The 57,671-nt window shown below is 50.6% G+C and carries 48 protein-coding genes and 1 riboswitch (1 of these 49 running past the window's edge); of the genes, 17 read left to right on the forward strand and 31 right to left on the reverse strand.

The genetic code is table 11. The annotated features are described in order from the left end of the window. The first annotated feature begins 345 nt into the window (after positions 1-345). Both FAY32_RS06120 and FAY32_RS06125 read left to right on the forward strand, forming a co-directional pair. On the forward strand, positions 346-1,173 hold the full coding sequence (locus tag FAY32_RS06120; RefSeq protein WP_143462580.1) for a site-specific integrase: 828 nt from the start codon (positions 346-348) through the stop codon (positions 1,171-1,173). A 53-nt stretch (positions 1,174-1,226) separates the two neighbouring features. After that, the gene (locus FAY32_RS06125) at positions 1,227-2,081 is read left to right on the forward strand and encodes a polysaccharide deacetylase family protein (protein WP_143462581.1); all 855 of its coding nucleotides are present in this window, start codon (positions 1,227-1,229) and stop codon (positions 2,079-2,081) included. A 104-nt stretch (positions 2,082-2,185) separates the two neighbouring features. Here the strand turns inward: FAY32_RS06125 and FAY32_RS06130 are convergent, their stop codons facing one another. Then, positions 2,186-3,094 carry a 3-hydroxyacyl-CoA dehydrogenase gene (locus FAY32_RS06130; RefSeq protein WP_143462582.1) on the reverse strand — a complete coding sequence of 303 codons (909 nt, stop codon included), beginning with the start codon at positions 3,092-3,094 and terminating at the stop codon, positions 2,186-2,188. A 687-nt stretch (positions 3,095-3,781) separates the two neighbouring features. Between FAY32_RS06130 and FAY32_RS06135 the strand changes: the two genes are divergently transcribed. Then, positions 3,782-5,512, forward strand: coding sequence for a hypothetical protein (locus FAY32_RS06135; RefSeq protein ID WP_143462583.1), 1,731 nt, complete (start codon positions 3,782-3,784; stop codon positions 5,510-5,512). Between the two features lie 124 nt (positions 5,513-5,636). On the opposite strand, the gene FAY32_RS06140 is transcribed toward FAY32_RS06135, so the two are convergent. The 3 genes from FAY32_RS06140 to FAY32_RS06150 all read right to left on the reverse strand — a co-directional run bounded on the left by FAY32_RS06140 (position 5,637) and on the right by FAY32_RS06150 (position 7,124). Then, positions 5,637-6,278, reverse strand: a complete 642-nt coding sequence (locus tag FAY32_RS06140; RefSeq protein ID WP_143462584.1) for an NAD(P)H-binding protein — start codon at positions 6,276-6,278, stop codon at positions 5,637-5,639. 92 nt (positions 6,279-6,370) lie between these two features. Then, entirely contained in the window at positions 6,371-6,727 is a 357-nt protein-coding gene (locus tag FAY32_RS06145; RefSeq protein WP_143462585.1) for a MerR family transcriptional regulator, read from the reverse strand. A 19-nt stretch (positions 6,728-6,746) separates the two neighbouring features. Continuing rightward, positions 6,747-7,124 carry a DUF2255 family protein gene (locus FAY32_RS06150; RefSeq protein WP_143462586.1) on the reverse strand — a complete coding sequence of 126 codons (378 nt, stop codon included), beginning with the start codon at positions 7,122-7,124 and terminating at the stop codon, positions 6,747-6,749. A 117-nt stretch (positions 7,125-7,241) separates the two neighbouring features. Between FAY32_RS06150 and FAY32_RS06155 the strand changes: the two genes are divergently transcribed. Next, complete coding sequence (locus tag FAY32_RS06155; protein WP_143462587.1) at positions 7,242-8,123, forward strand: LysR family transcriptional regulator; 882 nt, start codon at positions 7,242-7,244, stop codon at positions 8,121-8,123. A gap of 145 nt (positions 8,124-8,268) precedes the next feature. On the opposite strand, the gene FAY32_RS06160 is transcribed toward FAY32_RS06155, so the two are convergent. From FAY32_RS06160 to FAY32_RS06175, 4 genes are all read right to left on the reverse strand, one after another. Then, entirely contained in the window at positions 8,269-8,856 is a 588-nt protein-coding gene (locus FAY32_RS06160) for a sugar O-acetyltransferase (protein ID WP_143462588.1), read from the reverse strand. 229 nt (positions 8,857-9,085) lie between these two features. Beyond that, positions 9,086-10,093 (reverse strand): aldo/keto reductase, encoded by a 1,008-nt coding sequence (locus FAY32_RS06165; RefSeq protein WP_143462589.1) that lies wholly within the window; start codon positions 10,091-10,093, stop codon positions 9,086-9,088. Between the two features lie 19 nt (positions 10,094-10,112). Beyond that, a complete protein-coding gene (locus FAY32_RS06170) occupies positions 10,113-10,958 on the reverse strand; it encodes an aldo/keto reductase (protein ID WP_143462590.1) in 846 nt (281 codons plus the stop codon). 262 nt (positions 10,959-11,220) lie between these two features. Further along, the gene (locus FAY32_RS06175; protein ID WP_143462591.1) at positions 11,221-12,876 is read right to left on the reverse strand and encodes an FAD-dependent oxidoreductase; all 1,656 of its coding nucleotides are present in this window, start codon (positions 12,874-12,876) and stop codon (positions 11,221-11,223) included. A gap of 888 nt (positions 12,877-13,764) precedes the next feature. On the opposite strand from FAY32_RS06175, the gene FAY32_RS06180 reads away from it, so the two are divergent. From FAY32_RS06180 to FAY32_RS06190, 3 genes are all read left to right on the forward strand, one after another. Continuing rightward, positions 13,765-14,466, forward strand: coding sequence for an ABC transporter ATP-binding protein (locus FAY32_RS06180; protein WP_143462592.1), 702 nt, complete (start codon positions 13,765-13,767; stop codon positions 14,464-14,466). 9 nt (positions 14,467-14,475) lie between these two features. After that, complete coding sequence (locus FAY32_RS06185) at positions 14,476-17,052, forward strand: FtsX-like permease family protein (RefSeq protein ID WP_143462593.1); 2,577 nt, start codon at positions 14,476-14,478, stop codon at positions 17,050-17,052. 274 nt (positions 17,053-17,326) lie between these two features. Next, positions 17,327-18,433: a hypothetical protein gene (locus FAY32_RS06190; protein WP_143462594.1), complete on the forward strand. Its 1,107-nt coding sequence runs from the start codon at positions 17,327-17,329 to the stop codon at positions 18,431-18,433. Between the two features lie 206 nt (positions 18,434-18,639). Here FAY32_RS06190 and FAY32_RS06195 read toward each other — a convergent pair whose 3' ends face one another. From FAY32_RS06195 to FAY32_RS06250, 12 genes are all read right to left on the reverse strand, one after another. Continuing rightward, complete coding sequence (locus FAY32_RS06195; protein ID WP_143462595.1) at positions 18,640-19,035, reverse strand: hypothetical protein; 396 nt, start codon at positions 19,033-19,035, stop codon at positions 18,640-18,642. A 14-nt stretch (positions 19,036-19,049) separates the two neighbouring features. Further along, positions 19,050-19,358 (reverse strand): hypothetical protein, encoded by a 309-nt coding sequence (locus FAY32_RS06200; protein ID WP_143462596.1) that lies wholly within the window; start codon positions 19,356-19,358, stop codon positions 19,050-19,052. Further along, positions 19,351-20,649: a Y-family DNA polymerase gene (locus FAY32_RS06205; protein ID WP_143462597.1), complete on the reverse strand. Its 1,299-nt coding sequence runs from the start codon at positions 20,647-20,649 to the stop codon at positions 19,351-19,353. Before FAY32_RS06205 ends, FAY32_RS06200 begins: the two co-directional genes overlap by 8 nt. Positions 20,650-21,253: 604 nt before the next feature. Then, positions 21,254-23,080: a bifunctional metallophosphatase/5'-nucleotidase gene (locus FAY32_RS06210; protein WP_191988152.1), complete on the reverse strand. Its 1,827-nt coding sequence runs from the start codon at positions 23,078-23,080 to the stop codon at positions 21,254-21,256. A 301-nt stretch (positions 23,081-23,381) separates the two neighbouring features. Continuing rightward, positions 23,382-24,992, reverse strand: a complete 1,611-nt coding sequence (locus tag FAY32_RS06215; protein WP_143462599.1) for a putative polysaccharide biosynthesis protein — start codon at positions 24,990-24,992, stop codon at positions 23,382-23,384. A gap of 357 nt (positions 24,993-25,349) precedes the next feature. Beyond that, entirely contained in the window at positions 25,350-27,275 is a 1,926-nt protein-coding gene (locus tag FAY32_RS06220) for an ABC transporter ATP-binding protein/permease (protein WP_143462600.1), read from the reverse strand. Positions 27,276-27,642: 367 nt separating this feature from the next. Beyond that, the gene (gene thiE, locus FAY32_RS06225; RefSeq protein ID WP_143462601.1) at positions 27,643-28,296 is read right to left on the reverse strand and encodes a thiamine phosphate synthase; all 654 of its coding nucleotides are present in this window, start codon (positions 28,294-28,296) and stop codon (positions 27,643-27,645) included. Further along, positions 28,296-29,111: a bifunctional hydroxymethylpyrimidine kinase/phosphomethylpyrimidine kinase gene (gene thiD / locus FAY32_RS06230; protein WP_143462602.1), complete on the reverse strand. Its 816-nt coding sequence runs from the start codon at positions 29,109-29,111 to the stop codon at positions 28,296-28,298. The genes thiE and thiD overlap by 1 nt, the downstream gene beginning before the upstream one ends. A 19-nt stretch (positions 29,112-29,130) precedes the next feature. Beyond that, positions 29,131-29,919, reverse strand: a complete 789-nt coding sequence (gene thiM, locus FAY32_RS06235) for a hydroxyethylthiazole kinase (RefSeq protein ID WP_143462603.1) — start codon at positions 29,917-29,919, stop codon at positions 29,131-29,133. A gap of 90 nt (positions 29,920-30,009) precedes the next feature. Beyond that, positions 30,010-30,114: riboswitch (TPP riboswitch) on the reverse strand. 33 nt (positions 30,115-30,147) lie between these two features. After that, positions 30,148-30,999, reverse strand: coding sequence for an oxidoreductase (locus FAY32_RS06240; RefSeq protein WP_143462604.1), 852 nt, complete (start codon positions 30,997-30,999; stop codon positions 30,148-30,150). Positions 31,000-31,115: 116 nt separating this feature from the next. Further along, on the reverse strand, positions 31,116-31,874 hold the full coding sequence (locus tag FAY32_RS06245) for an ABC transporter permease (protein WP_143462605.1): 759 nt from the start codon (positions 31,872-31,874) through the stop codon (positions 31,116-31,118). Continuing rightward, positions 31,871-32,524 carry an ABC transporter ATP-binding protein gene (locus FAY32_RS06250; protein ID WP_191988157.1) on the reverse strand — a complete coding sequence of 218 codons (654 nt, stop codon included), beginning with the start codon at positions 32,522-32,524 and terminating at the stop codon, positions 31,871-31,873. Before FAY32_RS06250 ends, FAY32_RS06245 begins: the two co-directional genes overlap by 4 nt. Before the next feature lie 219 nt (positions 32,525-32,743). Between FAY32_RS06250 and rlmD the strand changes: the two genes are divergently transcribed. The 3 genes from rlmD to FAY32_RS06265 all read left to right on the forward strand — a co-directional run bounded on the left by rlmD (position 32,744) and on the right by FAY32_RS06265 (position 36,039). Further along, a complete protein-coding gene (gene rlmD / locus FAY32_RS06255; RefSeq protein WP_225428299.1) occupies positions 32,744-34,414 on the forward strand; it encodes a 23S rRNA (uracil(1939)-C(5))-methyltransferase RlmD in 1,671 nt (556 codons plus the stop codon). Between the two features lie 81 nt (positions 34,415-34,495). Then, positions 34,496-34,939, forward strand: coding sequence for a hypothetical protein (locus tag FAY32_RS06260; RefSeq protein ID WP_143462607.1), 444 nt, complete (start codon positions 34,496-34,498; stop codon positions 34,937-34,939). Positions 34,940-35,181: 242 nt separating this feature from the next. After that, positions 35,182-36,039: a DUF368 domain-containing protein gene (locus FAY32_RS06265; protein WP_143462608.1), complete on the forward strand. Its 858-nt coding sequence runs from the start codon at positions 35,182-35,184 to the stop codon at positions 36,037-36,039. Positions 36,040-36,221: 182 nt separating this feature from the next. Here FAY32_RS06265 and FAY32_RS06270 read toward each other — a convergent pair whose 3' ends face one another. Both FAY32_RS06270 and glpK read right to left on the reverse strand, forming a co-directional pair. Continuing rightward, positions 36,222-36,824 (reverse strand): hypothetical protein, encoded by a 603-nt coding sequence (locus tag FAY32_RS06270; protein ID WP_143462609.1) that lies wholly within the window; start codon positions 36,822-36,824, stop codon positions 36,222-36,224. A gap of 240 nt (positions 36,825-37,064) precedes the next feature. After that, entirely contained in the window at positions 37,065-38,582 is a 1,518-nt protein-coding gene (gene glpK / locus FAY32_RS06275) for a glycerol kinase GlpK (RefSeq protein WP_143462610.1), read from the reverse strand. 269 nt (positions 38,583-38,851) lie between these two features. Between glpK and FAY32_RS06280 the strand changes: the two genes are divergently transcribed. Beyond that, positions 38,852-40,072, forward strand: coding sequence for an RNA-guided endonuclease TnpB family protein (locus FAY32_RS06280; protein WP_143462773.1), 1,221 nt, complete (start codon positions 38,852-38,854; stop codon positions 40,070-40,072). Positions 40,073-40,191: 119 nt separating this feature from the next. Here FAY32_RS06280 and FAY32_RS06285 read toward each other — a convergent pair whose 3' ends face one another. Together FAY32_RS06285 and FAY32_RS06290 are read right to left on the reverse strand one after the other, a co-directional pair. Further along, positions 40,192-40,854 (reverse strand): endonuclease III domain-containing protein, encoded by a 663-nt coding sequence (locus tag FAY32_RS06285; RefSeq protein ID WP_225428300.1) that lies wholly within the window; start codon positions 40,852-40,854, stop codon positions 40,192-40,194. Between the two features lie 90 nt (positions 40,855-40,944). Then, complete coding sequence (locus tag FAY32_RS06290; protein WP_125685146.1) at positions 40,945-41,205, reverse strand: hypothetical protein; 261 nt, start codon at positions 41,203-41,205, stop codon at positions 40,945-40,947. A 187-nt stretch (positions 41,206-41,392) separates the two neighbouring features. On the opposite strand from FAY32_RS06290, the gene FAY32_RS06295 reads away from it, so the two are divergent. Together FAY32_RS06295 and FAY32_RS06300 are read left to right on the forward strand one after the other, a co-directional pair. Continuing rightward, positions 41,393-42,127, forward strand: a complete 735-nt coding sequence (locus FAY32_RS06295) for a gamma-glutamyl-gamma-aminobutyrate hydrolase family protein (protein WP_143462611.1) — start codon at positions 41,393-41,395, stop codon at positions 42,125-42,127. 283 nt (positions 42,128-42,410) lie between these two features. Next, positions 42,411-43,067 carry a hypothetical protein gene (locus tag FAY32_RS06300; protein WP_143462612.1) on the forward strand — a complete coding sequence of 219 codons (657 nt, stop codon included), beginning with the start codon at positions 42,411-42,413 and terminating at the stop codon, positions 43,065-43,067. Between the two features lie 73 nt (positions 43,068-43,140). Here the strand turns inward: FAY32_RS06300 and FAY32_RS06305 are convergent, their stop codons facing one another. The 3 genes from FAY32_RS06305 to FAY32_RS06315 all read right to left on the reverse strand — a co-directional run bounded on the left by FAY32_RS06305 (position 43,141) and on the right by FAY32_RS06315 (position 48,065). Next, complete coding sequence (locus FAY32_RS06305) at positions 43,141-44,979, reverse strand: S53 family peptidase (RefSeq protein WP_143462613.1); 1,839 nt, start codon at positions 44,977-44,979, stop codon at positions 43,141-43,143. 276 nt (positions 44,980-45,255) lie between these two features. Next, a complete protein-coding gene (locus FAY32_RS06310; RefSeq protein ID WP_143462614.1) occupies positions 45,256-46,932 on the reverse strand; it encodes an alpha-glucosidase in 1,677 nt (558 codons plus the stop codon). 245 nt (positions 46,933-47,177) lie between these two features. Beyond that, positions 47,178-48,065: an alpha/beta hydrolase gene (locus tag FAY32_RS06315; RefSeq protein WP_143462615.1), complete on the reverse strand. Its 888-nt coding sequence runs from the start codon at positions 48,063-48,065 to the stop codon at positions 47,178-47,180. A gap of 196 nt (positions 48,066-48,261) precedes the next feature. On the opposite strand from FAY32_RS06315, the gene FAY32_RS06320 reads away from it, so the two are divergent. Together FAY32_RS06320 and FAY32_RS06325 are read left to right on the forward strand one after the other, a co-directional pair. Beyond that, a complete protein-coding gene (locus tag FAY32_RS06320) occupies positions 48,262-49,056 on the forward strand; it encodes a tyrosine-protein phosphatase (protein ID WP_143462616.1) in 795 nt (264 codons plus the stop codon). 69 nt (positions 49,057-49,125) lie between these two features. Next, positions 49,126-50,058, forward strand: coding sequence for an alpha/beta hydrolase (locus tag FAY32_RS06325; RefSeq protein ID WP_143462617.1), 933 nt, complete (start codon positions 49,126-49,128; stop codon positions 50,056-50,058). A 670-nt stretch (positions 50,059-50,728) separates the two neighbouring features. Here the strand turns inward: FAY32_RS06325 and purB are convergent. Further along, on the reverse strand, positions 50,729-52,024 hold the full coding sequence (gene purB, locus FAY32_RS06330) for an adenylosuccinate lyase (RefSeq protein ID WP_143462618.1): 1,296 nt from the start codon (positions 52,022-52,024) through the stop codon (positions 50,729-50,731). Between the two features lie 273 nt (positions 52,025-52,297). Here purB and FAY32_RS06335 point away from each other — a divergent pair, with 273 nt between their 5' ends. Together FAY32_RS06335 and FAY32_RS06340 are read left to right on the forward strand one after the other, a co-directional pair. Further along, the gene (locus FAY32_RS06335) at positions 52,298-53,584 is read left to right on the forward strand and encodes an adenylosuccinate synthase (RefSeq protein WP_143462619.1); all 1,287 of its coding nucleotides are present in this window, start codon (positions 52,298-52,300) and stop codon (positions 53,582-53,584) included. 22 nt (positions 53,585-53,606) lie between these two features. Next, positions 53,607-54,593, forward strand: a complete 987-nt coding sequence (locus tag FAY32_RS06340) for a GMP reductase (protein WP_143462620.1) — start codon at positions 53,607-53,609, stop codon at positions 54,591-54,593. A 141-nt stretch (positions 54,594-54,734) separates the two neighbouring features. Here the strand turns inward: FAY32_RS06340 and FAY32_RS06345 are convergent, their stop codons facing one another. The 3 genes from FAY32_RS06345 to FAY32_RS06355 all read right to left on the reverse strand — a co-directional run. Then, positions 54,735-55,499, reverse strand: coding sequence for a CPBP family intramembrane glutamic endopeptidase (locus tag FAY32_RS06345; protein ID WP_143462621.1), 765 nt, complete (start codon positions 55,497-55,499; stop codon positions 54,735-54,737). Positions 55,500-56,128: 629 nt separating this feature from the next. Then, a complete protein-coding gene (locus FAY32_RS06350; protein WP_143462622.1) occupies positions 56,129-56,563 on the reverse strand; it encodes a universal stress protein in 435 nt (144 codons plus the stop codon). A 1-nt stretch (position 56,564) separates the two neighbouring features. Continuing rightward, positions 56,565-57,671: the 3' portion of an Nramp family divalent metal transporter gene (locus FAY32_RS06355; protein WP_143462623.1), read on the reverse strand. 477 nt of this gene lie beyond the right edge of the window; the window shows 1,107 of its 1,584 coding nt (coding positions 478-1,584); the start codon falls outside the window, past its right edge — the gene reads right to left on this strand; it ends in the stop codon at positions 56,565-56,567.

Here is a 57,671-nt window from a genome sequence, read left to right on the forward strand (position 1 = left end):
GAAGCGGCTTTACCGCGGTAGAATACCGTGGCAAAGCCGCTTAGACAGGACTCGAAAAATTATATTATTTTACCTGTCAACTTGACAGGGACTAGTACATTCTCTTCTGAAACAGCTGATTTCATTTTTTACCATTATCATGTCGAAACGTGCACCACCAGGCAGTTTGTTGCGCTTAACCCGAGAACAGAAATTATGCCAAGAACAGGCATAACCCCTGTTCTCACGTTAATGCTCGCAAACTAACCGCCTTATGGCCCACTCTCATTTGTAGTCACCTTATTTGGTATAATAAAGGTACTTATACGCAATCTTCATGCTTGCACCGGAAAGGAGGCCCCCCACATGGCCCAACTTGAGTACCCCTATCAAGATGCTTTCAACCGCCAGTTAGCTGACCGTAGTATGGCCGCGGCCACCCGTGATGAATACACGGCCACCCTCAAAGATTTCTTCAAATACCTAGAAAACTTTAATCCAACCTATCAGCGGGACCACCGTGTGAATCAACTGCAAACAGCTGACGTGCAACAGTATCTAGCCATGTTGGTCGACTCACGGCAAATTCAAAATCAAACTTACAATAAAATCTTGTCACACTTGAACGTCTACTTTAAGTTTCTGTTTTCGCACAACTGGACGCCCTATTTGCCCACCTTGGACCTGAAAAGTAAGCCCAAGCAGGCGGCCCAACCCCTTAACTATCGCTGGGTCGACCACCTGGATGACCTGCTGGCAGATCCACGGCTCCATTACTACACCCGCTTGACCCTCCTGCTCATTTCGCAGGGCTACCCCGTGCAGGTCTTCCTCCAACCCGATTTCACGGTCAAGCTCACCACCACGGAATGGCCCCCGACCGCTCAGAAATTTCTGACTGATTTTCGCCAATTCATCACACCACTTCAAGATCGTTTTCAATGTGGAGACTGGTTCTTGAAACAGCGCGCGGCGGCCGACCCCCACTTAACGTTACCTGGCCTTCACAAGTACCTCAAGCCGGATGAAGCCATCGTCGAGTTTTCGCTCAGTCCAACCGTTTTATACCAAGGTTATTTAGTTAACTATCTGCGACGTCACCCGCAAAAGACCGACAAAGAGGTCATTGCTAACCTACATTTAGAACCAGATTCCATCGATTATTATCGCCGATTAGCACAACGTGCAGACTAAATTCATTTAATCCCCTATACTATACTTAAAACGATCTCATTGGGGGAATTTTTATGTTTAAGAAATGGCGGCTCTGGGGGAGCTGTCTGTTGTTGATTGCACTGATTGCGGGCGCGGTGGCCTGGACGCAAAGTCGACCAAGTCACGTTCAGACGGCTCCCGCCACAACTAATCACGTTGCTCAGAGTAGTCGACATACCGACGCCACGACCACGCTCGCTGAAAAGCCGTGGACTAAGTTGAAACAGCCTTTGAAACTACCGATTCTGATGTACCACAGCATCTCAACGGGCAATCAGCTCCGCGTGCCCTTGCAACAATTTGACCAAGAAATGACCTACCTGAAACGCCATCACTATCGCACACTGACAACAGCCGAGGCGATTCGGGCTTTGACGACGAACACCGTGCCCCAAAAGAAGGTTGTCTGGGTCACGTTAGACGATGCGTACCGGGACAATCTTAAGATTTTACCCGTTCTCCGCAAAAATCGCCAACACGTCACCATTAACGCCATCACGGGATTTACCACTAAAAGTAATCACCTGTCGCTGGCTGCTATGCGGCGCATGCGTGACACTGGCCGCGTGGACTTTGCCAGCCACACGGTACGCCACCTCGACCTGACGACCCTTTCTGCGAAGCAACAACGTGCGGAACTCGACGATTCCAAGACCTGGCTGGATACCACGTTCGATCAAGACACGCGGTTACTGTGCTACCCGGCCGGTCGAAATAACGAGACCACGCGTCGATTGGCGAAGCAGACGGGCTACACGCTGGCGCTGACCACCCAAGAGGGCGTGGCCGAACTGAGTCAGGGACGCTATAGTTTGAAACGGCTACGGATCGCGCCTAAGATGAGTCTGGCCGCCTTTGCGAGTGTGGTAAACGTTAAAAATCGCTAATCATTAAAACTAACCAACGTGTCGCTTGTGAAACAATCCAATTAAAAACAGCGTCAGAATCGGTCGAGATTTGACCCCATTCTGACGCTGTTTTGTTATCGCCCTTATTTAGCCTGTCCCAAGATAAATCCTGGTCGCTGAAAGGCCGGATCTGGGTAATCGTAAAACCCGTGGCCCGTTTCCACGCCCACCTTGCCTTGATCAAGCAGTGCCGTCTTCATCTTTTCTGCCGCTGCGGCCAAGTCAGCATGGCCGGGTGTCGCGCCCACGTCCTTAAAGATATTGTACGCAGTGCGCAGACCAACGACATCGAGCATGCCAAACGGTCCAATGGGAGCCTTGGTCGACAACATCCACGTTCGGTCGATGGTGGCAACGTCAGCAACGTCCTTTGTCCACAAGACCAGTGCCGCACCCACAAATGGAATCAGCAACGTGTTCAACACATAAGCCGGTTGTTCCTTCTTCAGTTCGACCGTAATCATCCCGATACGTTTCGCAAAATCCACGATGGTTGCATAAACTTCTGGATCGGTCCCAGCGTGCCCCATGATTTCTGCCATATTATTTTTCCACACGTGATTGACGAAGTGCAGGGCTAAGAATTTTTGTGGTCGCCCCGTCACTTCTGCGAATTGACTAGGGAGAAACGACGATGTGTTCGTGGTAAAGATCGTCTTGCTGGGCGCCACCTGTGCAAGTTGTTCGTACAAACTACGCTTGATGGCCACCACTTCCGGCACTGCTTCAATCACCAAGTCGGCATCGGCCACCGCGGCAGCCAAGTCGGTGCTGTAGCTCAGTCGTTCGTGGGTCGCATCAATGGCGGCCGGTGTTGCCTGCAGGTCCCGCACGTATGCCTGATCCCAGGTGGTCACCCGTTCCCGAGCTGCCGCAATCGCTGTTGCATTGATATCATAGATGGTAACGGTAAACCCCTTAAACGCCGTTTGATAAGCAATTTGACTACCCAACGTGCCACCGCCAGCAACCACAACCCGCTTAATTCTCATCTGAAACACTCCTCTCTAAACTCTGAGCATCACGTTTATTACGCCATGAGTTTAGCGAAAAACGTTTGACAAGTGAACGAATTCAACCGAATAGGTTAATTGAATGCGCAAAAAGATAAGTCAGGTCGTTATTTACTTGACTTATCTTTTTAATGGCGCAATCGGCGTTTATTTGTAAGCGGTTCCTATTGCTTCATATCAACCTTCGCCGTACAATGAAGTTAGTTAAACTGGTCACAAGGAGGTCTTTCAAATGGGGAGCGTTGCCACGTTAGCCACCTGGTCGTTCATGTTGATCTTGATTGGTGCGGAAATTGTGCGGGGAATCTTTATGTTTAAAGGTTAAACCTAAATGGGTGTCTCCTGAAAGGCAGTTACTGACGTTCGCCGAAAGTAACTGTCTATTTTGATGCCATGGATTGGCACTGCCGGATATGCCGTTGTCATACGAAAGCCCATGATGACGGGTAGCGACCTTCGTTTTAACCAACCGACTTTTTACTTATCGTCACCATCACGTTTTTTCAATTCGCGTGTTCCCCTATCCCCCCACGTCTAACTAGGGTAAACTGGGGAAAGGAACCTTTTCTAATCAGCTACTGACTAGTTGAAATGTGGCTGAAAACCAGTTGATTAGTCCCACACATAGTCGTCACTGTTTTTTACATAAAAGGAGTTTAATAATCTATGCTTTTAGTCGCACTATTTGGCACCCTCACAGCGCTGGGCATGACCATTTTGGCCAGTATCCAACGGCCCGATTGCTGGCAACTGCTGGTTGGGACCTACGTGATCTTTTACTTGATCGCGCTGGTCATCGACTTCGTTAGCCTCCCCAGCAAGGCCCTCTACAGTTTAATCACCATGAACCTGATCTATGGGGTCTGCTACCTCCCCTTGCTGGTCATTAGTAACCCGCAAGCCAAGGTCGAGGGCAAACGCAACGCGAACTCACCGTTCAACCTTCGGCTACCACGCTTAAACTTTGGTACTAAAATTGCCGACTGGGTGTTGGCTATTTTAGTCGTGCTCGGTCTATTTGGCTCGCTGCAAACTCGCTTCGGCGTCAAAGCTGTCTACAACTCCTTAAAGGTCAAGACGGTCAAGACTGCTCCGCTGCTAGATAAGTCTGCGACCCCCATCGCGATTGCCCCCGAGACCGTACGGAACAAGATGAACAAGGCCATGAGTACCGTGCCGAACACGTCTTACTACAAATTAGGCGCGCTTCAAACACAGGTCGTCAAGGGGAAGACCGTCTACATTGCCCCCGTCGAATTCGATGGTTTTTGGCGTTGGCAACGGGCTCGGAATACCCCTGGCTACTTCATCATTGACGCCACAAACGTCAACGCCGAACCACATTTCGTGAAGCAATCAATGAAATACACGCCCAGCGCCTACCTGTTCGACGACGCCCAGCGGGTCATTTACAACCGGTTCCCCAGCTGGGTCCAGGAAGGGCAGCCACAGTTGGAAGTCAACGATCAAGGCGAACCCTACTTCATTCAGACCGTCTATAAGGCTCGCGGCATCTCCAAACGAATCAATTACCGTAGCCTCCATGTCGTCGTTTTAAACGCCAAGACGGGGGCCACGAAACTCTACACGGCTGCTGGTGCACCCGCATTTATTAACGAATCGATTGCCTCATCGACCGCTGCAGAAATGAATGAGATCTTCGGTCGCTATGGGAATGGTTTCTTCAATGCCTACTTCAATAAGACCGGCGTTAAGTTGCCTAATAGTAACGGGACTGAGGATGGCGTTACCCCCGTCGCCGATAAACACGGTAATATTTCCTACTTCAATGACTTTACGTCGCCCAAGACCAGTGCCGACTCGACGATGGGCTACTCCATGATCAATGCGCGGACTGGCACCCTGACCTACTACACTGGTAAGAACATCGGGGTCATGGACAGTGACGGGGCCAAGAAGATTGCCGAGAAGGAGTACGTCGCCCAGAAATGGTCCGCAACGATGCCAATCATGTACAACATTGATGGTACGCCGACCTGGGTCGTTTCCCTCCTCGACTCCACGGGTGCCTTCCGGAGCTACGCCTACATCAAGGCGGCCGACCAAAGTGTTAAGGCCTATGCCACGACAGCGGCGCAAGCTCTCGACCAATACCGGGTTCAGCTGGCAGCAGCCGGCTCCACCGCGAGTTCAACGGCAACCAAATTGACCAAGGTCAGTGGGACCGTCTCACGGGTCGCCATCGTTCCCAACGGCAGCACCCAAAGCGTCCTCTTTGCCTTGAAGAACAACGACGTCCTCTGGTCAGTCGGCACCGGCGACTACCCGAAGGCGGCGCTCCTAGAGTCTGGCGATAAAGTTAAAATGACCGCTAATGTGAATAAACAGGCCAAGACTGGAACCGTTCAGTCATTTACGAACGAGTCGTTCAAATAAGTCGAATCAGATTCGATCAACGTTGGCTGCTAGCTTTCAACAAAAATGACACTCTCCTTTAATTGGAAAGTGCCTTTTTTTGACCCGAAAAAAAGACATCAATGACCGTCATCATGATGCCCCCTTACATCCAGCTAGGTTGGTCGCCGGCAGTGCCCGCCTTGTCTAAGCCAACGCTAGCATTTTGAAATGTGTCCGGCGCCTGGATCACGTTAAAGGCAAAGTCGGCGACACTTTGACGAGACACCTCGGTCCCCTTGAAGCCCTCAGCCACCGTCAACGTTTCGTAATCGACTTCATCGTTATTCGTCAACCAAGCTGGCCGAATTTCGGTAAAGGTCACGCCGGATTTAGCAACCAAGTCAGCCGTTTTCCGGAAGGCTGGCAGATAGGCGCCAATCATGCGCTCGTTCCATTCGCCAAACTTACCGCGAACTTCATTCTGAGCCCCCAGTGAACTGATATAGATCAACCGTTGCTTATTCGTCTGGTGCATGGCATCGATCACGCTCTGGATCTGAACGTCGAGGTCCTGACCACCCAAGTTAGAGTAAATGATGTCAGCATCAGCCATCGCCCCAGCAACTGTTGCTGTGTCGTTCACATCCCCCTCGACCAACGTGACCCGGTCGTTGTTCGCGTATTGATTCAACCGCGCAGTATCCCGTAGAAATAGGGTCAACGTCACATCCGTTTCGTTCAATAACCGGTCCGTCAAGATACGGGCCATGGCACCATGAGCACCGAGAATCATAATTTTAGTCATTTTGTAAACTTCCTCCAGTTCATTTTGTCTAACAACCGATTCAAGTATCAACCATCACTGTCATCTAGGAGCTAACACCTATTTTTGTACGTTCAACCTTTCGTTAAGTATACTTCGCTGTTGACCGTTGGCAAACAGGCGATCTTGGTTTCCAAACGCGCTAGCGACTCCTGAAGATGATCAATTTGGCCACGTAGCTCGCCAGCCTGGGCCGTCAAGATTTGTCGTTGCCCCGCAGCCGACTTTTCCGTCTGGAGTTGCTTGATTTCTTCAATCGTCACGCCACACGCACGCAGGTCTAAAATCGCCTTGATCTGCACAATATCCGCACTCGTGTAATCACGCATGCCGCTGAGTCGCGCGACCGGGGCCATAATGCCGACCTGCTCATAATAACGCAACGTCCACGCGCTGGTTTGTAGCCGCTTGGCGGCCTCATTGATCTTCATTTGGCTTCCTCCCTACCTTCTAAAATGGCAAAATTTCGACGGTCGCCGACTGTGGCCCTGCTTGTAACATGGGCTGAACGTAGGCACTATGCCCATATTTTTGGCGATAACCAGCGTCGATCTTCGCCGTCAATGCTGGGTCACCCGTGACCGAGCGAAAACGGACCTTAAAATTACAACCGTCCAAGTGCACCCGCCCGGCACGTTGTCTGACCGCCGATTGATACCACGACGACCGTTGACCGTTCCAGGCGCGGACGTAGAGATGTTCATCGACGACCACGGACCAGATCCAAGTTGGCGTACCGTAAGTCTTGCCATCACTGTAAAATGGTGAGATGCGTAGGTCATCGGCTGTGGCGAAGGTTCGTAGTCGTTGCGCTGTCCATTTTTCCATGTGGCCCCTTCCTTTCTGCTGTTATCTACAGGTTCCATCTTATGGCTTGACTTTTAATATGTCGAATGCTTAGATTAAATCAAATGGTATACAAATTAGCTATAGGAGATGCTGACGATGGAATTACGGGTCTTACGTTACTTTTTGATGGTCGTTCAGGAGAAGAATATTAGTAAGGCCGCAGACCGGCTTCACGTCTCGCAACCCACCGTTTCCCGGCAGCTGAAGGAGCTGGAAACTGAGTTGGGAACCGTTCTCTTTGCGCGCGGCAACCGGACCATTCAGCTCACACCAGATGGCGACTATTTCGCCAATCAAGCCAAACAGATTCTATCTTTGACCGATAAAACGCTGACCAACATCCATCAAGAACAGGACATCAGTGGGTCCGTTTTCGTGGGGAGTGCCGAGACCCGCAGCATGTTGACCGTGGCACAAGCCATTGGTCACCTGAACCAGGAACATCCCCACGTCCAGATTAACTTGGTCAGTACCGATGCCAATGAGACTTATCAGCAGTTAAGCTCAGGCGTCTTCGACTTTGGGGTCGTCATGGAACCCACCGACAAGACCGACTACAACTTTTTGCGCTTGCCCGGTGAAAGCCGCTGGGGATTATTGGTCCAAAGTCGCTCACCATTAGCGCAACAAGCCACGGTGAGCCTCGAGGATGTCGCCCAGACCAAGCTTATTTTGCCGCAACAAGGTGGTAGTCGCCGGATTCATGACCTGTTCGGCTTGGAATGGGATGATTTGACGGTCACGGCGACCTATAACCTGCTGTATAACGCGTCCCTGCTGGTCTCAGCCGGTGTCGGCAACGCATTGGGTCTAGACGGCATCATCAACACCAACCAATCCGACCTCGCCTTTGTCCCGTTGGCGCCCCGCGCCTCGTCTGGTTCCAGCCTGATCTGGTTGAAGGGCCAACGTCTGTCAGTGGCCGCACAAGCCCTGCTGGAGCAGATTCGCGCCGAATTGACCCCCACTGAAAATTAAATCAGGGAGTAAAAAAATCGGCTTTTTCAGGACCTCTAAGATCCTGAAAAAACCGATTTGCGTGATGTCGCATTCGTTGCGCATATGACAGTAGCGGCTAACCGCCAAATAGCCGTCAAGTGTTTCCCCCACCAGGCTTATTTTCTTAACCCTTGTCTTCAGGTGCCCCTTTCACGCGCCGCAGCACTCTGGCTGGCGAACCCACGACAATAACATTCGCCGGCACGTCCTTAGTCACAACGGCGCCGGCACCAACGATCGCATTTTCGCCAACCGTCACCCCCGGCAGGATCATGGCATTGGCGCCGACCCAAGCGTTCTTTTCAATGTGCACTGCTCGTCCGTAAACGTCACGACGGTGCGCCGGGTCTTCGACGTGATTGATTGTAATCAGGGACGCACCGGGCCCAATCAGTGCCCCGTCCGCCAAATAAATGCCGCCAAGATCCACGAACATCACACCCTGATTCACGTAGACATTTTCACCAATAAAAATATGTGGCCCAAAGTCACTGTGAAGCGGCGCATTGATTTCAGCTGATTCTGGGATCTGATACCCGACCACCTGACTGAGGGTTGCCCGGCGTTGCGCATTGGTTTGATCCCGGTCATTGAATTTTTGGAGTAACGTCTGTGTCCGCTGGACGGTCTGATCAATGAGTTCAAAGTCCGCCCCCGTGAAATCTAACGGCTTCCCGGATAGAGCTCGTTGAAAAATTGCTGGTTCAGTCATGATTGTTGCCTCCTTTTACTACTACCCGTCAGTATAGGAAGCTGATTGAAATATATCCAATACTTAAGTTAAATCATTATCTATAACTTTTAAACATACTTCACGATACAAAACACAAAGAAACCCAACCGACACGGGGGGATGTCGGCTGGGTTTCTTTGTGATAGATTATCTGAGTTAGTTCAACTTGTTTTGACTACGTTACAAAATCCGTGATTTAACTTTTCATTTAACGTTGAAAATTTGTGTCGTCCGCTGCCAATGGCCCCACGAGTTCGTGGGGGACATAGGGTTCCTCTAGGTACTGAACATCCTCAGGACTGAGCGTCAACTCTAACGCCTTCACGGCCCCTAACAGGTGTGAGATCTTCGTTGCGCCGATGATCGGTGCCGTCACGGTCGGCTTTTGCAGCAACCAGGCTAAGGCGACCTGAACGCGGTCGACACCGTATTTGTCAGCAACTTCACCGACCCGTTGAATGATGGGAAGGTCTAACTGCTTACTGTCATCATATTTGGACCGAGCAACCTTATCCGTTGCGTAACGCTTGGTCTCGCCGGCCCAATCACGGGTCAATCGGCCAGAAGCCAACGGACTGTATGGCGTGACTGCAATATCTTGATCCGCACACAGCGGCAACATTTCCCGTTCTTCCTCGCGGTACAGTAGGTTTAAATGGTTCTGCATGGAGACAAACTGCGTCCATCCATGGGCTGCCGCAACGGCCTGCGCCTTTTCAAACTGCCAGGCGAACATTGCGGAAGCTCCAATGTAACGCACTTTTCCGGACTTCACCACGTCGTTTAAGGCCGCCATCGTCTCTTCGATTGGGGTCGTGTAGTCCCACCGATGGATGATGTAGAGGTCGACGTAGTCCGTTTGCAGGCGCTGCAAGCTTTGGTCGATCTGTGAAAAAATGGCCTTGCGTGAGAGACCGGCAACATTGGGGGCTTGGTTCGGTGTAAAGAATACTTTGGTGGCCAACACAATTTCATCGCGGTTAGCGAACTTCTTGAGGGCTTGACCGACGAATCGCTCGCTGTCCCCGTGTGAATAGATATTCGCAGTGTCAAAGAAATTGATGCCCAGGTCTAAGGCCTTTTGGATGACCTGTTCACTGTGTGCTTCATCGACGGCCCAGGGAAACATTCCCGTAGACGCGTTACCAAACCCCATTGTGCCTAGGCACAGACGTGAGACATCTAATCCCGTATGCCCTAATTTCACGTAATCCATAATCCTTGGTGCTTCCTTTCTAGTCGCCTACCGGATGCCAACCATTCGCGTCACTCAACCGATTCAAGAACGCCATGTCCTTGTCGTTGATTTCGAAATCAAGTTGGGCGTTGGCTTCAACGTGGGCCATGGCCCGAGCCTTTGGTAGTGGTGCGACGCCATTTTGAATGACGAAACGCAAGGCTAGTTGTGGAATGGACACGCCGTAATTTCCAGCGACCCGTTCCAGTTCTGGACTGTCGACCAAGCCACCAGTTGCCAGTGGTGAGTAAGCTTGCACGACGATGTGATTAGCTTCGGCCGTCTTCACGATGGAGTCCTGCGTGTGACCCACGTAGTACTGAATCTGATCGACAGCGGGGGTAACCGTTAATCCATCCCAAGTTAACAGGTTTTCCAGGTCATGTGAGTTAAAGTTGGACACGCCAACGGCTTTAGCCCGGCCACTCTGATAAATGTCTTGCATGGCCCGCCAAACATCGCGGTTTTCGGCATCGTGGTTGGAGCCCATTTGTGCCCAAGGCCATGGGGCATGAATAATGTAAGAATCAACATAGTCGAGGTTCAATGCGGCCAAACTACTGTCAAAGTCGGCCAGCGCTTCATCGTAAGTCTTCGATTCAGCCGGCAGCTTCGTTTGGACAAAGATGTCTTCGCGCGCAACGTCGCTGGCAGCAATGGCTTCACCCACACTCTGTTCGTTCTGGTAGGCCTTAGCCGTATCAATAAAGCGGTACCCCGCCTTCAAGGCATTGCTGACGGCATCGTAAGTTTCCTTGCCGGGGCGCGTCTGCCAGGTCCCAAACCCAACCTTAGGCATCTTCAATCCGTTATTTAAGTCAAACGTCTCTGTAATTGTTGGCATGTGTTCATCCTCCTTAATTGCTTATGGGTCTGAGTATAATACCTTCGTGTAAGACGAAGGCAAGGGGGAAGTTGTCTTTTTTTGGAATTAAATTTTTCATTGCTGACTGTCGACTTATCATGTTTAGCCCACGCTCCAATCATCATTCGCTTCTCAGGACGCAGGTGGTCCCCACAGCCGCCGGAATCTCTGGCAGCCGCAGGTGACATCGCCAACTACCCATGTGGTATCCATCATTGTCAGCTAAGAACTAACGTCGGTTTTAGTCGATAATTAAATCTTGTGGTCGAACCTCTCGATAAAGCGAAAACGCCCCGTCCAGATTGACCACGTCGAAGCCATTTTGTCGCAGGATTCGTTCGGCAATGTAACTCCGTTGACCACTGAAACAGCTGACCACATACGGTTGCTGTGGGTCTAGCTCATCCAAGCGGTCACGCAGCTGGTCCAACGGCAGGTTCAGGCTATCAGGGAAGCGACCATCCGTGCGTAACTCATCTGGATTGCGCACGTCCAACAGTTGTTTCCCTGCTGCTAAGGCCGCCGGTAGTTCATGCCACTGAATGGACTTGCTGAGACCCATTGCTAAGTTTTCCGCCGCATAACCCAACATGTTCACGGGATCCTTGGCCGACCCAAATGGTGGCGCATAAGTCAATTCCAGTTCTGGCAGGTCATCGATTGTGAGACCTCCCTTGATAGCGGTCGCCAACACGTCGATTCGCTTGTCGACACCCTGAGCGCCAACTCCTTGTGCGCCGTAGATTTTTCCCGTTTGCGGATTAAATACCAGCTTGAGCGTTATTGGTGTGCCGTTTGGAAAATAGCTGGCGTGGTTTTGCCCCCGAACGTGCACGACCTGATAGGCCAATTGTTCCTGTTGAACCTGGTGCTCGCTCAGACCCGTTGTTGCTGCTGTTAACTCGAAGGTCCGAACAATAGCGGTTCCCAGACTGCCACGGTTAGGATGGTCAATCCCCATCACGTTGTCGGCGACCTGCCGTCCTTGCCGGTTAGCCGGTGACGCCAAGGGAATCAATGTGGGGTGACCTGTGACCTGCTGCCGAACTAAAATGGCATCCCCCACGGCATAAATATTGGGGTCACTAGTTTGGTAATGTTGGTCGACCACGATGCCATCGTGCCAGCCTAGATCTAAACCAGCCGCCTTGGCCAGGCCACTGGCCGGCTGCACACCGACCGCTAAGATGGTCAGATCCGTAGCCACCTGCGTACCATCAGTTAATACCGCCACCTGACCGTCAGCCGTAAAGGCCTTGACTGCTCGATTGTTCAAAATATGAACGCCATGCCGAGTTAATTCGTTTTGAACCATCGCCGCCATCTCTTCGTCCAATGGGGGTAACAGGTGGGGCGCGCGTTCAACGATGGTTACGTCTAGCCCACGCTGAACCAAACTTTCGGCAACCTCTAACCCAATAAAACCACCACCGACAAGCAATGCCCGTTTCGTCGTTGCTTCATTAACGGCTGTCATGATTCGGTCAAGGTCAGGAATCGTATGAAGCGTAAAAATGGATTGGGCCGTCGCCAGTCCGGGTAACTCAGGAACGATTGGTCGCGACCCCGGCACCAAAATCAGTCGATCGTAATGGTCGGTCACAATTTCTCCCGCATGACGAACATCCACTGTCTTTTCAGTCGGATGAATGGCGAGCACCTCGTGGTTCGGTTGCACGTTCAAGTTAAACCGTTGCCGTAACTTAGCCGCCGTCTGAACGATCAAGTCGTCGCGGTCGGCAATTTCACCAGAGAGATGAAACGGCAAGCCACAGTTCGCAAATGACACGTATGGACCCTTTTCGTAAACGGTAATCTCAGCCTGCTCGTCCAATCGGCGTAAGCGAGTCGCCGCCGACATACCACCAGCAACGCCACCAATAATGATAATTTTCATTTTGACGTCCTCCTTTATGCCCCCGCGGGTATTCTTAGGGCTAGTATACCAATTTTCACCCGGCACCTTCTATTATTTTCGCACCGCCGTTCAGCTTAGGAATTTGAAATTGACCTGCTAAACTAAGTCTTGATCACCCCTTGTTGATTCTGTAACCGGTTTCCGTTGTGTTTCCCCGCCCGGCCGTCTACAATTAATGTAACTAAAGCATAAGCGGTTGAAAGATAAAATTCAGGCCTCATCTCAGTACGGGTAAGTAGTTGCACCGTTAAATTAGGCTAAATTGGGCGCACTCCGGCTGCCAGGGATTCCGCCTGCTGTGGGGACACTTCAGACTGGGGAAACACCAGTCTTCTCGCTCGATTTGAAGCCACGAAAACCACGTGTCTCCAAAGTCGCCCGTGCTGTAAGCTGGCTCACCAGCTAACAGCACCTTCACGGCCGGCTCCATCCCTGACCTCCTCCGGCGCTGACTGTGTTTTATCACGACAACAGCTGTAAAGAACGATTACGTAACCTTTTTCGGTCCACTTGATCACGACAATTGTAGTTAGTCTCAGTGTCGTCTGAAAACACAATGTAAGCCGAGAGGTCGGCAGATATGGGCTCAGGCGCGTCGTTCTACTTAGTCAGTAAGTGAATTTTCTTACTGGCTTAGTAGAAAACCAAGCTTGTAGACTCGTGTTCTTTCGAGGCTTCAAGTTGTGTTCGCACCGATCCAGCCCATATCTGCCGGCCGGTAAGGCGACCAGACCACCAAGTTGCCTACTTTTAAGGCCACTGTTGTTGGTAGAACAGGCATGAACCATACTTTGGAACTTTCAATTTTTAGTTAATGTCATACTTAAGGGTGGTCGAACCATTCCACCACAGAATAGGAGTGCCGATATGGCTTACATAGAAGTTAAACATGAAACTCGCAAATTCATTCAAGGTGACCAGGAGACCATCGCCAACCACGATATTTCCTTTACCGTTGAACAGGGGCAAGTCGTTACGATTCTTGGTCCCAGTGGTGCCGGGAAATCCACCTTACTCAATATTCTCGGCGGCATGGACAGCCCCACTAGCGGTCAGGTCCTAATTGACGGTAAAGATATTGCCCAATTGAACGCGAAACAGCTGACCACGTACCGGCGGCAAGACGTCGGATTCGTTTTCCAGTTCTATAATCTTGTCCCCAATCTGACGGCCAAGGAAAACGTCGAACTGGCCTCCCAAATTACCAGTGATGCCCGCGACGTTACCGAAACACTGGCACTGGTCGGTTTGGCGCAACGGGCTGGCAACTTTCCGGCGCAACTCTCCGGTGGTGAACAGCAGCGGGTCGCCATTGCCAGAGCCATCGCGAAGAACCCGAAACTCCTATTGTGTGACGAACCCACTGGCGCACTGGACTACCAAACGGGAAAACAGGTCCTGCAGGTCATCCAGGACGGCGCCCGTCAGACCAATATGACCGTCATTATCGTGACCCACAATGGGGCGATTGCCAAAATGGGCGACCAGATTATTCATATCAACGATGCCCGCGTCCAGTCGATTCAGCAGAATCCACACCCCACGCCAATTTCTGCGATTGAATGGTAGGTGGCCCTCATGACAAAATCATTTTGGAAAGTCCTTTTTCGCGAAATCGGCCACTCCAAGGCGCGCTTCTTCTCGATCATGCTGATCATCTTCCTCGGTGTTGCTTTCTATACTGGAATTCGGGCAACCGGTCCCGACATGTCACAGGCCGCGACCGATTACTACGCCCAACAAAAGTTGGCGACCAACAGCATTCAATCTACGGCTGGCCTGACCCAGAGTGACCTCACCGTTTTACACCAACATCGACAGCAGCTCACCTATCAAGCCGTCAACTACTTAGATATCAATCAATTAAACAATAACCAAGTCGTACGCGTCGCCGAACTCCCAGCGACCCAAAAGTTAAATCGGGTCGCCATCGTCAGCGGGCGCCTGCCCCAGAAAGCCAATGAAATCGTCTTGGACCAACAAGCTCGAACGCTACAGCCCAAGCTCAAGCTGGGCATGACCTACCGGATTGCGACGACTAGTCAGCGCAACCGACAATTCACCCGCCGGACCTTTAAGATCGTCGGCTTCGTCAACTCGCCACGCTACGTGGAGACGACTGACCGGGGCGTCACAACTGTCGGCAAGGGAACGCTGGATTACTTTGCGCTCGTCAAGCCCGGAACGCTGACCACCAAGGTTGCCAGCCGCATCGACGTTGGCTTCAAGAATCTGCGTCACGTGACCCCCTACACGGCCAAATATAACCGCATCAACCGTGAGAACACGGCTAAACTCAAGCGTTGGTTGCGGCCACAAGCAGCTAAACGTCAAGCCCAGTTACAGCGCCAGGCCCGTGCGCAATTGGCCCCCCAAGTCACCCAGGTTCAGCAATTGACCGGACAACTCCCAGCCAATTCACCCATCCTCCAAAAGGCACAGGCCAAAATCAAACAGGCACAAGCAAAGATCAATGCGATTGGTCAGCCGACTTATCTGTACACGAGTCGTGCGGCCAACCCCGGCTATAGTGAATATCATGACAATACCCAGCGCGTTGTGGCCTTATCCACGGTCTTTCCGCTCTTCTTTATCGCCATCGCCGCATTGATCTGTTTAACGACGATGACCCGGATGGTGGCCGAACTCCGCATTCAAATGGGGACGCTGAAAGCCCTGGGCTACAGCAATACCGTGATTGGGAGTGAATTTCTACTCTATGGTGGTCTCGCGAGCTTGCTTGGTACTTTAGTCGGTGTAGGATTTGGGGTCAACTTCTTCCCCCGCTTTATCGCCCAAGCCTACGGAACGATGTACAATCTGCCGCCGATTTCTGCACAATACATTTGGCCGGATATTCTGATTGCCCTGCTGATCGCGCTGATCTGCACCATGGGAAGTGCCCTCATCGTTTTGCGGGTCGACCTGCGTAGTTCGCCAGCGACCTTGATGTTGCCCAAGGCCCCCAAGGCCGGCAAGACGCTGTGGCTAGAACATTGGCACGGTCTCTGGAACCGACTAAACTTCAATCATAAGGTCACGCTACGAAACCTCTTTCGTTATAAACAGCGCCTGTTAATGACGGTGCTGGGCATTGCCGGTTGTATGGCGATGATGATCACCGGTTTTGGCCTCAAGGATTCCATCGGTGACATTAGTCTCAAACAATTCAATCAACTCTGGCACTACGACGCCATCGTCGTCCGTAACGGCACGCAGACGACGCAACAGCGCCGCGCCTTACACGCAGAGAAGCTCTATCACAACGACTTGGTGCTCAAGCAAGCGCAGGTGTCCGTTGAAAAATCCGGTGTGGCCGACCAAACCGCTACTCTAAGCGTTCCTCAGCACCCCCAACAGCTCAAGAAATTCGTGGTGCTCCGCGACCGCCAGACGCATCGGACTTACCAATTGAATAATCGGGGCGCCATCATCGACGAAAAGCTCGCTAAGCTCTACCACGTTAAGGTGGGGGATCAGCTCCCTATCAAATTAGGGAACCGCCCAACCAAAGATGTGCGCGTGGCGGCCATTGCCGAGAACTACATGGACCATTTCATCTACCTCTCGCCCACTTACTATCATCATCTATTTGACCAGCGCCCCACCTACAATGGTAACCTGGTCCAGTTCAACGCTCATCAACAGCAACAGGAGAACACGTTTGCCAACAATCTGCTGAAACACACGGGCATGTTGAACGTTACCCTCCTCAGCACGCAAAAGAAAACTAGCCGCCAAATGCTCGCTAGTATGAATCTGGTGGTCTTGATCTTCGTCGTTGCGGCTGGGGCCTTGGCTCTCGTGGTCCTCTACAACCTGACGAACATCAACGTTTCCGAACGGATTCGTGAGTTGTCGACCATTAAGGTCCTCGGCTTTTATGATGGTGAGGTCACCATGTATATCTTCCGAGAAAATCTGATTTTAACCCTCATGGGAATCGTGGTGGGCTGTTTCTTCGGCGATTGGCTCCACACCTACATTCTGCAGACGGCCGAAACCAACAACCTCATGTTCTCACCGGGGATTCATCCCCTCAGTTACGTCTACGCGGCCGTCTTGACCTTGGCCTTTAGCCTGTTCGTCATGTTCTTCATGCACCGTAAATTGAAGCGGATAAACATGCTCGATGCCCTCCAATCCGTTGATTAGCCGGGATTCGCGTATGCCGACCAATCACTGGTAGACTACTCAATTTAGCCTAGTTTAATGGCGCGACTACTTATCAATGCTGGGGCAACACCGGCATGCCCACTTAAAAGTTAAAAAAGGCGTTATCTGGTCTTCCTTTGAAAACGAGATAACGCTTTTTGATTGCCATAACGCTCTTTAAATTAGAATTAAGTGCATCACGCCAATTAATTTGTGGTTAAATAAGTTATGTAAACCGTTTCAAATTACATCTTTCGGAGGGGAATCATTCATCATGAAAAAAGCAGCACTACTCACGGTTTTAGCCGCAGCTGCCCTGTCTGTCGGGGGAACCACGACGTTAGCTCAGGCCAAGACGTATACGCAACACGGAAACGCATTAGCCAACTATAACGTCAACCGGTACAAGACCGTTAAGAACCAAAATATGTTTGTCCCACGTTACGCATTTAAACAGAGTTACAGCTACATTTTCCAAACGGCACCGACTAGTATCAGTAGCACTAAGGGAAAGCAAGTCACGTTTAAATCCAACGTCTTTCTGCCCGTCACGTACAACAAATCCGCTGACTGGGGCAACCCGCAAAGCGAGGTCCTGTCTAAGGATGGCAACACACTCTACGAACTGATTACGACTAGTAGTCAGAGTACCCGTGGTCGGATCGTACGCTACAACCTTGGCGCGCTACGGAGCAAGTTTGGCATCAGTACGAGTCATATGGATGCTTTACGCCGGGCAACGTATGACCACTCTGTCGGTAAGATGACCAGCACCGACAAGGCCATTATGGCTGACATCAAAATCGGACCAATCTTCAACACCGGGCATGGACAATCGCTGGCCATGAATCCTAAGAACGGTCAACTCTGGTTCATTGGTAAGCCCGTGGCCGTGAAGACCAACGTGCAACAGGTCTCCACGAGCTCCCTAAAACCCGTTAAGCAGATCAACTTCACTTTGAAGAGCACCGTCACCATGGGGTCCAACTTGACGTTTGATAAGAACGGAAATGCCTACTTCTTCACCTACTCTAACGGTGGCTGGTCACCTAAGGGCGCAGTTAAGATCTACAAGGGGAAGATCAACAGTAAGTCCGTTAAGTTCCACCTGATTATGCAAGGCCTGCGTTACCGTCCGGGAACCAAACCCCAGTCAATGGCCTACAACCAGAAGCGTAATCGGTTATACTTCGTCTCCGACAGTAGTATCTCTTCTGTCCCCGTCTCTAAGTTAGGCAAATTGACCCCAAGTCAAGTCGAAGCCACGAACCTCAACGGGCAACGTGAATTCGAGGGTATCCAGTTTACCGCCAACGGTGCGGGCTACCTGCTCGTCAACAAGGGTGCTGAACTCATGCAGACGACACGCAACAATTTCTAAGACTTTTTCACAAGACGCCATCCCCGTTAAATTGCGGGCTGGCGCCTTTTTTTGCCAAATTGGGCTACCGAAAAACTGCTCAATTGACCACCACAATGTTATACTTGCCCCGAGGCGAGCTAGAACCCGCCTGAGAAACACACCATAACTCAATCTCCAACAAGGGGAACGTTCATACCGGTCGTGCGGTAGGAACGTTCCCCTTGCTAATTTTTCGGCCCATATGACGACTGTACACACCGGATCTCACCTAACCGTAAACGACGATAGCGCCCGGACGCTAATCGCATGATGATCTGGTCATCACTGATGCCACAAACGATGCCATCTACCAGCTTGAGGACTTGATCATCATCCATAACGTTAAGCTGGAGATGCACCGTTTTTTGGGCGTGCCAAGCCGCCGCCAATTTTTGACTCACTTCCGCAATGTCTTGTTCTGGCAAAGGGGCCTCCACCTGTTCTGCCGCATGCATTTTAGCTAATGCACTGGTGTGATCAGACAGGTAAAAGCCGCCCCACTTCAACATCCCGCGGTCCTGATAATCCCGCTGAAAGAACGCCGTTGCTAGCGTATCATCCGGTAGTCGTTTTAAGTGCACTGCCCCTCACTTCCTTACCGAATCCACCGCTGACTCTCTGGCCAGCGAACGTGACCAAAATCAATGAAGTTTAGTGTCAGCTCGGTCTGTTGCCGCACCCCATTGATAACCCGTTCCAAAACTGTTAAATCCGTCGTCTTCAGACTGTGTAACGGAATCGACCGTTCCCGATGATTTTGGCGCTTGATGTCCAAAAAGAAGTTGAACTCCGAGCCGTACTGGTTGTTGACCACGTCAATACGGTACTGACAGTGCCACTGCGGGGTAAAGTAATCCTGCAGGCGACTGCCGATCAACTTGGCTTCCTGCTCACAATCAATCAAAGCTATTCCCCCCATTGTGGCCACCGACTAACGCTGCTCGACGGACCATCGTTCCCCCCGGCATTAAGCTACTAGCCGGAATAACTGCCGTCTTACCAAAACGATCGCGCAATTCATCAATGACGCGATCAAACTGGTCATTTTTTATCTGCCGCTGGGGATCCTGAAACAAACTTAATTGCAATTGCTGGCTTGCGCTCAGTCGCGATAGCCCGACCCCAATATTGCGAACTAGCTGCCCTTCCCAATGCTCACGAAACAGAGCTAGCAGCGTCGCAATAATCGTTTGTGCGTTGTCAGTCGGATTGATCCGCCGCGTATGATTCATCCCACTACGACCATCGCCGGACTTGCCATCCCAAGCAAATCCGACACTCAAACTGACGCAAGCCGCCTGTTGCCGATGATGCCGCATCCGTGAGGTGACCTGTTGACCGATCTCCCAAATAACCAGTTCGATTTCACGCTGCACGCTATAGTTCCGTGGCAACACTTGTGAATTGCTCCAACTCTTTTCCTTAACTGGTCGCAGGTCGTGGAGCTGACTGCGGTCGATTCCCCAGGCCAGTGCAAAGAGTTGGTCGCCCATGATTCCCATCTCTTGATGAAGCTCATAGGGATTGATCTTGGCAAGGTCGCCTATGCTGTGAATCCCTAGCCGCTGTAAATGGGCAGCCGTCCGATGACCAATACTCCAAACTTTCTTCAGGTTCGTGATTGGCCAAATTTTCTCCGGAAACGTCTCATAGGTCAGCCGACCAATCAGCTCATGATCATGCTTGGCCTGTAGGTCTAACGCGAGCTTAGCCTGAACCGGGTTCTCACCAATGCCGACCGTTGTATAAAGTCCCAATTCACGACGAATCCGCAACTGAATCGTCCGGGCCACCGCTTCTGGTGTCTCCCCAAATAATCGCCAGGAGTGCGTCATGTCCAAGATCGACTCATCGATGGAGTACGGAAAACAGTCTGCATCGGCGACAAATTGCCGAAAAATACGGTTAACGGCTAAATTCATTTGGATATAGTGATTCATCCGTGGTGGCACCACTAAGATTCGGGGGTCGTCTGGTACTTCATATTGGCGGGACACGTTACTAATGCCAAACAACTTCTTAGCCATCGGTGATGCTGCTAAAACCAACCCACTCCCCGTGTTGTCGGCCTCAGACATGACCACGATCACCGATTTCAGTGGGTTCAAGCCTCGCGTCACACTCTCAACACTGGCATAAAACGATTTGTTATCAATCATGAAAAATAGTCCGTGCGGTTCCTGCCGATAATCCATCATGACGACCCCCTTCTAGCTGTTACGTTTATTATACGAACACTTGTTCGAGATTGCAAGACAATCTTTAATTTAAGTTTTTTTATGCCACGATGATTACTTTTAGTCTCACATTTTGCCGCTATTTACATTTTTTGAGTGTCTAGAAAAACCCGTCACTCCTTAAACTAACTTTCCCTTGGGTATTGGTTGCTATTACAAGTCGTTCATTAAGTAAACCCCTTACTTAACAAAACGATTAGGTTCGCTTTTGCCCACGTTACGTGTTAGAATGTACTTGTGAAGTTAGCCCTAGTCAACTAGCTTCCTCAACTTAGAACATCAAGATCAGCCCGACCGTCACTTAAACGCGGTCGAGCTGGTTTTGTCTTCTAGACTTTCATTTTGCCTGAATTTATTAAGGTTACAGGCAACTAAATTTGTTACAATTTTGTAACTTACATATTTTGACGTTTCAACCCGCTAACCGATTGTACGGGAAATGAGAAAAGGGGCGAACTGCCCTTAATTCCACATTGCGGCCATAGCCGTTCGGCGCGCAAAAAAGAGCCTGGAAATTTATTCCAGACTCTTTTTATTCGGCTTGGAGGAGAAAATTTAAAGCCTAGTTGGCACCCAAGTAGACTTTCCGGTCCAATTTTGGTGCTTGAACGGGAGTCCCGGCAGATGTCATATCCTTGATGTAATTGACGAACGTATCCGTATCAGTCCCAATGGAGGAAACGATCTTGGTGTCCTTGAATGCTGCGAAGTCATCACCACCGCCATGAAGGAAGTCATTGATGACGACGTTGTAAGTCGTTCCCATTTCAACCGGATCACCATTGGTCTTGGTAATCTGTTCCACCTTGTAAGGCGTGTCCGCCCCACCGGCTGGATTATCGGTGTAGGTGTACTTCAGCCCAGAAACTTGCAGGTAGTATTGTTGCTTTTGGTCGTATTGCTGGTTTAACGCGTCCTTGATCTGTTGACCAGTCATGGAAACCACTTGTAGGATATTCCCAAATGGTTGCACGGCGGTTGCGGCACCCCAAGTGATGGACTTGTCGGGCTTAACTACGAGGTCCGAACGAACCCCACCGTTGTTTGTCATCGCGAAATCAGCCTTGCTGCCAACCTTGTTTGCTTCGTAAAGTTGCCCATCAACAACCAATTCACCAGCCGCGTTTTCCATGGTCTTCGAATTGTTCAACCGACCCGTAATGGTTTCAGCAGTCGCGGCCTTCCCAATCACGGCGTTAACTTGTGGGGCAACCCGCTTGTCAGCATCCGCGACGATGGCAGAAACTTTAGCGTTGTCCTTGACCTTTGGTGCTAACGTCTTAGGCAGGACAGGGTAAACGTGGGAAACAAGGCGCATGAACTTACCCGTCTTGGGATTGATGTACCCTTGCGTGTTGTTGTAGGCTTTTCCAGTGTAAACGGCTTGAACGACGTGGGTCTTGCCAACCGTTGCGTTCGCGTATTGGTGAGAGTGACCCGCCACGTACAGCCCAATGTTGTTCTTCGGATCAGTCTGGTTGACCTTCTTCAAGATGTCAACGGCCGTCCCAGTGGTCTCTTTGCCATAAGTTGAGACCCCGGTATGGGCTAAGACAACGACCGCCTTAACGCCCTTCTTGTTCAGAATCCGGTCGTACTTCTTGATGGTCTGAGCTTCGTCCAAGATCTTGTAGTCTTGGTAGTTTTGAAGCAGCGTCAACGTGGGAAGATCAGTCGTTTCGATTCCAATAAACCCCACCTTAGCCGTCTTGCCGTGTGCCTTCACCGTCTTGATGACGTATGGCTTGTACCCATAAGGCCGTTTGTTGTTGCTCTTCTTGACCACATTGGCAACGACTAATTTGATGTTCGAGTTTTGATGTGGGTAATCTTTAATCAATTGTGATGCCGTGGCCGCTGGTTTTTGGCCGGTTAGGATGCGGTTAAATTCACCCAAACCGTGATCAAATTCGTGGTTCCCCAGCGTCCCGATTTGAAATTTCATCGCTCGCAAGGCATGCATCGTTGATTCATGCGCTAGTAACGTTGAGTTCGCGGGCGAGGCACCGACCATGTCGCCGGCTTCGACTCTAAACGTGTTGTTCGAGTGCTGAACCGTCTTGAAGTGATGTTGGGCCTGGTCCAAACCAGCCGCTAACCGGTTGACTGTCCCGACCCCCTGATAAGTATTCGACCCAATGTTCACGGAACCCGTTGTTTCCAAGCCCCCGTGCAGGTCGTTGATTCCTAAGACCTGAACTGGAATGGCCTTTTTGTACTTCTTTGGAATCGTCTTGTAGCCGGGTTGTTCCGTTGGCATGGTGTAATTGTCAGATTTGGTCGTGACCTTTGCCGTGCTGGCATTGGCTGATAAATCGACCCCACCCGCAATCAGTGCGGGAACTAAAACCGTTCCCATAAGTATATGACGCCAATAATGTTTCCCCATAACTAAAATGCCTCCCTGGAAGATAGAATTATGCACAATCCCAGCGTAGCAATGAAAGCCGTTACAAGCAATCGCTTTTTGGGATTAAAATTGCCATTTCATTTCAAGACGGCCACCGGTGGGGTTAGTGCTCATGAAAAACTAATTCAGGGGGTGTTTGACAAGTCAATAAATGAACCGGCCGCCTGGCTTTCATGCGGTCACTAACGTTTTGGGTTGAACGTTTTACTTTCATCATTTTCCCACCAGACTACATTTTGTCGAAAAAAAAAACGCGACAAATCTGTCAACGTTTTTCGGCTTATCGATGAAGTGCCACCTTTAACGGTCGTTTAAAAATCAACTGTGCAATGCCTAGGCGATTAGCAAGCCAAATGTACAGCCCTAACGTCAACAGGCCCAGCACCCCCACGTACCCCATCGTCAGCATTTTGCCGGTGAAGAAGACGTGGCCGAATAGCCATTGGCAACCATCGACCAACACCGTGGCTGCCACCGCAAACACCAGGTTGAGCTTGATAATTGGCAGAATGGCGTCTAGCTTGACGGCATAGCTCCGCCGAATCAAGCGCCAACTGGCAACTGTGATCCAACCAAAGGCGATTGCCGTGGTCAATAACGCCCCGTAACCTTGGAACACGTAGACTAATGGCAACTGCAGGACGATTTTTATGCCCAAGCCAATCAGCAGATACGTGGTCGCCTTTTTACTCATTCGCAGCGCCTGTAAGACCGTTAAGAAGTCTAACGCCAAGCCCAATACCAGGCTTTGCCAGACATTCGCTACTAAGTAAGTCGCACCATCGCCATCGAAGTTGAAGAAGATCCCATAGGTTGGATAGGCGAAGGCACTGACCATGATCACCAACGGTAAGAGCACGAACGTTAAGAGTTGAAAATTGTTCGTCAACAAGGCGCTGATCTGCGTTCGGTTAGCCTTGATGTCACTGAGCTTACCGGCTAATAACGGCAATGACGTCTCCGCCACCGCCATGGCCAACGACACAATGACCGTCGTGATCTTGTTGGGGTTGGCCGAGAAAATCGTAAAGACATACTGGGTCATGGCCGCTGACTGGTGCAACAGCCCCTGCATAATTTGCTTGAAGAACAGCTGATCCACCAATTGACTTAGGGTAATCCCAGACCCGACAATCACAAACGGAATCGATTCGTACCCAATCATTTTTAGCAGGTGACTCGCTGCGTGCTGTTTACCAGTCTGACTCTTGGCGGTCAACCGGCGGTATTCGCCCCGTTGACGCCACAGGTGGCCCAATAAGTACAGGTAACTGGCAATGGCGCCCACAAAGGCGGCGGCCACGCTCACGAAGACTGCCTGAACGTAACCCTGATGGCTAACTTCGATCAACCAGTAGGTCCCACCTAAAATTACAATAATTCGAATAAACTGTTCCCACAACTGAGAAATTCCGAATGGTTTAAGGTCACCATTCCCCTGAAACCAGCCTCGTAGGATACTCATCGACGGCAAAATCACGATGGCCGGTACCAAGCACCGAATCGCAATCGTCGCGTTCGCCACTGAACTAACAGGACTATTCGCCGCCAAGACTGGTGCGAGACCGTAGAGCAAGGCGCCACAAACGACCCCCGACACAACCATGAAGCCAAAGCCAGCGACCGCAATGCGCTTCGAGTTAATGAAGCTGTCCTCACCATTAAAGAATGCAACCCGGCGGGCAATGGCGGATGGAAAGCCCGCGGTTCCCAGTGCAATGAACAAGGCATACGGCGTATAGGCCGTGTTAAACAGCGCCTGTGCCACGGTTTGATGTTCCGGCGATCCAATCATCGCCAACCACGGAATCAGGTAAACCACCCCTAAAATCCGCGAAAAAATACTCCCAAATGAGAGCCAAAATGATCCTGAAATAATTTTTTTATCCATAAATTGCGCTCACATTTCTAATCTAGTGTGTTAGGCATCATTAGCTAGGATACGCCACTCCTTAGCCGCTGTACATAACCAATGCCGGCGTTTGGTCTGAGTTTGGTCCTGAAAATGGCTGGAACACCGCATCATCGCCGGCGTCAGCGCACGGATTGACAACAGCGACCAACCTGCCGCCTCACACCAGTAAACTAGTAAAAAACCACGGACATCATCCGCAAATGCAGATGGCGTCCGTGGCTTTTCAGTTAGTTACTAAAGGTTGAAAGTTTCAAAGTACGGCTCTGCCTGTTATACCAACAACAGTGAGCCTAAAAGCTAGCAGCCGGAGTGTGCCAAGTTTATGCAGGCCTATCATTCGTAAGCCAATGACTCGATTGGATCTAGCTTGGAAGCTTGGCCAGCTGGTGCTAAGGCGGCGAGCAAGCTAATGATGACGGCCACGACAATGCCGAAGATCATGTAGTTGCTGGTAATTTCAATAATTGTGTAGCCAATGTACTTATTGGCGACGTTATTGGCCAGGAGCGCGACGATTTCGGTAAAGATCAATGCTAGCACACTGGAGAACAGGCCCAAGAAGAAGGCTTCCGACAAGAAGAGATGGCGAATGTCCTTGCGACGAACACCTAAGGCGCGTAGAATTCCAATTTCCTTGGTTCGTTCGGAAACGCTGATGTAGAGCACCACAATGATCATGATGGCCGATACCAACAGTGAGATGCCGGCAATCGCGGCTAAGACGTAGAACGCCAATTGAATGTAGGTGTTCAGCGTGGAAACAATCGCGCCCGCCCCCGTCAACTGGTACTGTTTCTTACCGTTGTCCGCCTTGAGCGCTTTGATCTTATCCTGCGCACTCGTCACGTTTTTCAATGAGTCGATCATGACCGTGGCAAAGTTCGCTCTGAAGGTCAACTTCTTACTGCTATACATGTTACGAATCGTTTGTAAATTGGTCTGGAGTTGACCCGAACTGTCATCGGTAATGCCGCTGACCGTCAACGACTTCGTCATCACAACGGGCAGGTGCTTGCTATTCATGCCCGTAATGGACACCTTGACCTTCTTCCCGATTAATTGGTAAGGATGTTGCTTATTGAATTTCTTAGCGAAGGCCTTGGATAGCATGACTTCACCCGTCTTGGCCTTAGTCCCCTTCTTCACGCTCTTGGCCAGCATCTGGTCAGTGGTCGTTTGGAAAATGGAGGACGTTGCCGAAGTCCCGCCACGTTGGACCTGAACGCCCTGCCCGTAGTAACCGAGCTCGACCTTCTTCACGTGACTGACCTTCTTGATACGCGTCACATCGGCCGGCCCCATCTCAAGCTTCGTTGGATTTTGACTATCCGTGTTCTGGGCCACCTGAACGGCGGTTGGCTTGATCTGCGAGTAAATTTCATGATTGATGTAGCCCTTGACCCCCCGTCCGAGTCCCAACATCAGGATCACACTGAAGATCCCAATCGACGCGCCAAAGATGATCAATAGGTTCCGTTTCAAATTGTAGCGCATGTGCTTTAACGCCATCTTGACCATCGCCGTAAAGCTCAGGTGCTTGGCCGGCAACACGCTGTGGTCCTTCACCGGGAAGGCTGGTTTGAGCTGGGTATCATGGTCAATGATCCCATCTTCCATGTGCACGATTCGCGTCCCGTGGTCAGCGACCTCTTGGGAGTGGGTCACACAGATGACCAATTTCCCATCAGCCGCAATCTCATCCATCAATGCCAGAATTTCCTTGGTGTTCTGTGAATCCAGCGCACCAGTCGGCTCGTCGGCAATGATGATGTCCGGATCAGACGCTAACGCCCGCGCAATCGCGACCCGTTGCTTTTGCCCACCAGATAGCTGGTTGGGATGCTTGTGGATATGTTCCTTCAACCCCACCTGGGCCAGCAATTTCACGGCCCGGTCGCGTTGTTCCTTGTGACTCAGCCCCGTCATCTGAAGCGACACTAACACGTTGTCCAAAATGCTCAGATGGCTGATCAAATTGAAGTTTTGGAAAATAAAGCCAATCGTCTGCCGGCGAAAGGCATCGAGTTTCTTTGCCGAAATGTTGCGGACGGACTCCCCGTTCAGGAGAACATCGCCCTCATACTGGGCGTCCAGACCACCGATAATGTTCATCAGCGTGGTCTTCCCGCCACCGGATTCCCCCAAAATAGAAACGAACTCACCACGCTCGAATTGCAGGTCGATTCCCTTTAATACGGGGAACGCTGTCTTATTCATGTAGTAAGACTTATGAATATCCCTTAACTCTAAAAAACTCATAGACTTCCTCCTCATAACCGGTATGCCTTGAAGAATACCCCTTTTATTCCCATGGAACAAGTCCTTCACCCTATAAATACTTCGTTATTTTGGCGAGTTTGCCAGCTCGGTTCACTCATTCAGATTCGGTGCTCACTGCCCCTACAAAACAAAGAGTCTGGGAAATGACTCAAAAATCAGCTGTTTCAGAAAAAATTCTGAAACAGCTGATTTCATTTTTTGCCATTATCATGTCGAAACGTGCGCCATCAGGCAGTTTGTTGCGCTTAACCCGAGAACCGGAATTATGCCAATACCAGGCATCCCCCCTGTTCTCACGTTAACGCTCGCAAACTAACCGCCGATGGCCCACTCTCCAATAACTTAACTACTTCTCAAATGCGTGGTGCATCGCCGCAACGTCTGCTTCCGGTTGCGTGCTGTTGGTCAGCAGCGTAATCACCGCGACACCGGCTGCCCCCGTCTGAGCAATGGCCGGCAACGAAGCCACGGTCACGCCACCGATAGCGACCACCGGGACGTTGGCTTGGTCGACCAACTTTGCCAATCCCGTCATGCCGATCACGGGGTCAGCGTCGTCCTTGGACGTGGTCGGGTAGATGGGACCACTGCCCAAGTAGTCGATTCCAGGCACTTGGTTGGCCGCCGCCACTTCTGCCGCCGTCGAACACGACAATCCCACAAAGAGGTTTTGCCCAGCGACCGCATCGATCACTCGCTGAACGCCCTCATCGCTCTGACCGACGTGGATACCATCGGCGTGTAAGGCCAAGGCCATTTCCACATCGTCATCCACGATAAACGGCACGCTGGCGGCACGACATTGTTCGCGCAAGTCGCGTCCCAACGCCAACCGTTCGGCCGCGGTCAATTGGCTCGCGCCCTTGTCCCGAAATTGGTAGGCGGTAATGCCAGCCTTTAGCATGGTCGCTAAGACCTCCCGCAGATCTCTACCGGGAACATCTTGGCTTCCCGCCACAAAATACGCACGTAGTAAACCTGATTCAAACGTCACTGACATTATTCAGCGCCTCCTTGTCGGTATGCCCAATGATTCAAAGGTCCATGGCCGTTCCCCACTGCAATTGGATTCGCAATCGCCGCCGTGACGTAATCTTTTGCCAAACGAATAGCAGATTCAAAATCCTCGCCCTTCGCAAGTTCAGCCGTAATACATGACGACAACGTATCGCCCGTTCCGTGCGTGCGCACCGTGTCAACGCGGGGAGCCGTCATCCAGAACGACCGTCCGTCTGCCAGCAAGACAAAGTCGCTGGCCTGGTCCGGCGTGGCTTCGTGACCACCCTTGATCACCACGTTCTTGGCACCCAAGTTCTGCAAAGCCACGGCTGCCTGTTCCATCCCAACAGCGGATGTAATCTCTTGGCCCGTTAGCCGTTCTGCTTCAGGTAAATTAGGCGTCAATACATCTGCTAGGGGCACTAATTCATCGCGCACCGTTTTCACGGCATCGTCAGCTAAAAGTGCCGCGCCACCCTTGGCAATCATTACGGGATCGACCGTTAAGGGGCCGAAATCATAACGTTTTAAATTCTCCACGACCCCGTGCACGTGCTCGGCATCGGCTAACATTCCGGTCTTGCACGCCCGAATTTTTAAATCGGCCGCTAACGACGCGAATTGTTCATCGATCAGCTTTTGCGGCAGGGCCATAAAGTCCTGCACCCCGAGTGTATTTTGGGCGGTAACCGCGACGATCACGGCTGTACCGAAGACGTTGCGTTCCTGCATGGTTTTTAAATCCGCCATAACGCCGGCACCGCCACCGCTATCAGTCCCCGCTATCGTTAAGGTCTGTGGAAATTCATTTGCCATATTGTCTCATCCCTTCTACCTATTCATACGCTGCCACCGTTTCAATCTCATCAACCGTGGTCAGTTGTAATGCGTCTAGTAGCTGCACTGTAAAACTCCCCGCAGCTAGATTCGGCGTTTTTTTAGTAATCAGCTCGCCGATGGCCGCAAAGACCAGACAAGCCGTTTGTGCTGCTTCAAAATAATCATCCTCAACCGCGCAAAATGCCGCGACGATGCTTGATAACATATCACCAGAGCCCACGTGGACCTGAAAGAGTGGCGTGCCGTTCATCACCTTGACCGTCCGCGTGCCGTCCGTAATGACGTCCGTTGGTCCGGACAGAATGACCGTGCAGTTTAATTTTTGTGCACAAGCCTGCGCAATGGCGACCAAATCACCGTTACCTTCGCCCGCATCGATACCCTTAGCCTGCCAAGCCACGTCGGCCAACGCCGCAATTTCACCAGCGTTTCCACGAATGACGTCCGGATGGAACTCTTGAAATAAGTTAGTCGCAACTTGCTTTCTGTAGGCAACGGCCCCCACCGCTACCGGATCGACTACTAATGGCCGCTTTTTCTCGTTGGCCAGCTTACCGACCGTCTCGATCTGTTCGACCTGCCGCTGCGTAAAGGCGCCTAAGTTTAAGCAAACAGCGCTAGAAATATCCAGCAGTTCGTCGGCTTCGGTCACTTCTTCAGACATGATCGGTGACGCGCCTAACGCGTTTAACCCGTTGGCGACGTCTTGAACCGTGACGAAGTTGGAGATGTTAAAGACGATTGGATTCTGCTGCCGTAACTCATTCAACAAAGCTAATTTCATGGTGAATCCCCCTTATGATTGCCGGTCAGCCGGCGTTTCCAAGCCACTAAAAAACGAGCCGTCAGCTCTTGAGAGAACTGGCGGCCCGAGACGGGTGCCACGACACGTTCCCTTCGCAAGTCTGAACTTGACAGGTTCCAAGGGATCGCGATTGCTCGCATCTCAGCCCGCTAACGGACACCCCTAGTGTTCTTGGTTACTTCAAGCATAACAGGTTTTCCACCAACGTCAACGACTCTTAGATTGGTCAATAATTCGTTGAGCAGCTTCACCAATCAGTTGCCACATCCGGTCGACCGTCTTATCGGAGAGGTAGCGCCGAACATAGAGAATCTGGCTCCCAGAACCAGCGTGATACCGAGTCTTAGGGCGCCGAGAAAGGGCTGCCCGGTCAACTAGTCGGGCGATGACCTGCGGCTTGCTAGAGAACCGTTTAACCGCCTGCAAAATTGCTGCGGCCCGGTCAGCGGTAGGCTTGTAAGGGCCATTACCAGAGGTCTTCTGTAAATGATTGGCCGCAATGTCGGCCCATTCGGACTGAATGCCGCCGGGTTCGATGACGACCGTGTCGATTCCCAGCGGCTGGAGTTCAAGCCGGAGAGTATCGGACAGGCCTTCCAAGGCAAATTTGGACGCCACGTACCAGCTGGCCATTGGTTGGGCTACTTTGCCATCAACGGAGGTAATGTTGATGATTCGCCCCGCATGTTGTTGGCGCATCATGGGAAGTACGGATTGGATCAACCGTGCTGCCCCGAATAAGTTCACGTCAAATTGATTCTGCGCCTGGGTCAATGGCACGTCTTCCAACGCCCCCATCAACCCATAACCGGCGTTGTTGACCAGAATGTCGATTCGCCCGGTTTCGCTAACGATCCGGTCAACGACGCGTTCCACACTATCTGGGTCCGTTACGTCTAGGGACAACGTGGTAATCCCCAAATCATCTAGGTCATTCATGCGGCTAACTCGCCGCGCCCCAGCGTAAACGATAACGCCATTCCGATGCAAACTCCGGGCGATGGCGTTTCCAATCCCAGATGATGCCCCAGTAACCAACGCAACTTTTCGATGTGCCATAAGTATTTTCCTCCTTGAGTTATCTCTTGATGTTGAACCAATCCGCAGGTCCTGATTATTTAATGCCAAGCTAAATTCGACCTGATCGTCGCTGGTTTAGGACCAAAATACCAGCCCTAAATCGTCAACTGCTTACGTTCATTGTAGAATCCCCGGTAGGCCCAGTAGCAGGCGAGAACGGACCCAATACTAGTCGCCGACATCAGCATAAAGGTCACCATGATCTGGTACTTAATGGCCCGAACGGGGTCGACACCAGCAAAGATCAGTCCGGACATCATCCCCGGCAAACTAACGATTCCGACCGTCTTGGCAGAATCAATTGTCGGCTGCATGCCCGTCTTGATGCTATCCCGTAAGATTTCCCGTGAAGCGTCCTTGAGGTCTGCCCCCAAGGCCAATTTCTCCAACACCGCCTGACGTTCTTGCTTGAACTGGGCATTTAGATTGCGATAACACAGACCGATTGCAACCATCGAGTTGGACGCGATCATTCCTGAAATCGGAATCATCTGGGACGGGATAAATTTGATTGCTCCCGCGAGCATCAGCACCCCTAACGTGACGGTCGTGCTGATTAAAATGGCCCCAATGGAGATCGGCAGTGCGCGGGGAATCCCATTACTACGCTGCTTGGCATTGTAACCGGCGTTGAAAATAATGATTAAAATCAGGACAGTTGTCAGCCAGACATTGTTGAGCCGAAACACGTACTTTAACAGGTACCCGACGACAAACAGTTGAATGACGGCACGAACGACACCAATGATCATATCGCGATCAATGCCCAACTTTTCATGCCACCCGATGGCCAGCGCAATCATGACTAATCCCAACGCGAGTATCAATGATTGATTGTTTACGGCAAGATTCATGAATTTCCTCCCACGAGGCGACCATTTTCAATGGTGAGCAACCGTTTAGCCGCGTCGATTTCCTCTTGATCATGCGTAATGGCGATGATGGTCAACCCGTCATCTTGATTAAAATGCTGGATCATCGACCAAACAAACGCCTTATTTTCGGCATCCAACCCGGCCGTGACTTCGTCTAAAATCAAGACTTCTGGATAAATCATGATGTTGCGTAATAGCGCGACCCGCTGGCGTTGCCCTCCAGACAAATCGTTGACGCCTTTATCCAAATCTTTCTCCGTCAGGCCAACGTACTCCAGACCAGTGATGGCGCGCTGTTCATCAAAGTCCAACTGGCGAATCTGATAAGGAAACGCTAAGTTATCGCGGACCGTGTCGCCAAATAAGGTTGGCTGCTGAAAACTATACGAGACCCGTCGGCGATAGATGATGGGGTCGTAATGTTCAATCGGTTGACCATCAAAAATCAGCTCACCGCTGGTCTTACTCAGTAGCGACGCAATGATCCGAACTAGCGTTGATTTTCCACTACCGGAAGGTCCTGCGATCGTCACCCACTCGCGCGCCGCAATCTCTAAGTTGATGTCGGTCAGAATGGGCGTCTGGTCGACCTGATAACCCACATTTTTCAAGGTGATCAAGCTCATAATCGCTACCTCCTTCGTAAAATTCGTCCACACGTTTCCATTGTACCCAAATCACTTAGGATTGCCTATGGAAACGGCTTCATTTTGAAGAAAAATGTCCTACTAACGGCACACTAACTGCTGACATAACCGGCAAACGTGCGCGAACACCCCCGAGACCAGAAAAATTTGGTATACTAGTCAGGACCGTAACTACTGAACGACTTAATAATAGGAGAAAACATGGCAAATTATGAATCAAGCAACACCCGTGGGGGCAACAGTCGAAATGACCGCAACACCCACAGTAACCAACGTGACCGCAATCATGATCACCGTAGCTACAATGACCGCAACAGTCGGGACAATGACCATCGCGGCTACAACGACCGTAACAGTCGGGACAACGACCACCGCGGCTACAACGACCGTAATCGCCGCAACGATGACCGGCGGCAAAACAACCGTTACGACCGGGGCAACGACCGGCGTAATGGCTTCAATCGTAACCATGACCGGCACAACGATAATCGCCAAGCCGAGGGCGTGCAGGTCGAAGTCGGCCAACGTTTCCCATTAACCATCAAGCGAATGGGTATCAACGGTGAAGGTATCGGTTACTACAAGCGCATGGCGGTCTTCGTACCTGGCGCTCTAACCGATGAAGAAGCCGTGGTGGAAGTCACCAGCGTTGCGACCCGCTTCATGCGCGCCAAGGTTCACCGTATCCGGAAAGCTAGCCCCCACCGTGTTGACCCACGCGATAGTTACGCCGATCAAGTCGGCGGCTTTGAGCTGGAACATTTAGACTACCCCGAACAATTAAAATTCAAACAAGACATCGTCGCCCAATCCCTGGAACGCTACCAACCAGAAGGCTACCGCCACTACGATCTACGACCGACACTGGGCATGGACGACCCCTACAACTACCGGAACAAAGCCCAGTTCCAAGTGCGCCGCAACGCTGACGGGAAGATTGAAGCCGGCCTTTATGCTGAACGCAGTCACGACTTAGTCGACCTGCCAACGTGTTCCGTACAGATGCCAGTGACGATGACCGTTATGCGGGCCGTCGTGGCCATGCTGCAGGACCTCGACATGCCGATCTATGACGAAGAAACGAAATCCGGAATCGTCAAAACGCTGGTGGTCCGCGCCGCTGCTCATACCGACGACGTTCAGTTGGTCTTTATCACCAACTCTCAAAAATTACCACACAAGCATGACTTACTGGAACGGATCGCCGCAGAATTGCCACAGGTGACCTCCGTCATGCAAAACATCAATCCGGGTGAAACTTCTCTGGTTTGGGGTGACGACACCCGGCATTTAGCTGGTGAAGAGACGATTACGGAAAAGTTGGACGGGTTGGCATTTAAGCTTTCCGCCCGCGCCTTTCTTCAGCTGAACCCCTACCAAGTAGAGGTTCTGTACGGTGAAGCCAAGAAGGCTCTCGACTTACAACCCGGCGAAACCGTTGTCGATGCCTACGCTGGTATCGGGACGATTGGCCTGTCATTGGCTAGCGTGGCCGAAGAGGTTCGTGGCATGGATATCATCCCCGAAGCCGTCACCGATGCAAACGAAAACGCCGCCGCCAACGGCATTACCAATGCACACTACGAGTTAGGCACTGCCGAAGAACTCCTGCCAAAATGGATTATGAGTGGCTTTCGGCCGGACGCCATCGTGGTCGATCCACCACGTACCGGTCTTGACGGCGAGTTGATTGAAACTATCCTGGCAGTTCGTCCTGAGAAGCTGGTCTACATTTCTTGCAACCCATCGACGTTAGCCAAGGACTTGGTTGAGCTAGCCCACGATTACCGGGTCAACTACATTCAGTCCGTGGACATGATGCCTCAAACCGCCCGCTGTGAGGCTGTGGTTAAACTCACTCGGCGCCAATAGATTAATAGGCAGTCATGACTTTTCGTGTTAGACTTTTAACTAACGATAACGAATGAATTCCGTAGAAAGTTGGCAAATGACATGCAAGATCCTTTTAAGGGCTTTAACGACGACGATGATCAAAACAACCAAAATGGCAACGGCCCTCAAGGACTCCCGTTACCACCGAACTACGCCACCGTCGTTAACGCCGATGGGAACATGCGCATTGCAAAGGTTGGGTTTTCATGGACCATGTTGTTTTTCTCACCGTTCCCCACGATTTTCCGTGCGGACTGGTACAACCTCCTTTGTATTCTGGGTGTTGAACTCAGTGCCTCCATGTTGTTGGTCATGACCGTCGACATTAATCAATTAGCCCAGATCACACCGATTCTTCAATCCACCCTCGCCCTTGTGTGGGGATCCATCTATAACATGATGTACTTTAAGCACCTGTTTAACCGCGGCTTCGTGCCAGCGGATGACCGCTCACGCGACCTGTTGACGCAGGCACACTACTGGTCCCAACCTAAGGAAAAGTAGCTGGCAACGGTTGAATTGATACGAAAAATCCCATTACACTTTTGTAGTGGGATTTTTGTTTACCTGACTTTACTAGACTGCCTTTTACGTGGCGCCAACGTCGGCTAACAACAAAACTTATTTCACCCAACTAACTGATCAACCCCTGATATTTAAGTTATCCTAGCATTCTGGCCCCACCGGTTGTTCCACCAGCCCAATTCTGGTATGTTGGTGAAAATGAGTCAAATAAGGAGAATCTCATGCAAACAACACGCTCCGATGGCCCAGTGAAACGCTTCTTTAAGGGCGTCATTATTGCCCTGGGCTTTATTCTACCCGGTGTTTCCGGCGGTGTACTAGCCGCTATTCTTGGTATCTATGAACGGTTGTTGGGCTTTATGGCCCATTTCAGACAGAATTTCAAACGTGATTTCTGGTACTTTGTGCCGGTCGGCCTGGGGGGAATCGTCGGCATTGCCCTGTTATCGGCACCGTTAGAATACCTGCTCGCCCATTGGCAGGTCATCGTCCTGTGGGGATTCGCCGGCGCCATTATCGGGACCTTACCGGCACTGACCCAAACGGCGAGTGCCAAAACGCCCCGCGACTATATCGACTACCTGTGGTTTTTGGGCACCTTGTTGATCAGTGGTGGCCTGCTCTACTTTATGAGCGATATTTTTGGCACCTTACCCGCTAATTTTACTGGGTTTATGGTGGCTGGCGCTCTAATTGCGCTCGGCGTCCTGGTCCCTGGTCTGAGTCCTTCCAATCTGCTGCTTATCTTGGGATTATTTACCCCCATGCTAACGGGCTTCAAAAACTTCGATTTAATCGGTGTCTACCTGCCAATTGCGCTCGGTGGTGGCTTGGCCATGATCCTATTTTCAAAGGGCATGGACTACTTGATCCACCGCTACCACTCACGCGTTTATCATTTCATCTTGGGTATCGTCACGGCCAGTACCGTCCTAATTTTAGTTCCCAACAGTCACGCCGCTGAAAGTATCTCGTATGCCAACGCAACGTGGGCGACCTTTGGTTTCAGTGCCGTAGCCCTGGTGGTTGGCATTGTCCTGGGGTATTGGATGAGCCAGTTGGAAGAAAAATATAAATAACGTTGCAGAAAGTGTCACGCAATCGTTGCCGCTGGGGTGCGATTGCCCCCATCTAAAGGGGAACGCGCCATAAATAAATCGGCCTTTTCAGAACTTTTTTACGATTCTGAAAAGGCCGATTTTGAGTAGCGTTTCAATCTCTAAATCGTACGCACTTAATCATGCTCCCCACGACTAGCTTTTTAGTTAAAAATGCCAATCGAATGCAAATAACTTTGACTGAGTTTTGTATATTTGATTGTTGGCCGGTTGCCATGTAACTGCTCCCGTGCAGCGACTGGCTTCGAGTTAAACCCTCTGGTATTACTTGATCCTTGGAAGAATAACGTGGGTTGATGTCCCTTCACGTTTTTCAACGCATAGCGGCCCGTCGCATAATGCTTTTCGCCATTTTCCGTGACAAATAACGCATGGAGGTTCCATCGATTGTGCCCCACCTGATAAAAGGTATTCGTTTTATTTGCCTTTAGCTTTTTTGTGATGGGCGCTCCCGGGTTAAGGTTGATACTACTAAACGTCCGTAAGCCCAACTTCATTGTCTCGCGAGAAATCACACTTGAATCAATTTCATGGGCCGTGACGTGCAGATAAACGAGGTCACTTGCATGGCGATTCTTGGTTTTCGTGCCATAGGTATACCAGTAACCCCACAGCTGTTTCGGAATTGCCGGTAGTTGTTTCTGTGCCGCCTGGGCATGTGCTGCGGGTACCATCAAAAATACCACCATGAGTGCTAAGGTTGTTACTAATCCCATCACCATTTTTTGCCAGTTGCTCGTCATCATATCTGCCTCCCGTCGTCTGTTCCGGTCATCGTCCAATCTGATTGCTGACTAAAGTATCACTTACGAGAGCGGCCTTGTCAATCCAAAACAGCAAAAGAATGGTTATGGTAAAGGTTCCATAAACGTTGTTATATCAAGCTACTTACCTGCTGTAATTACGTCATCTCCCGCTTATACCATCAAAATTTATACGAAAAAAAGCTGTGACTTTTCTGCCGTCACAGCTCTTTAATTTCTTTTTTACGCTTGGTCTGGTTTAAACGCCCGCGTCGCCGCGACCGCCTGCTGCCAGCCAGCGTACAAGTGGTTCCGGCGATCTTCATCCATATTCGGTGTAAACAAACGACCGGCCGTGCGAATTTCCTTGATCTCATCTAAATTCTTCCAGTAGCCTACCGCCAGGCCCGCCGTAATCGCGGCCCCCATCGCGGTGGTCTCTTCATCTGCCGCCCGTTGCACGGGGGTGTTTAAAATATCGGCTTGGAACTGCATGAGGTAGCGATTCCGTGAAGCCCCGCCATCAGCCATTAACTCCGAAATATCAATGCCTGTATCCTGCTTCATCGTCCGTAAGACATCTCTGGTCTGGTAGGCAATCGACTGCAGCGTTGCTTTTACGAAATCGTTGCGGTTCGTTCCCCGCGTCAGGCCAAACACAGCCCCCTTGGCATCTGGATCCCAGTACGGCGCTCCCAAACCGTTAAATGCCGGGACCACGTAGACTTCATCTTCATCGGTCGACGCCATCGCCGCTTGTCGTGACTCCGGTACACTACTGATGATCTGCATGCTCTCATGGAGCCAAGCCAGCGCGGTACCAGCCACCAAGATCGACCCTTCTAGGGCATAGGTCACTTCACCGTTGAGTTGATACGCAATCGTGGTCAACAAGTTGTGCTTAGAGATTTGCGGTTCATTCCCCGTGTTCATCACAACGAAGGCCCCATCCCCATACGTATTCTTGACCGTGCCGGGTTTCAAGGCCAGTTGTCCCAGTAGCGCTGCCGATTGGTCACCAATGATGCCAGCAATCGGCACTTCTACGCCATAGAACTGGAAGTTTTGCGTCACACCGTAGACTTCTGAACTGGACTTGACCGCTGGCAACATCACTGCCGGAATATTCAACCAGTTCAAGATGTCCGTATCCCACTGCAACGTGTGAATATTGAACAGCATCGTCCGGCTAGCATTACTGTAATCAGTGACGTGAATCTTCCCACCAGACAATTTCCAAGCCAGCCAACTGTCAACGGTCCCAAATAACAGCTCGCCATTTTCAGCGCGTTCCTGTGCCCCCGGCACGTGATCTAAGATCCAGCGCACCTTGGTGGCACTGAAGTATGCGTCAACGACCAGTCCGGTCTTTTCCTTGATGGTCTCAGCCCGGCCCGCCGCTACCAGTTCTTTGGCAAGGCTCGCCGTCTGTTGACTTTGCCAGCCAATAGCGTGGTAGATGGGTTCGCCGGTAACTTTATCCCAAACGATCGTGGTTTCCCGTTGACTACTGATGCCGATCGCCTGAATATTTTCTGGATGAATCGAAGCATCGATCAGGGCACTTGCAATCACTGACAACACGCTGTTCCAGATCTCGTTCGCATCGGATTCGACCCAGCCCTTGTGTGGGTAATACTGTGGAACTTCCTTATAGCCTTCGATTACCTTACGACCGGTATGATCAAAGATCAGTGCCCGCGTGCTACTGGTTCCTTGGTCGATAGCTAAGATATAATCTTCCGGTTTTTTTAGTGCCATATGTAAAACTCCCTCCAAAATATCCCTGTTTACGAAAACGGTTTCAAATTCACTGCGTTAATCATAGCACGTCCCTTGTGAAAAACGCTAAAATTTGACCCAGACCACTCTGGCCTTGAAAGTTTCTTAACCTTTATATAACCTCAGCAGAAAACCTTTGATTTCAATCAAAGTATGAATGCAAAAGCTTAATCATTTCTAAAACATACGTTCCCCTATTGATGATTAAAATATGCTATACTTAATCCAATCTTCAGGGGAAGTACATGATGACGACATTAGGCCGAACAGCAAAGGTCAGACTCTACCCTAGTGAAATTCAAGCGATTCAACTCGCAGATGAAAGCCAAGAGTATCAGCGATTAGCCACCATTGTTAGTGAATGGGTCTTTAACCACGACTTCCCAATGAACTATTTAAAAATTAATCATGCCCTGTATAAAAAGTTCCGTCAAGAATCTCCTTTGAACAGTCAAATGATTCAGTCAGTCTTCCGGACCGTTGTCGCGCGTTACAAGACCGTCTTAGAACAAATGAGACAACATCCCTTCCGTTATCAAGATGAGACTAAGGAATGGGTTAAAACCCCTAAGGACCTGACCTGGTTGTTCAAGCCTGTCCATTTTTCGCGGCCTCAGGCGGACTTGGTTCGGCAAAGCAATTATTCCTTTGTCGATGGAATGACTAAAATCTCACTCACAACATTAGGCAAGAGAACTAAGATGAGCTTTACCAACAGAGACTTCGAACAATACTTTCAGAACGGTTGGAAATTGGGAACGGCTAAGTTGGTTCATGCTCAAGGTAAATGGTACTTACACATTGGGATTACAAAAGAAGTCGCTGATTTTGAATCAACCAAGGAAACTAAAGTCGTCGGTATTGACCGGGGATTGCGTTTCCTAGCAACAATCCATGACCATTTAGGGAAGACGCTGTTTTTCGATGGTAAGAAAATCCTACGCAAGCGCAAAAAATTTCAAGAGACGCGACGGCAGCTACAAAGCAAAGGGACCAAATCCGCCAAGAAAAGACTGAAGCAATTGGCACAACGAGAGAACCGCTGGATGACTGATATAAATCATCGGTTAGCTAAGACACTCGTTAGTATCTATGGCTCACGGACGCTCTTTGTTTTGGAAGATTTAACTAATGTGACGTTCAACACGGACAATCTGTCTAAAGCTTTGCGTAACAGCCATCGTTCCTGGTCCTTTTTCCAACTTGAATTTTTTCTAAGCTATAAGGCAGCCGCGATTCAAAGTAAAGTTTTGAAGGTCAGTCCAGCCTTCACCTCTCAGCGTTGTCCACAGTGTGGTCTGATTGAGAAAGCTAATCGGCATCACGAGACCCATGAATATCATTGTTGCCAATGCCAATATCGCTCCAACGATGACCGCCTAGGGGCCATGAACATTAAGCTGTTAGGTGAAGAGTGGTTGCGTGGGATCAAGCATCCCAAAATTAAAAAAGTAACGGCTATCGGGTAAACCTGGTAGTTAAACGGGTACTTGTCAATTACCCGATGATGTTGCCACTACGAGTAGGAGTCCCAAGTGGGATGGTGGACTACTGTGTCGCCAGACACGTGAGCGACAAGCCTCCGAATTCATTTGGAGGTCATTGACACCGTTAACTTCTGCCCAGCCAAAAAGGACTGATCAAAGTCAGCAGCCGATTTCACTTGCTTCCCGAACTCATCGATCAACGCGTGAAACTCCTGGCAGTCACTGAGACCCAAGGGGAACTGAGCCAACACCTTTTTCTGAAATGCCGGATAGGTCTTGGGCATCGTTGCCCCCAACCACGTGAATAACCGCCGCGCATAGGTGTCGACCATGAAGGTCCCGTGATCCAGCGTGTACATCGCTATGTAGTCGGCGGTCTCGTTGCCGATACCCGTGATGTGCAGCAGGTCCCGGCGTAGGTCGGCCCCGTCGCGTTGTTTCAGCACGACCAAATCATCATTGACCGTTCCTAAAAATTCGGCCAAAGCTAAGATGGCTGCCCCCTTGCGATGATAGAAGCCACTGGTTTGAATCAACGGGAGCAGGTCCTCTATGGTCAGCTGGCGCAAGCGTGCTGGATCGAAGCCCGTTACACGTTTCAAATTATTCAAGGATGGCTCCACATTGCGCCAATTGGTGTTCTGGACTAAGATGGCCCCCAGCATGATTTCTACCGGCGTCTCGGCCCAAGGCGTACCCGGACGCAGCCAAGGTTGCGGGCCCATTTCCTGCGCCATGGTGTGATATAACTCTTCAATGGTCACGCGACATGTCTCCCCTCTCTTTTTCACACTGATACAAGACAAAAGCCAGCCGCGTTTGCCGTGACTGGCCGTTTAGCCCACTCTGTTGTTTTATTCAGCGTCGTCGTTTCGCTTGATTACCAGGCGAATATCGTCATCGACACCTTCGGGATTTAACTCCTCTTGGTAGTCGAAGTTGGCGCTTTCAAAATACTTCTTGATCTCGTTGTTCAACGTTTCTACGGCGCGAACATCCTGGTCCTGCCGCTTTAATAAAAGCGTGTATTCCTTAGAATCCTCATCGACATTCTCGAACTTGTATTCAATCGCTTCGGAATTCAAAATTTCTTGAATCAACTGCCGTTCTGTCATCATGTTTACCTCGCTTAAATTTTAGTCTACTACCCTACTATAGAGTTATTGACGAAAATTGTTAATTATTTCATCAAGTTTTTTCACCGCGCTAGCCGAACCCCCTTCTCGACAAGTTTTGTCACAGACGCGTATACTGAATATTAACTAAATTTGACGATTTACTACTCTGAAAGGAAGCGACGCTATGCGCCCACGAATTGCTTTACCCGCTGACACGCTCGACGAGGCAACGAATATTATTAACGAACGAAATGCGGCCTTCGCACCCCGACCAGCCGTTGAAGCCATCATCAAAGCCGGCGGTCTCCCCATCATTTTGCCTAGCGTTGACCCGGCCGACGTTGCCGACTACCTGCCCCTATTTGACGGAGTCATCTTCCTAGGCGGTGCCGATGTCGACCCCACCTTTTTCGGCGAAGAGCCCCACATGCGCTTGGGCAAGACTTACCGCAAGCGCGACTTATTTGAAATTGAACTGCTAAAGCAGGCCGTTGCCGCCAACAAGGCCATCATGGGAATCTGCCGCGGCCTCCAACTGATCAACGTTGGGCTGGGAGGCACCCTGTATCAAGACCTCAGTGAAGACCCTAACGCCACCCTCAAACACAGCCAAGAAGCCATGGGTAACCAACCAAGCCACCACGTGACCGTTGTCTCCGGGAGCACGCTGGCGACGCTGACTGGCGACCGCCCCTACGTCAACTCTCGCCACCACCAAACGGTTCACACCGTGGCGCCGACCCTCACCGTCACGGCCCGCGCCGATGATCAGGTCATTGAAGCCCTGGAGTCCAAGGCTAACGATCAAATTCTCGCCGTTCAATGGCATCCGGAAAACATGTACAAACATCATGACGAGTCCCGTCACATCTTTAAAAACTTCATTGACCGCGCCACGAATCGTATTGTTCGGAACTAATGGTGACAGCTAAGGATCAAAAGCTGAAATACCTGCTTCATCCCAGCGTTGGTGGGCATTCGCGCCATTAAATCAGTCTAAATGGGGTGCACTCCGGCTCTCAGCAACGGTTGCGCATGGCACCTAATACCAGATATATTATTCCAGCGAATCAGCCATTCAGTCAGCAAACAACTGAGGTTATCACGACGAAACTCATGTAAATTTGTTGTAAAAGACCTTTTAATCCACCTCGTCTTCGACTAAACTAAGAAATAGACTGAAAAGAGAGGGGTGAGTTGGCGTGGCGAAAATGCAGGACTTTGGACAACGGATGCGTTTTTTGGGGTTTTCTATCGTCCTTAATTCCGCCGCTAACGCGTTAACCATCTCAACTAATTTGGGGAGTGCGGTCTGGACCGGGTCATCCGTGAACCTGGCCAATTGGATTCACGTCCCTCTAGGAACGACCCTCTTTATGTACGGCATCGTGATTACGTTGCTCAACCAAGTTCTGCTAGGTCAATTTGATCGCCGGCGGTTCATCTCAAACCTCCTGTACATCATTCCCTTCAGTTACTTAGTCGAATGGATCGGGTACTTTTGGAACTGGATCGGCGTGGGCCAACTTTCTTTACCTTGGCGGGTCGTCGTCGACATCATCGGCTTGTTTGGGGTTGCGTTTGCCGTTTCCATCTATAACCGCTGCAACATTATCATGCACCCCAACGATGATTTGGCCTACATCTTGCGCTTTAAATACCTCCGGGGATCCGCTGTTATTGCGCAGTGGGCCAGTTACACCCCGCCACTGATCATCATTATTTTATCGTTTCTGTTCACCGGTCAACTTCACGCAATCGGCTTCGGGACGGTCTGGGCCTTAGTTACCCAAGGCATCGTCATGGCATGGGCGGACACCCACGTCTTCCCCCAGCTCAAGCATCACGTTGACGTTTAACTGACAATTTAAAACCGGCATTCTGACCGCTGATAGTTTAAGCGATGAGGATGTCGGTATTTTTTACCCATTTTTACTTAAAATCCTGAGCTAACTTGTCAAAATTAAGAGTTCCCAGCCCCGCCGCCTGATTGTACGTTTTTCCGGGCTGACCAACATAGTAGAGATTGCTGTTGCCCGTTGAAGCGTCCAGTCGCGTAAAGGGTGAATCGGCGGACTGAGCCAGACTGTACAGTTGCGGGTTCCACAGGCCGACGCGTTGACTGCGGTCACTGTTGATATCCGCCGCTAACGCCGCAAACTGTGGTGCCACAAAGCTGGTGCCACCCATGGTCTCCCAGCCGTCCGAGCCAGCATAAACATCATAGCCTGTCAGGGGATCCGCATCGGCAACGACGTCCGGATAATTTCGACCGTTTGTCGTCCCCTGAATTAAGCCGGGGTGTAGCCGTGGTAAGCCAGCACTCGTCAAGTACTGGCGCGCCGCATACGTGTTCACACCAGAGACGCCTTGCTGATACTTTGGCGTTGCGTACAACGTGGAAATCCCGCCACCACTGCCGCTTTGCAGCATCGACAGAAGGTCTGAACTCTTCATAAAGAACGACCGATTCTGTTGGTAAGCGTCAAACAGGGCATCCCCGCCCCAGGTCCGTTCCCGTGAAATATCGACCGTCGCCCCATCTGGTAACTGACCAGAAATGGGAAGCGTCGTCCCGCCAGTCGCCGTGACCCACGGATTGTTCGCTGGAAAGTTAGCGTAAACACCGTAGCCCACAGATCCATCACGGGCTAGTTCTTCGCCATACGCCCCCGAATCACCGGTCGCCGCGAAGGTTGAAATTCCCTGCGTGGCGCCCTGAGCCAGTAACGTATTCATAATGCTGCCGTACAGTGGCGTCAGCAAATGCGCGCTGTCCATCTCACGCAAAATGCCTTCCGAAATTCCCCAGCTCAACGACAACGAGCCAGCTTGATTCTCACCAAAGGCACTGGCAAAGGCGTTGATCCAGCCAACGTCACTCAAGGCTGCGGTGTAGACCCGAATCTTGGCTTGGGGCGCCAACGCACCGGCCTGCTCCACGTCCAGAGACGTTTCAACGTTGCCCGGATCGACGTTACCCCAAACACTGGCACCACCGGTCGCCGCCACGCTCAGCCGACTGGCACTGGCAGGGACCCCTTCGGCCGACCAGAAATGGGTAATGTCTCGCGTATCAACCTTACTGAAACTAATGATACCAACTGTTTGCCCCTTGCCTTGACTCTGATTAGCCACGGCGGTCGCGTGGTACCGGGTCAAGAAGTTTTGGGGTGCACCTGTCTTAGTGGGCCCCCCCGTCGAAGTTCCAGAGGTCGCCAGACTGGTCATTTTAACCAAGTTTGTCATCCCAACGACCGCCTCGATCGGTTGCGCAATGGCCTTTGGTAACCGCGGTTGCTTCGCCGAATACTGCAGGCGTGTCCCCTGATAGCGGGCCGTTTTGAGGTTGGTAGCAAAGGTCGCATCCACGGCCGCGGCGGACCCCTTTAATTCCATAAATAACCCATCATTAAATGTCGTGACGGTCAAATGTTGTTTCTTAAAGTACTGGGTCAAGCGCTGCGTGGTGCTTGTCGATTGGCCGAAGCGCTGGCGAAACGTTTGTGGCGTTAGAAAGTCTTTAAACGTCGCACTCCCCGGTGTATTCACAGCTAAAGCCGTTTGCGTTAATTGTGACGTATGCCGCGGCTTTAAGACCAGATCTAATGTGACCGGCTTGTCCCCCGCCACATTCTTGATTTTCTTTAAACTAGTTAGCTGACTCGCCCGATATGGTGTCGCCAGTGGCGTTGTCTTGGCGGCATTAGCCACCACCCCAAAGCTTCCTAAACCCACCAACAGGCTCGCCATGAACACTCGAATTTTCATGCCGCATCCCCCCATCAGCATTATTATAAACGCGTCCCGCAAAAAGTAACGTGCCACTCACCATTTCCGAACGGCATCGTTACTCAAGTTAACAAAAGGCGCCCATTCAACAACGAATTGGCACCTTAAAAGGTTTATTTAAGACTGACTAAAGTCGTCCCCACAGCAATTAACATCCCTGGCAGCCGACGTGCGTTCAATTTAGCCAGATTTAACGGCGCGCAGACTTACCACTACTGGGACGAGGCCTGAATGTCATCTTTCTTTAGAGACTCCCTAAAATTGATAGACCTTGGCTTCATACGGCCGCAGGGTATCGCCCTGATCATCGGCATAGTTACCAATGATCACCTGTGCATCCGCGGGCACCTCGTAATGCCGGCTCAGGGTCTCCTGCGTAGCATTCAGAATCACCAGCAAGGTCGTCGTCGCATCCCGACGCGTGTAGGCGTAGACCTGCTCATCGGTTTCATTGCCTGCGACCAATGCATAGGTCCCATTCGTGATAACGGGCAACGTATGCCGCAACTGAATCAGTTTTTGGTAGTAGTAGAAAATAGAATTCGGATCCGCCAATGCCTGTTCGACATTAATGGTCGGATAGTTCGCATTGGTTTTCAACCATGGCGTATGCGTGGAGAATCCGGCATTGGCACTGGCATCCCACTGCATCGGTGTCCGGGCATTATCCCGACTGCGCATGCCTAAGTACTTCAGCATCTGCTTACTAGTCACCACGTGTTGGTCATCTACCAAAACGTGGTACGCGTTGATGGCGTCCAGGTCCCGATAATCGTCTAAGCTGGCAAAATGGGCATTGGTCATGCCAATTTCTTCACCTTCGTAGATGTATGGCGTCCCCTGTTGCAGGTGGAGCATCGTCGCCAACATCTTGGCACTCAGCACCCGGTCGGTTTCGGTCGCGTCATTTCCAAATCGTGAAACGACTCGCGGCTGGTCGTGATTATTCCAATACAACGAATTCCACGCTGTGCCGGCCAAGCCAGTTTGCCATTTGGTCAAATTGGCACGCAGATCCTTGAGGGTCGCCTGACGGTCGGTCCAACGTCCCAACACGGGATTGTCGCTCTCATCAAGCCCCATGTGTTCAAACTGAAAGACCATATTGAGTTCACTGCCATTAAGATTGGCGTACCGTTTTGCCTCTTCAATAGTGACGCCAGGCGCTTCACCGACCGTCACCAGCTTGTGTTGACTCATCACGTTTTGATTCATTTCCTGTAAAAATTCGTGAATACGTGGCCCATTAGCGACCGTCGCACCAGCGTCCCCATAGAGCTGACCAGGCGCTTTCTTCGCATCAGGTAATCCCGCTGGCTTAGAAATGTAGTTGATCACATCCATCCGGAACCCGTCAACCCCCTTAGCTGCCCACCAATTCATCATGTCATAGACGGAATGCCGGACGTTCGGATTTTCCCAATTCAAATCAGGCTGTTGCGGCGCAAACAGATGAAGATAGTACTGCCCCGTCTGCTGGTCTAGTTGCCACGCAGAGCCCGTAAAGGAAGCCCCCCAGTTGTTCGGCGCATGACCATCCTGACCATCCCGCCAAATATAGTAGTCCCGGTATGGATTATCCTTTCCTTGCCGCGACTGTTGGAACCAGTGGTGTTCGTCGGACGTGTGGTTAACGACTAGATCCATCATGATCTTCAAGCCCAGACTGTGGGCCTTGTTCAACAAGTCCTCAAAGTCAGCCATGTTCCCAAACTCCGGATTGATGGCCCGATAATCGGAAATATCATAACCGTTATCGACTTGGGGTGACTGGTAGATTGGACTCAGCCAGACGATATCTGCACCGAGCTTTTTAATGTAAGCTAAGCGTTGCGTAATCCCTGGCAGGTCACCAATGCCATCACCATTACTATCCTGATAACTTCGCGGATACACTTGATAAACAACTGCGTTTTGCCACCATTTTTCCAAGATGAATTCACTCCTTCACATCTAGTTGCATCCGACCGCTAACCGCGACCGCCAGCCATCTACAACTCACGCCAACCAATCACTATCCCCTGAACCAATACGGGAATCATTGACTAAGCATATTGACGACACAAACGTTTGTGCACCCTTAATGTATTCCCTTTCATTTTGATTGTCAACGTTCTCTTCACTACCAGTTTTTACCCGCACAAAAGGGACCTCAGTCGCCTAAGGTCCCCCGTTTGCTAGTCAAATTCACCAGTCAAAATAAATTGTTTAATTTCCTTCAATGTCCGCTTGGATTCGGGCAACTTGGTCCACAGAATGTAATCATGCAGCATCGATTTCATCTGATGGGCCTGAAAGGGCGTGCCATTGGCCATTTGGAATTTCTGTAACAGGCGTTCATCATCGGCAGCCAGCAATTCATTGGTCCCATAGTAAAGGAGTACCGGGCCAAGGTCGTCAAACGTCCCATAGATTGGGCTGACCACGGGATCGGTCACGGGATGCTCACCAGCGTACTCAAACCCAATCTTTTTCAGCGTGGCCAACGTCAGGTACGGATCGCGTTTGGCCGCCGCCTGAAGGTCCGGATTCATCATACTGAGATCCGTCCATGGTGATACTAAAATCGTGCCAGCTGGCAGGGGCTCTTGATGTAACTTCAGCTGCTGTAGCAAGGTCAAGGCCAAGCCACCTCCAGCCGAATCGCCCATCAAAAAGAATTGGTCATCCGGATACTGGGCCCGCAAATAACTATAGGCACGCATCGCAAAGACCACCGTTTCATCCACGGTCGCCTCGGGCACCAGCGGATAATCCACGTAAGTCACGCGCAGATTGGCCTCATTGATCAATGCTTCCATGAGTTGCCGGTGACTATCGATACCTTGCATGGTATAAGCACCGCCGTGAAATAGCAACACGTGTTTCGGCAACGGCGCACCAGAAGCGGCCGTCAATAACCGCCCACCGAAAACGCGGCGCTCCTCAGTCACAATGTTCGCCGCAAACTTTTCGGGCACAACGGCACGGTTCTGCCGACTAGGCTGTAAAAATGCTTGCTGGATCTGTTGTTTGAGCTGACTGTGTTGGGTCTTGAAAAGTAACCATTTCCCACGCAAACTCACGACTATCACCCTATCTTTTTGCCTTCGTCAAATCCCTATACTCTCTTAAGCCGCCCTGATGACATGTTTCAAAAGTCGAAACGTATACAGACAGTATACAGCGTTTGGCGGCAAAACACCTCCCTCAGAATCAATTACTAGGTAATTTCTGCGAAAACCGTTAGAATAGAATACGTATTGAAAGGTGGATAAACTGATGACAAATAACCGAATTTTAAACGTGACTGGCGGCCGGAACTTCCGTGAGCTCGGTGGATACCCAACAGTCGATGGCCACACGGTTAAGTGGCACAAGTTACTGCGGACCGCGGGACTCGCGGACCTCACTCCCACTGATCAACAAAAACTGACCGACTATGGTGTGGTCGCTGACGTGGATTTTCGTTCTAAAGACGAGCAAAAACAAGCGCCCGACCGTGTCCCGGCTGGCGCGACGTACCATTTTCTACCGGTCTTCCCCGCCGATGACCAGACGGATGCCTCGGCGACTGAAGCTGAATTGGAACAACGCTTCTCCGCCAACGACCGAGCCGGCCACGACCACATGGTAGAAGTCTACCAACAAATGGTGACCCTGCCGTCCGCGCAGAGTGCCTACCATGACTTCTTTGCAACGATGCTCGCAGCCGATCAACCGGACCAAACCGTCTTGTTCCACTGCACGGCCGGTAAAGACCGAACGGGAATGGGCGCCTTCTTTGCGCTGAGTGCGCTGGGCGTTGACCCCCAAGTCATTCGCCAAGACTACCTGTTGACCAACGAAACGACGGCCGACCACGTCAATCAGATGAGCGAAGCGGCCCGCCAACAGGGTCACGGCGAGGCTTTCGTGACTAACCTGCGCGCCTTGTACTCCGTTAGCGACGATTACTTTAACGCCGCTACCAGACTGATCAACACCCAGTTTGGGGGTGCCCAGGATTACTTACACGATGTCTTGGGCTTATCGCATAGCGATTTAAATAACTTTAAACAACTCTACTTGGACTAACACCCATTGCCAGACTAACCGTTTTAGCGGGTAGCCTGGTTTTTCTAACCCACGAAAGGACCTGATGAGATGAAAAAGAAAACTCTGACTTGGACGCTGCCCCTACTAGGAATCGCCGCAACGTCGCTAATTGCCAGCGAGCACCTGTTCAATTTTGCCTTTAAACGGGTCAGCTACGTTCCGGAAACTTCCGCGGATAAGCAAAAATACGCCGACGCCTATTACGCCTACGTCGACTGGTATCAAAAAATTGATAAGGAAAAATGGTATTTACACGAACACGACCCTAAAAATCGGATGGTGGCGGAATACATTCCCGCTGAAATACCGAGTAAGCAAACGGTCATTATTTCCCACGGCTACAAGGGGAATGGCGAGACTATGGCCAACTTTGCTCAAATGTATCACCGACTAGGGTTCAACGTTCTTCTGCCCGATGACCGCGGCCACGGTGAAAGTGCTGGCAAGTACATCAGCTTTGGCTGGCTTGATCGATTGGACTACCTACAGTGGATTCAACAGGTCATTGACCACACCGGCGCTGACGTTAAAATTCTCATGTTTGGCGTTAGCATGGGGGGCGCCACTATGGAGATGCTCTCCGGTGAAAGTCTCCCGTCACAGGTCAAAGCCATCATCGCCGATTGTGGCTACTCCAGCATCGAAGCTGAATTGACCTACTTATTAAAGCGTCAATTTCACCTGCCAAAATATCCGATTGAGCCGCTGGTCAGCACCATTTCCAAACGCCGACTTGGCTACTACCTCGGCGACGTGACCGCTACGGATCAACTCAAAAAGAATAAGCGTCCCATTCTCTTCATTCATGGCGAAAGGGACGTTTACGTGTCAGTGGGCATGGCTTACGAAAGCTACGCAGCCACCCACGCTCCTAAACAGTTGTGGATCGTAAAAAACGCCTCGCATGCCGAAAGTTTCTGGATCAACCCAGCGCGGTATCAGGCGCACGTCATGGAATTTTTACAGACTTATTTTGATTAAGAGGTTAATTTTATAGTATAAAGGCCCGGCAAATTTGCCGGACCTTTTTTGAACATAGCCCCGTATACACGGGGAACACTTAAAGTTATCCTGGGCGTTCCAAGTCGATTGGGGATCACCCCCGTATACACGGGGAACACCTCAACGCATCCGGTTCATCGCTTAGATCATAAGGATCACCCCCGTATACACGGGGAACACTAAAAAATCCTTGATAGACCGGCATTCTATTTTTCCCAAACCACCAAATTTGTTTAACTTGCTTTTAGCATACCTCAGTCATTGCCCCATCACAATCAATTAATCGTCCTAATTCTCATGGTCAGCCAGAGACATTCAATCTTAACTTGACCTGAAATCCCAGAAATCTTCACACGTTTAGACTTCCTTTAACAATTTATCGCAAAGTCATCACAACTTTAGCCCTTTTCTGGTCACAATCTCCGGGTATAGTAATAACCATAGTAATTAGCCAATAACTGTTACTACTCAAATTCTATATCCAATCCCTTTTAGATTCTCTCCCCCTAAGAGAATCATTCCCTCGTTAGGTTCCCTCAAGCCTAACGACTCCTCTAATAATGGATTCACACCCCCTATGTGAACCCACTCCTCATGATAAAAATCGCGCCGCTCTCCTCCCCGAGAGTTGCGCGATTTTTTTGATATCCTAACTTAACCCTAACCGCTTAAAGATAAAGTCCACTCGCCGCAAATGATAATGGTAGTCGAACGCATCCGCAATCTGTTCTGGTGTCAGGCGACTTGTGATTTCGGCATTAGCCTCCACTAGTGGCCGGAACTGTACCTGTTGATCCCACGCCTGGGCCGTCAACGGTTGTACCAGGTCGTAAGCGTCTTCGCGACTCAGGCCCGCCTCAATCAGTTTCAATAAGAGGCGTTGGCTATAAATCAATCCATAAGTCCGGTTCATATTTGCCTTCATTGTTTCTGGGAACACGTCAAGGTTCGATAAGATCCGATTGATGCGATGTAACATGTAATCCAGTAGCGTCGTGTCTTCAGGTAAAATCATCCGTTCAGCCGATGAATGGGAAATGTCGCGTTCATGCCACAAACTGACATCTTCGTAAGCCGTTACCATGGTCCCCCGCAAAACACGTGCCAAGCCCGTTACGTTTTCCGAACCAATCGGATTACGTTTATGCGGCATCGCTGACGACCCCTTTTGCCCAGGGTTGAAATGTTCCTCAACTTCATGAATCTCCGAACGCTGTAAGCCGCGAATTTCCGTGGCAATATTTTCCACACTGGTGGCAATCAGCGCTAACGTGGCAATGTAATCGGCATGTAAGTCGCGGGGCAAGACCTGGGTGGCGATTGGCTGCGCGCTGATTCCCAACTGATCACAAACAAAGGCCTCCACCTCGGGCGGCACGTTGGCAAAAGTTCCCACGGCACCACTGATTTTACCCGTTTCTACTTCCGCTGCGGCCCGGTCAAAGCGATCAAGGTTTCGCTGCATTTCCGCATAGAAACGCGCGATTTTTAGGCCAAAAGTTGTGGGCTCGGCTTGAACCCCATGTGTTCGGCCAATCATCACCGTATCTTTATACTGCAAGGCTAGCTTCTTAAGCGTGGCAATCAGTGTTTCCAAGTCGGCCCGCAGAACCGCGTTAGCCTGTTTTAACCGATAACCTTGGGCCGTATCAACCACATCGGTACTGGTAACGCCAAAGTGAATCCATTTCCGTTCAGCCCCTAGCGATTCGGAAACGTTCCGTGTGAAGGCAACCATATCATGGTGGGTCACCGCCTCGATCTCAGCGATACGGTCAACGTCAAAGCTGGCGTTAGCTCGAATCTTAGCCGCATCCGCAGCGGGAACCTCTCCCAATTTAGCCCAAGCTTCATCAATCGCGATTTCCACAGCCAACCAAGATTGGTATTGGTTTTCTAATGACCAAATTTGGCCCATCCCCGGTCGGGTATAGCGTTCTAACATGGCGATTTCCTCCTTAAAATTCAGTAAAACACGAACATTAATTTTATATTTCGGCATTGCTTCGGTATTTATCATAACATAGATTATCCTAGTTTTACTAGGAATTTCCGCGTCATCACGGGATTTATTAGTTGTGGGGCAACATTAAAAAGAACAATACTAAAGATAATTTAAAAAATAGTTCGCTTTTTAGTTGCTTTCTATTCCCGAACTTGATACAATGATTCTTGCTGGGTGTTCGGCCTAGTAAAAAATAACGATGAGGTGTTTGCGATGTCATCAACAGTAGTAGTTGGTAGTCAATGGGGCGATGAAGGTAAAGGAAAGATCACGGATTTTCTAAGTGAGAAGGCTGATGTCATTGCCCGCTACCAAGGTGGTGACAACGCTGGCCATACCATTGTCTTCAATGGTCAAACGTTTAAACTGCGGTTAATTCCGTCTGGTATCTTCTATGCTGACAAGCTGAGTGTGATTGGTAACGGGGTAGTTGTAAACCCCAAGTCCTTGATTGAAGAGTTGACTTACCTTCACGATAACGGCGTCTCCACGGATAACTTACGGATCTCCGACCGGGCCCACGTGATTCTGCCCTACCACATCTTGTTGGACCAAGCCCAAGAAAAGGCTAAGGAAAACAAGATTGGGACCACGAACAAGGGAATCGGCCCGGCCTACATGGATAAAGCCGAACGAATCGGGATTCGCATCGCCGATTTGCTTGACCACGATATCTTTGCCGACAAGCTTCGGCAAAATTTAATTGAAAAGAACAACGTTTTAACCAAACTATATAATGAAGAACCCCTCGATTTTGAGACGATTTTTAACGAATACTATGCGTTAGGTCAACAGATCAAGGGCCACGTGACCGATACGTCCGTCGTCATCAACGATGCGATCGACGCGGGTAAGAATGTGCTGTTTGAAGGCGCTCAGGGTGTCATGCTCGATATCGACCATGGGACTTACCCCTTCGTGACGTCATCGAACCCCGTCGCTGGTGGCGTGACCATCGGTGCCGGCGTTGGCCCAACCAAGATCGACCACGTTGTCGGCGTCTGCAAGGCCTACACGTCACGGGTCGGCGATGGCCCATTCCCAACCGAACTCTTCGATGAGATTGGTGATACGATTCGGGAAACTGGCCACGAATACGGGACGGTCACCAAGCGTCCGCGGCGGATTGGCTGGTTCGACAGTGTCGTTCTGCGGCACGCTAAGCGAGTTTCTGGATTGACCAGCCTTTCACTGAACTGTTTAGACGTTCTGACTGGCTTGAAGACCGTTAAGATCTGCAAGGCTTACGAACTAAATGGCGAGCTGATTTACCACTATCCAGCTAGTCTGGTTGACTTAGACGCTTGCCAGCCCGTTTATGACGAGTTGCCAGGTTGGACGGAAGACATTACGCATTGCCATTCCGTCGAAGACTTACCCGTTAATGCCCAAAATTATGTAAAACGCTTGGCCGAACTGGTTGGTGTGGAAATTGCCACCCTATCCGTTGGCCCCGACCGTGAACAGACGAACATTTTACGCTACGTCTGGAACGCCTAACCTTAATAAGGAGTGACTGTCTATGCATCCTGCCGAAGTATTTGACTACGAAGATATCCAACTGATTCCCAACAAGTGCGTGATTGAAAGCCGGAGTGAGGCCGATACCAGTGTGCAATTTGGCCCCCACCGCTTCAAGATTCCCGTGGTTCCCGCGAACATGGAAACCGTCATCAACGAACCGTTAGCTATCTGGCTCGCACAACGTGATTATTTCTACGTGATGCACCGTTTCCAACCCGAAGAACGCCGGGGATTCATCGAACGGATGCATGCAAAATCACTCTTTGCCTCCATTAGTGTGGGCGTCAAGGCTGACGAACACGCCTTTATCGATGAACTCGCTGCTGCCAACTTGGTGCCCGAGTACATTACCATTGATATCGCTCACGGTCATAGTGACGCGGTCATTCGGATGATCAAGCAGATCAAGGAAAAATTACCAGATAGTTTCGTCATTGCGGGTAATGTCGGCACCCCCGAAGCCGTCCGTGAACTGGAAAACGCCGGTGCGGATGCGACTAAGGTTGGCATTGGTCCGGGAAAGGCTTGCATCACCAAGCTCAAGACTGGTTTCGGAACTGGCGGTTGGCAACTCGCTGCCGTGCGGCTCTGCGCCAAAGCAGCCCGGAAACCAATCATCGCTGACGGTGGGATTCGCTACAACGGCGACATTGCCAAGTCAATTCGTTTTGGTGCCAGCATGGTGATGATTGGCTCCATGCTCGCCGGTCACGAACAGTCTCCTGGTAGTCTGCTCACCATTGATGGTCGGACCTTCAAACAGTACTGGGGATCCGCCTCTGAGAAACAAAAGGGCGCCTATCGGAACGTTGAGGGCAAGCAGATGCTGGTCCCTTACCGTGGCGATATCGCCAACACCCTAAACGCCATGGAAGAGGACTTACAATCTTCCATTTCGTATGCTGGTGGTCGCAACCTAATGGACATCCGTACGGTGGATTACGTCATCGTCAAAAGTTCTATTATGAACGGCGATAGTTACTAAACAAGCTAAACACAAAGAAACACGCAGACTTCGATTAAGAAATTCTGCGTGTTTTTTTTGCTAACATTTTGGGACTACAGCACCCTTTTAGCTGATGTCAGCTGTCAGGAACTCAGTTAAATAGCACCACACACCAACTGCCTAAGCTTTAAACCGCGTTACAATCTCAGTACGCTTCGACCGCCGTAATAAAATCAGCGCAACTATGCCGTAAACAACCAATGGCATGAACCCGCTCCAAGCCGGTACATGGGTGTTAGCCATAAGTCCATCCCGCGTCAGCGCCTGCGTATCCAACACAAAATGCAACAGGATCGGCCAGATCAAACTGCCCGAACGCAAATACGTCGCGCTTTGCAACAGGCCAAACCCGAACGCCATCAACACTTGGGCGATGGTTAGTGAAACTGGCTGATGTAATAAATTAATGAGATGACTCGCCGCAAACAGCGTGCTACTCAACAAAACTGCTAACCACACGGCATCTCCGCGGCCAATTCGCTGAAGAAACCCGACCAACAACACGCCTCGAAAAAAAGTTTCCTCAAACACAGCAACTAACAGTGCCACTAAGGCCATCACGACCACGTGCTTCACGCCTTTTCCGTGTGCCAGCTGCATTTCTAAGCTGGCCAGAAATAAAACGACTAAGACTAGTGAGAACGCATTGACCCTGACTTGTGTGCCAAACGATTGATCCGTTCGCCACTGGAGGTGCACCTTCAGCCAATAGTGATTCAATCCCCAAAGTACCAATAGCACTGTGATTTCTTCTAGGAGTGCTGAGGTGGTGACCGTTAATTTTAGCTTTTCAAATAAGATCCCCACGCTCATCACAGCCAACAATACGATCCATGCGACAACCAGCTCACAAACCGGCTGCCACTTACCCCTACTTAGATTCATTGAAATGACCTCTTCGTCTATTTGACATAAATGTAGTATACTGCTAAATTATTCGTTTTTATGTTATTTATGGGGCAAAGAATCTTTGCAGGTCTCATCTCAGTATGGGTAAGCAGTCGCACCATTAAATTAGGCTAAATGAACGCACTTCGGCTGCCAGGAATTCCGCCTGCTGTGGGGACGCTTCAGCCTGGAAGACCACCAGTCTTCTCGCTCGCTTTTAAGCCGCAAAAACATGCGTCTTAAAAGGCGCCCATCGTGATAGCTGGCAGCTATCACGATTTCCACGGCTGGCTACATCCCTGGCCTCCTCCGGCGCTGATGGTGTTTTATCACGACAACAACTGTAGCCCCCCCGCCACCTAGTATCATAACGACCATTACAATTATCCCCAACGTCGTCTAAGCCCATATCTGCTGACCGGTAAGGCGCTCCCACTGCCATGTTGCCTAGTTTTAGCCCCACTGTTGTTGAACGGGCATGGCCTGTACTTTGGCACTTCTAGCCTATGACCACAAAGAAAGCGAAAAAACCAGCCACCATCGGCTGACTTTTTCGCTTTTTTCACATGACATACAGGTCACTTCATATAGTAACAAATTTTTCGACTTCTGGCTTCTTTTCCGCCTCAACGAATGACTAATACTGAGATAGGGGCGTACTTGGCCATGTAGGCTGCTTGACTACCAAAGTGCCGACTGACACCCTTCTTTGCGAGCGACCCCACCACCAACAGATCCGGATGAACTTCTGGAATCACATCTTGCACGATAGTTTCGCCGGGTTCACCCTCGGCCACAATTGTGCGAACGTGTTCGACACCTGCAGCTTGCGCCTTTTCCTGATAAGTCTGGACGTGTGTGACTAAGTTATCGTACTCGCCGTGAACAAAATCCGTGTTCATGACTTGATAGACGTTCATCGCCGCATTTTCCAAGACAGAAACGATGATCAACTCAGCGTCATCTCGCTTAGCCTGCTGAATCGCATAGTCAAACGCCAGCAGTGCATCGGCCGAATCATCAACGCCGACCAGAATCCGTTTAAATGTTGTGGTCGTCATCTTAGCGACCCCCTTCCGTTGTTTCCGCGGCCTTTTCTTCAGCAGCCCGGGCAATAGCTAACCGCTTGTTGCCGCGGTGTAATTCAACAATGGTCCATGCCAGTAACGCTAAGACCGCGAAGATCAAAACGTAGGCAATGTCATTGGCGAGTGCTAATTTGGCGCCCGTCACATTATCCCCGAAGAAGGCCTGAACTTGGCCGGGCATCCCCTCAAGGTTCAGCCCAGTCAATGCAATCACGGAAATCCAACCTAAGATTTTGAGCCACCAAGAGTTTTTGAACCGTTCGCCCATTTCCAGCTTGCTATCGGTCATCATCAACAACGGTAACATAGAAAATAGCAGGGCAAACGCCAGAAAGACTTGCGAGTTGTTCATTAAATCATTCAACGCCACGTGTTCGGCAATGGCACTCTTCCCGCTGGTCAACATGACGCAAACCAGCACCGGAATGACGGATAATACCCGCGTCACCAGCCGGCGTAACCACAATGGCATCCGCAGGTGAACGAAGCCCTCCATGACGACTTGCCCAGAAAGGGTCCCGGTAATCGTGGAATTTTGACCAGAAGCGAGTAAGGCAACCGCAAATAAAGTAGAAAGAATCCCAGTTCGCGCAACGCTGCTCAACAGGCCGTTGCTCATCGTTGACGTGTTAGACAAGGCTTGGAACAGACCGAAGAATGAGGGGTCTTTGACGGCACCAGTCTTGAAGACCGCAACCCCCATGATTAGCAGTAAGGCATTGACGAAGAAGGCAAATGTCAGTTGGATGTTGGAATCCAATCCAGCAAATTTGACCGTCCGCGCCACATCTTCCTCATCGTTATGGTCGATCGACCGCGTCTGGGCAATTGCTGAATGCAGATAGAGATTGTGTGGCATCACGGTCGCCCCGATGATTCCTAACGCACCGTTTAATGGCGTCATCCCCGCAACACTGGTTCCCGTTGAGAAGGTCTTGCCCGTAGGAATCAACCCACCGAACACGCCACCCCAATCAGGATTGGACAGTGCGACTTGATAAACGAAGACCAGGAGAATGACCATGATGAGGCAGACAACGATGGCTTCAATCTTCCGGAAACCAACTTTGGTGAGTAACAA

This window comes from Levilactobacillus enshiensis, assembly GCF_007115095.1.
GTDB lineage: Bacteria > Bacillota > Bacilli > Lactobacillales > Lactobacillaceae > Levilactobacillus > Levilactobacillus enshiensis.

Excerpts from the sequence above, each read along its gene's own strand:
- FAY32_RS06280 (WP_143462773.1), top strand. The coding sequence starts at position 38,852 with ATGACGACATTAGGCCGAACAGCAAAGGTCAGACTCTACCCTAGTGAA.
- FAY32_RS06320 (WP_143462616.1), top strand. The coding sequence starts at position 48,262 with ATGACAAATAACCGAATTTTAAACGTGACTGGCGGCCGGAACTTCCGT.
- FAY32_RS06125 (WP_143462581.1), top strand. The coding sequence starts at position 1,227 with ATGTTTAAGAAATGGCGGCTCTGGGGGAGCTGTCTGTTGTTGATTGCA.
- thiE (WP_143462601.1), bottom strand. The coding sequence starts at position 28,296 with ATGTCAGTGACGTTTGAATCAGGTTTACTACGTGCGTATTTTGTGGCG.
- FAY32_RS06160 (WP_143462588.1), bottom strand. The coding sequence starts at position 8,856 with ATGACTGAACCAGCAATTTTTCAACGAGCTCTATCCGGGAAGCCGTTA.
- FAY32_RS06140 (WP_143462584.1), bottom strand. The coding sequence starts at position 6,278 with ATGACTAAAATTATGATTCTCGGTGCTCATGGTGCCATGGCCCGTATC.
- FAY32_RS06350 (WP_143462622.1), bottom strand. The coding sequence starts at position 56,563 with ATGACGACCACAACATTTAAACGGATTCTGGTCGGCGTTGATGATTCG.
- FAY32_RS06205 (WP_143462597.1), bottom strand. The coding sequence starts at position 20,649 with ATGGATTATCGGCAGGAACCGCACGGACTATTTTTCATGATTGATAAC.
- FAY32_RS06185 (WP_143462593.1), top strand. The coding sequence starts at position 14,476 with ATGACAAAATCATTTTGGAAAGTCCTTTTTCGCGAAATCGGCCACTCC.
- FAY32_RS06270 (WP_143462609.1), bottom strand. The coding sequence starts at position 36,824 with ATGATGACGAGCAACTGGCAAAAAATGGTGATGGGATTAGTAACAACC.
- FAY32_RS06260 (WP_143462607.1), top strand. The coding sequence starts at position 34,496 with ATGCAAGATCCTTTTAAGGGCTTTAACGACGACGATGATCAAAACAAC.
- FAY32_RS06265 (WP_143462608.1), top strand. The coding sequence starts at position 35,182 with ATGCAAACAACACGCTCCGATGGCCCAGTGAAACGCTTCTTTAAGGGC.
- FAY32_RS06335 (WP_143462619.1), top strand. The coding sequence starts at position 52,298 with ATGTCATCAACAGTAGTAGTTGGTAGTCAATGGGGCGATGAAGGTAAA.
- thiD (WP_143462602.1), bottom strand. The coding sequence starts at position 29,111 with ATGGCAAATGAATTTCCACAGACCTTAACGATAGCGGGGACTGATAGC.
- FAY32_RS06120 (WP_143462580.1), top strand. The coding sequence starts at position 346 with ATGGCCCAACTTGAGTACCCCTATCAAGATGCTTTCAACCGCCAGTTA.
- FAY32_RS06290 (WP_125685146.1), bottom strand. The coding sequence starts at position 41,205 with ATGACAGAACGGCAGTTGATTCAAGAAATTTTGAATTCCGAAGCGATT.
- rlmD (WP_225428299.1), top strand. The coding sequence starts at position 32,744 with ATGGCAAATTATGAATCAAGCAACACCCGTGGGGGCAACAGTCGAAAT.
- FAY32_RS06175 (WP_143462591.1), bottom strand. The coding sequence starts at position 12,876 with ATGAAAATTATCATTATTGGTGGCGTTGCTGGTGGTATGTCGGCGGCG.
- FAY32_RS06130 (WP_143462582.1), bottom strand. The coding sequence starts at position 3,094 with ATGAGAATTAAGCGGGTTGTGGTTGCTGGCGGTGGCACGTTGGGTAGT.
- FAY32_RS06240 (WP_143462604.1), bottom strand. The coding sequence starts at position 30,999 with ATGGCACATCGAAAAGTTGCGTTGGTTACTGGGGCATCATCTGGGATT.
- glpK (WP_143462610.1), bottom strand. The coding sequence starts at position 38,582 with ATGGCACTAAAAAAACCGGAAGATTATATCTTAGCTATCGACCAAGGA.
- FAY32_RS06215 (WP_143462599.1), bottom strand. The coding sequence starts at position 24,992 with ATGGATAAAAAAATTATTTCAGGATCATTTTGGCTCTCATTTGGGAGT.
- purB (WP_143462618.1), bottom strand. The coding sequence starts at position 52,024 with ATGTTAGAACGCTATACCCGACCGGGGATGGGCCAAATTTGGTCATTA.
- FAY32_RS06145 (WP_143462585.1), bottom strand. The coding sequence starts at position 6,727 with ATGAAGATCAATGAGGCCGCCAAGCGGCTACAAACCAGCGCGTGGACG.
- FAY32_RS06340 (WP_143462620.1), top strand. The coding sequence starts at position 53,607 with ATGCATCCTGCCGAAGTATTTGACTACGAAGATATCCAACTGATTCCC.
- thiM (WP_143462603.1), bottom strand. The coding sequence starts at position 29,919 with ATGAAATTAGCTTTGTTGAATGAGTTACGGCAGCAGAATCCAATCGTC.
- FAY32_RS06170 (WP_143462590.1), bottom strand. The coding sequence starts at position 10,958 with ATGCCAACAATTACAGAGACGTTTGACTTAAATAACGGATTGAAGATG.
- FAY32_RS06155 (WP_143462587.1), top strand. The coding sequence starts at position 7,242 with ATGGAATTACGGGTCTTACGTTACTTTTTGATGGTCGTTCAGGAGAAG.
- FAY32_RS06165 (WP_143462589.1), bottom strand. The coding sequence starts at position 10,093 with ATGGATTACGTGAAATTAGGGCATACGGGATTAGATGTCTCACGTCTG.
- FAY32_RS06190 (WP_143462594.1), top strand. The coding sequence starts at position 17,327 with ATGAAAAAAGCAGCACTACTCACGGTTTTAGCCGCAGCTGCCCTGTCT.
- FAY32_RS06210 (WP_191988152.1), bottom strand. The coding sequence starts at position 23,080 with ATGGGGAAACATTATTGGCGTCATATACTTATGGGAACGGTTTTAGTT.
- FAY32_RS06245 (WP_143462605.1), bottom strand. The coding sequence starts at position 31,874 with ATGAATCTTGCCGTAAACAATCAATCATTGATACTCGCGTTGGGATTA.
- FAY32_RS06325 (WP_143462617.1), top strand. The coding sequence starts at position 49,126 with ATGAAAAAGAAAACTCTGACTTGGACGCTGCCCCTACTAGGAATCGCC.
- FAY32_RS06305 (WP_143462613.1), bottom strand. The coding sequence starts at position 44,979 with ATGAAAATTCGAGTGTTCATGGCGAGCCTGTTGGTGGGTTTAGGAAGC.
- FAY32_RS06345 (WP_143462621.1), bottom strand. The coding sequence starts at position 55,499 with ATGAATCTAAGTAGGGGTAAGTGGCAGCCGGTTTGTGAGCTGGTTGTC.
- FAY32_RS06180 (WP_143462592.1), top strand. The coding sequence starts at position 13,765 with ATGGCTTACATAGAAGTTAAACATGAAACTCGCAAATTCATTCAAGGT.
- FAY32_RS06295 (WP_143462611.1), top strand. The coding sequence starts at position 41,393 with ATGCGCCCACGAATTGCTTTACCCGCTGACACGCTCGACGAGGCAACG.
- FAY32_RS06220 (WP_143462600.1), bottom strand. The coding sequence starts at position 27,275 with ATGAGTTTTTTAGAGTTAAGGGATATTCATAAGTCTTACTACATGAAT.
- FAY32_RS06150 (WP_143462586.1), bottom strand. The coding sequence starts at position 7,124 with ATGGAAAAATGGACAGCGCAACGACTACGAACCTTCGCCACAGCCGAT.
- FAY32_RS06135 (WP_143462583.1), top strand. The coding sequence starts at position 3,782 with ATGCTTTTAGTCGCACTATTTGGCACCCTCACAGCGCTGGGCATGACC.